This is a genomic window from Streptomyces sp. NPDC030222 (assembly GCF_055573115.1).
The window spans coordinates 1-57472 of record NZ_JBVICA010000017.1; the positions used below are offsets into that span (position 1 = coordinate 1).

Below are 57472 nucleotides of genomic sequence, written 5' to 3' on the forward strand. Positions count from 1 at the left end.
GGAGACCACCACGGTGTGGGACACCCCGGGGGTGTTGTCCACGAAGTTGGTGATCAACCAGTTCAGGTTCTGTGCCGCCTGGCTCATCGGGCTCAAAACTCACGCTCCTGCTGGTGAGTGGGGCGGGTGTAGCTGCCGGTGGACGAGCCGTCCCCGGAGTTCTCGGGACCGTTGCCGGCCTGGTGCCGGCCCTGCTGGATGCCGCGGCGCAGGTTGGTCAGACGACCGCGGACCTCGTCGGGAGCCCGCGACACCTGCGGTCCGGTCTGGGTGGGCTGCTGCTGCGCGGTACCGGGCACCAGGTTGGCGCGCGGCACACGGCGCGGCAGACCCGAACCGGTGACCCCGCCCGCAGCGGGCTTCCGGGTCCGCTCCGCCTGCCGCACGAACTCGTCGTTCGGCGTGGTGCGCCAGGCCGTGCCGGCCGCGGCGCCACCGGACTGCCCCTGCGGCGTCGGCTGCTGGGGTACGTGCTGCTGCGGGGCGGCGGTCTGCGGACGTTGCGCCTGCTGCCGGCCTGAGCCGTCGCCGTGGAACCAGTTGGTCTCCAGCGTGTCGTACAGCGGGGTGCGGCCGTCACCGGGGCCCGGAGCCGGGGGCAGTGCCTCGGGCTGGGGCTGCGGCGGCAGGCTCGCTGCCGGGCGGCGCGGAGCACCGGCGCCCTGGCCCTGCTGGCCGATACGCGGCCGCTGACCGGCCGGGCCGAGACCCGTGGCACCGAGGTCGCCGCCCTGGCGGCGGGCCGGCAGCTGGCCGCCCGCGGCGCCCTGCGGCGCGCCGGCGTCGGGGCGGGCGAACTGTCCGGTCGACGAGGCGTCGGGCCGGGCGAACTGGCCCGTGGACGAGGCGTCGGGCCGGGCGAACTGGCCCGTGGACGAGGCGTCGGGCCGGGCGAACTGGCCCGTGGACGAGGGGTCCTGGCCCTGTCCGGCAGGCGTTCCGTAGACGTCCGGGCGGACGAACTGGCCGGTCGCACCGGCGGTCTGGCCACCCGGCTGCGGCGCCGAGAAGTCGGGGCGCGGGAACTCCGCGGTCGAGCCGGGGCCCGACACGGGGCTCGCACCGGGACGGGCGAACTGGCCGGTGGCCTCGGACTCCTCGTGGCCGCGCGGCGCGTCGAGGGAGCCGCGCTGCGGCGCACCGAGCTGGTCGTCGGCCCAGCCGCCGGCCTGACGGCCGCCCTGTGGCTGCTGCGGACGGCCGGGACCACGGCCGGGGCCGCCCTGACCGAATCCGCTCTGGCCCGTGCCGCCCGGCCCGCCCTGCTGCGGGACGCTCTCACGGGGCGGCAGCGCGGCGCGCTGAGCCCCGCCGGGGACCTGGCCGCGCTGTGCGCCGGCGCCGAGACGTCCGGCACCGCCGGCGAGTCCGGGACGGGCACCGGGTCCGGGTGCGATACCGGAACCGGCGGCCGGACGTGCGCCGGCACCCTGGGCCTGTCCGCCCTGGCCACCCTGTCCGCCCTTGGCCGGCGGCTTCTTGCCGCCCTGGGCGACGTCGACGGGCAGCATGACCAGCGCGGTCGTACCGCCCGAGTCGGAGGGACGCAGCTGGATCCGGATGCCGTGCCGCAGGGACAGGCGGCCGACCACGAAGAGACCCATGCGCCGGGACACCGAGACGTCCACGGTGGGCGGCGACGCGAGACGCTCGTTGATCGCCGCGAGGTCCTCGGGGGAGAGGCCGATACCGGTGTCGTGGATCTCGACCAGGACGCGGCCGTCGGGCAGCGCGTGGCCGGTGACCCGGACCTTGGTCTGCGGGGAGGAGAACGAGGTGGCGTTCTCCAGCAGCTCGGCCAGGAGGTGCACGAGGTCGTTGACGACACGGCCGGCGACCTCGGTCGCGGGGACGGCGGCCAGTTCGATGCGCTCGTACTGCTCCACCTCGGAGGCGGCGGCACGCAGGACGTCGACCAGGGGGACCGGGCGGGTCCAGCGGCGGCCGGGCTCCTCGCCCGCGAGGACGAGGAGGTTCTCGCCGTTACGGCGCATACGGGTCGCGAGGTGGTCCAGCTTGAAGAGGGAGGACAGCTGGTCCGGGTCGGCCTCGCGGGACTCGAGCTCGGAGATGAGGGACAGCTGGCGCTGGATGAGGCCCTGGCTGCGGCGCGAGAGGTTGGTGAACATCGCGTTGACGTTGCCCCGCAGAAGGGCCTGCTCGGCGGCGAGGCGGACCGCCTCGCGGTGCACGTCGTCGAATGCCGCGGCCACCTGGCCGATCTCGTCCCGGCTGTGCACACCGACGGACTCGACACTGGTGTCGACGTCCTGCGGGTCGGCCTCGGAGAGCTCCTTGACGAGCTCGGGCAGACGTTCCTGGGCGACCTTGGTTGCGGTGTCCTGGAGGCGCCGCAGCGAGCGGATCATGGACCGGGCCACGATGAAGGCACCGACCAGCGAGACGCCGAGCACCAGGAGGATCAGCGCACCGTTGATGAGTGCCTCGCGCTGCGACTCCTCGCGCAGCTGACGGGCCTTCTGCTCCATCTCGCCGAGCAGCGTGGCCTCGATCATCCGCATCTGGTTGATCTTGACGTCACTCGCGTCGAACCAGTCGCGGTAGGAGGTGGCTGGCACGGTCTTGATGCCGTCCTTGCGCTGCAGCACGCGCTGTGCGTAGAGCTCGGACTTCGGGATCTCGGGGCTGCCGCTGACGAGCGGGGCCAGCAGCGCCTCGGCGTCGCCGGTGTAGACCGCGGTGAAGGTCTTGAGCTTCAGGTCCTCCGCCTCGAGGGCGTCCTTGCCGCGGAGCCGGTCGTTCTCCGACATGTGGGTGTCGTCGTCGGGCTTCGCCGGCAGGGCCGCGGCGATGATCGCGCGCTGGATCGACACGTACTCCTTGGCGGACGAGAAGGCCGCCAGGGCGCGGGTGCGCTGGATCATCTCCGGGTTGGAGGTGGCCTGGGCCATGTCCTGGGAGAGGCTCAGGAGGCTCTCCACCAGGCGGCTGTAGCGGTTGACCGTCTGGGCGACGTTGTCCGAGGAGTACGCCTCGCGCCGGATCGTCTCCAGGTTGAGGAGCTGGGTGTTGATGTCCCGCAGGTTGCTGCGGATGGAGTCCAGGTGCTCGTCCTCGTTGGCCGCCTTGATCCGGTCCGACTCCTGCTGGAACAGCTTGAACGCCTGGTCGGTGGTGCGGATGCGGTCCTGGACCACCCGGGTCGCCGACGGACCCGTGGTCTTGTTGGCGAGGGGGCCCGCCGACTCGTCGCGCTCCTCCTGGAGGGCGGAGGCGAGCTCGGTCGCCTGCCGCGTCATCTCCGTGAGCAGCTGCATGTGGTCCAGCTGCTCCATGCTGTCAAGGGACTCGTTGATACGGAGACCACCGAGCGTCGTCGCCGCGACCACGGGGAGGGCCAGCAGCGAGACCAGGCGCGTGCTGATGCGCCAGTTGCGCAGCGCTATTCGCGGGCCCGTGGAGTTGGATTTGTCGGGGGTCACCGAACTGAACGGGGAGGCCTTCTTGCCGTCACCGCCCGCACCCGGACGGTCGGTGGTGCCGCCGCCCTCGTCGCCGGCCTTCGCCGGACCCTGGCTCTGGGCGTGCTGGGGCGAGGAGCCGCGGTCGGTCCCGCCGCGCGGCTCCTGTTCAGCCGCAGCGCTGCCATCCCTCTTGAAACGTCCCTGCACTAGCGTCGCAACCTCTGGACCAGGCGCCCCTCCGTCGGACGGCGGGGCGGTGTCGGCGTTAGCGGGGCACGGTGCACCCCGTTTGGTCGTGAGTGACCGGCGCTCCCCCTTACCGCCGCACTCGGCGCTCCTTTGCGCCCCTGCACGCCGGCCTCAAACCCGCGGCGGTGCGTGGAATTCCAGCACAGTGCCGGATCTCCAACAAGGCCCGCGCCGGACAGGTACGTTTCGGTGACCCCACGCGCCTGCCCCGTCACGGGATGTGGAAAAAGAACCGGGTGAATCGGGACATCCCTTGCAATTCTCGTCGGCGGGGTGAGTGTCCCAGTCGCCATGATCAGGAGCGGAATGGCGGGTTCAGTTACGCAATGTCCGATTCCACTCCTGGTGATCCAGGTCCGAACTGTCCGGAATGCCCGGCAATCCGTGAGCAAACTCACACAATGATCGTCGTCGAAATCAACGATTCGATGGGAATTCGATGTTTAGCCTGACGCTTTACAGGGATGGCCCATCCGACAAGCGGTCCGCCGCTCCAACCGACAAGGTCCGAAGAAGCAGATGAAGACGACGATGATGTTCCGCAACATAGCCAACCCGCGTCGCACCACTCTCGCGCACCTCGACAGTGCCGCGGACCTGCACGCGGTGGAGCGGCCGGAGCACTCCGTCGACCTGCCGGCCAGCACCGCCAACCCCCGTCGCACCATCCTCATGGAGGCCCCGGCGGCCGTCGCCGGATGACACCTCCGGGACTGCCCCACCACGGCACCCCGTAATACGCAAGGCCGCCGCCCCCGGCCGCGTTAGCCTGGAGCGTCAGACTCCAGCCAGCAGGTCAAGCAGTGAGGGGCGCCAGCATCCCGTGCGCATCGCCAGGTTCTCCATCGACGGCAATGTCGCCTTCGGCGTGGTCGAGGGCGAAGACCCCGACGGCCTCGTCCTCGACATCATCAAGGGAATCCCGTACGCCGACTTCGAGCTCTCCGGGACCAAGGTCCCGCTGAGCAAGGTCCGGCTGCTGCCGCCCGTACTGCCGAACAAGGTCGTCGCCATCGGGCGCAACTACGCCGAACACGCCGCGGAACTCGGCAACGAGGTCCCGGACGTCCCCGTCGCCTTCTTCAAGCCCACCACCTCGGTGATCGGCTCCGGCGACGCCATCGAGTACCCGTCCTTCTCGGAGGAGCTGCACCACGAGGCCGAGCTGGCCGTCGTGATCGGCCGCATGTGCCGCGAGGTACCCCGTGAGCGCGTCAAGGACGTCATCCTCGGCTACACCTGCGCCAACGACGTCACGGCACGGGACGTGCAGCGGCGCGAGACGCAGTGGGCCCGCGCGAAGGGCTTCGACACCTCCTGCCCGCTCGGCCCCTGGGTGGAGACCGACCTCGACCCCGCCGACCTCACCATCCAGTGCACGGTCAACGGCGAACAACGCCAGCTGGGTCGCACGAGCGACATGATCCGCTCCATCGAGGACCTGGTCGTCCACATCACCGAGGCCATGACGCTGCTCCCCGGAGACGTCATCCTCACCGGCACCCCCGCCGGGGTCGGCCCCCTCAACGTCGGCGACGAGGTCGCCGTCACCATCGAAGGCATCGGCACTCTCACCAACAGGGTGATCAAGCGTGGCTAACCCCCCTCGCGTACGTTTCTGTCCCTCCCCGACCGGCAACCCCCATGTGGGTCTGGTCCGCACCGCCCTCTTCAACTGGGCGTTCGCCCGCCACCACGGCGGTACGTTCGTCTTCCGCATCGAGGACACGGACGCGGCCCGCGACTCCGAGGAGTCCTACGAGCAGCTCCTCGACGCGCTGCGCTGGCTCGGCTTCACCTGGGACGAGGGCCCCGAGGTCGGCGGACCGCACGCCCCCTACCGCCAGTCCCAGCGGATGGACATCTACCAGGACGTCGCCGCCAGGCTCCTCGACGGCGGCTACTCCTACCACTGCTACTGCACCGCCACCGAGCTGGAGGACCGCCGCGAGGCCGCCCGCGCCGCCGGCCTGCCCTCCGGCTACGACGGCACGTGCCGGGACCTCACCGCCGAGCAGAAGGCGGCCTACGAGGCCGAGGGGCGCGAGTCCATCGTCCGCTTCCGGATGCCCGACGAGCCGATCACCTTCACCGACCTGGTCCGCGGCGAGCTCACCTTCACCCCGGACAACGTCCCGGACTACGGCATCGTCCGCGCCAACGGCGCGCCCCTCTACACGCTCGTCAACCCGGTCGACGACGCGCTGATGGAGATCACCCACGTCCTGCGCGGCGAGGACCTCCTCTCCTCCACTCCGCGCCAGATCGCCCTCTACAAGGCGCTGATGGAACTCGGCATCGCCAAGGGCGTTCCGGAGTTCGGCCATCTGCCGTACGTCATGGGCGAGGGCAACAAGAAGCTCTCCAAGCGCGACCCGCAGTCCTCCCTCAACCTCTACCGGGAGCGCGGCTTCCTCCCTGAGGGACTGCTCAACTACCTCTCGCTGCTGGGCTGGTCCCTCTCCGCCGACCGGGACCTCTTCTCGATCGACGAGATGGTGGCGGCCTTCGACGTCAAGGACGTCAACGCCAACCCGGCCCGCTTCGACCTCAAGAAGGCCGAGGCGATCAACGCCGACCACATCCGCCGGCTCGACCCCAAGGCCTTCGCCGAGGCCTGCGAGCCCTGGCTGACCGCCCCGCACGCCCCCTGGGCGCCCGAGGCCTTCGACCGGACCGCCTGGGAGGTCATCGCCCCGCACGCCCAGACCCGCCTCACGGTCCTCTCCGACATCACCGACAACGTCGACTTCCTCTTCCTCGACGAGCCGGTGCAGGACGAGGCGTCCTGGCAGAAGGCGATGAAGGAGGGCTCCGACGCCCTGCTGCGCACCGTCCGCGCCAAGCTGGAGGCGGCGGACTGGAACGCCGAGGCACTCAAGACCGCCGTGCTCGCGGCCGGCGAGGAGCACGGCCTCAAGCTTGGCAAGGCCCAGGCGCCCGTCCGGGTCGCGGTCACCGGCCGCACGGTCGGCCTGCCGCTCTTCGAGTCCCTGGAGATCCTCGGCCGGGAGAAGACCCTGGCCCGTGTCGACGCGGCCCTGGCGAAGCTCGCCGCGTAGCCGGGCACACCCCGGATCCGATTCCTGCCCGGTGGGGCGGCGGCCCGCGCGGCTGCCGCCCCACCGGCGTTGTGGCCAGGGGTGTCCGGTGGATCATGGCCGGGCCCGACCCTGGTCCACCGGACACCCCTAGACTCGGGCCATGCCCATACGCGCGGTCCTCTGGGACATCGACGACACGCTCTTCGACTACACGGGTGCGGACCGCGCAGGGTTGTGGAAGCACCTGCAGGCGGAGGGCCTGCTCGACGGATTCACGTCCGCCGAGCACGCCCTCGCTCTGTGGCGGGAGGCGACGGACCTGCACTGGGCCCGGTTCGCGGCCGGGGAGACCGACTTCACGGGGCAGCGCCGGGACCGCGTGAGGACCTTCCTCGGCAGGCCGATGGACGACGAGACCGCGGACGTGTGGTTCGACGGGTACGTGGCCCACTACAAGGCCGCCTGGACGCTCTTCCCGGATGCGCTGCCCACACTGGACCTGCTCGCCGACGGATACCGGCACGCGGTGCTCTCGAACTCCAGCCTGACCGCGCAGGAGCCCAAGCTGCGTGCCCTCGGGGTCTGGGACCGCTTCGAGGCGGTGCTGTGCGCCGCCGAGCTGGGCGTGTCCAAGCCTGCGGTGGAGGCGTTCCTCGCGGGCTGCGCCGCCCTGGGCGCGCCCCCCGAGGAGGTGCTGTACGTCGGGGACCACCCCGAGATCGACGCCCGCGGCGCCGCCGGGGCGGGTCTGACCGGCGTCTGGCTCGACCGGGCCGGCACGGGCGGGGAGCAGGGACTGATCAGCATCAAGGGGCTCGACGAACTCCCCGGACTGCTGCGCGGGGATACCCGTTTTGGAGCGCCGGACACCTTCGGGTAATGTTCTTCCTGCGCCGCCGGGCGGGCTGAAAGGCCGGCAGGGAGGCGCAAGCCGAACAAGACCCTGTGAAGGGTTGAGTTTTGGTGGCCTATGGTGTAATTGGCAGCACGACTGATTCTGGTTCAGTTAGTCTTGGTTCGAGTCCAGGTAGGCCAGCTCGCAGAGCTCATCTGCAAAGCCCCCGTTGTGTAGCGGCCTAGCACGCTGCCCTCTCAAGGCAGTAGCGCCGGTTCGAATCCGGTCGGGGGTACTGATCCTTCCCGCGGGGTCACCTGGGTCGCACCCGGTGCCCTCGATGCAGGATCGCTAGGGCCCCCGTTGTGTAGCGGCCTAGCACGCCGCCCTCTCAAGGCGGTAGCGCCGGTTCGAATCCGGTCGGGGGTACTGGTCTATACCACCATGGGCTATGGTGTAATTGGCAGCACGACTGATTCTGGTTCAGTTAGTTTAGGTTCGAGTCCTGGTAGCCCAGCTGGATCGTCGAGATCCATGCCCCCGTTGTGTAGCGGCCTAGCACGCCGCCCTCTCAAGGCGGTAGCGCCGGTTCGAATCCGGTCGGGGGTACGTCAGGAAAAGCCCTCCGCGTGATCGCGGAGGGCTTTTCCGTGTCTGTGGTGCCGTTTCCGTGTCTGTGGTGCCGTTTCCGTGTCTGTGCTGCCGGCGGAACGCCCCGCAGCCGGCGGGCAGGGAGAAGCCCCCGGGCAGGCCGCTGCGGCGTCGGAGCGGCCGCCCGAGGGCGGAAGGACGAAAGGGGGAGGCGTCAGCCGGCCCGGCGCAGCGCCTCGGTGAGACGTGCCGCGGCGTCGATGACCGCCTGGGCGTGCATGCGGCCCGGGTGGCGGGTCAGCCGCTCGATCGGCCCGGACACCGACACGGCCGCCACCACGCGGTTCGAGGGGCCGCGCACCGGCGCGGACACCGAGGCCACGCCAGGCTCGCGCTCGCCGATCGACTGGGCCCAGCCGCGGCGCCGTACGCCCGACAGGGCCGTAGCCGTGAAGCGGGCGCCCTGAAGGCCGCGGTGCAGCCGCTCCGGCTCCTCCCAGGCCATCAGGATCTGGGCGGAGGAGCCCGCCTTCATGGTCAGCGTGGAGCCGACCGGAACGGTGTCCCGGAGTCCGGACAGCCGCTCGGCCGCCGCCACGCAGATGCGCATGTCGCCCTGGCGCCGGTAGAGCTGTGCGCTCTCCCCGGTCACATCACGCAGGTGGGTGAGTACCGGTCCTGCCGTGGCCAGGAGCCGGTCCTCGCCCGCCGCGGCGGCGAGCTCCGCCAGCCGCGGGCCCAGGATGAACCGGCCCTGCATGTCCCTCGCCACCATCCGGTGGTGTTCCAGTGCCACGGCAAGGCGATGTGCCGTGGGTCGTGCGAGCCCTGTCGCCGCGACCAGCCCGGCGAGGGTGGCCGGACCGGACTCCAGAGCGCTCAGTACCAGAGCTGCCTTGTCGAGAACGCCGACGCCGCTAGAGTTGTCCATGCAACGATACTCACGTCTCACTCTGTGAAACGCAAGTTCAAATTTCCCGGGAACTTGCGAACCTGGAGGAGAGGCCGCTGGGCGGCCCCCGTTTCGGGTCTCGAGTTTGTGCCGGTTCCGGCCGGCCGGAGGGAAAGCGATGGGTAGGACACTCGCGGAGAAGGTCTGGGACGACCACGTCGTCCGGCGCGCCGAGGGCGAGCCCGACCTGCTCTTCATCGATCTCCACCTCCTGCACGAGGTGACCAGCCCCCAGGCATTCGACGGGCTCCGCAAGGCCGGCCGCCAGGTGCGACGGCTCGACCTGACCATCGCCACCGAGGACCACAACACCCCGACGCTGGACATCGACAAACCCATCGCCGACCCGGTCTCCCGCGCCCAGCTGGAGACGCTGCGCAAGAACTGCGCGGACTTCGGCGTCCGGCTGCACCCGCTGGGCGACGTCGAGCAGGGTGTCGTCCACGTGGTGGGACCGCAGCTGGGACTGACCCAGCCCGGCACCACCGTGGTCTGCGGTGACTCCCACACCTCCACACACGGTGCCTTCGGCGCGCTGGCCTTCGGTATCGGCACCAGCCAGGTCGAGCACGTGCTGGCCACCCAGACGCTGCCCATGGCCCGTCCCAGGACCATGGCCATCACCGTCGAGGGCGAGCTGGCCGAAGGGGTCACCGCCAAGGACCTGATCCTGGCGATCATCGCGAAGATCGGCACCGGCGGCGGACAGGGCTACGTCCTGGAGTACCGCGGCCCGGCCATCGAGAAGCTCTCGATGGAGGCCCGGATGACCATCTGCAACATGTCGATCGAGGCCGGCGCCCGGGCGGGCATGATCGCCCCGGACGAGACCACCTTCGCCTACCTCGAGGGCCGTCCGCATGCCCCCGAGGGCGAGGACTGGGACGCCGCGGTCGCGTACTGGAAGACCCTGCGCACCGACGACGACGCCGTCTTCGACGCCGAGGTCGTCATCGACGGGTCCGCGCTGTCACCGTTCGTCACATGGGGCACCAACCCCGGCCAGGGCGCACCCCTGTCCGCCTCCGTCCCCGACCCGGCTTCGTACGAGGACGCTTCGGAGCGTCTGGCAGCCGAAAACGCCCTGGAGTACATGGGGTTGACCGCGGGACAGCCGCTGCGCGAGATCAAGGTCGACACGGTCTTCGTAGGCTCCTGCACCAACGGGCGGATCGAGGACCTGCGCGCCGCCGCGGCAGTGCTGGAGGGCCGCAAAGTCGCCGACGGCGTACGGATGCTGGTCGTCCCCGGCTCGGTCCGGGTCGGTCTGCAGGCCGTTTCCGAGGGCCTGGACAAGGTGTTCAAGGAGGCCGGCGCCGAATGGCGGCACGCCGGCTGCTCGATGTGTCTGGGCATGAACCCCGACCAGCTGGCCCCCGGTGAGCGTTCCGCGTCCACCTCGAACCGCAACTTCGAAGGCCGGCAGGGCAAGGGCGGCCGCACCCACCTGGTCTCCCCGCAGGTCGCCGCCGCGACCGCGGTCACCGGCCACCTGGCCTCGCCCGCCGACCTGACCGACGCCCCCGCGACCGCCGGAGTCTGACCATGGAAGCCTTCACCACCCACACCGGCCGCGCCGTTCCGCTGCGCCGCAGCAACGTCGACACCGACCAGATCATCCCCGCCCACTGGCTGAAGAAGGTCACCCGCGACGGGTTCGAGGACGGTCTGTTCGAGGCCTGGCGCAAGGATCCCGGGTTCGTGCTCAACCGGCCCGAGCGCCAGGGCGCCACGGTGCTGGTGGCAGGTCCCGACTTCGGCACCGGCTCCTCCCGCGAGCACGCCGTCTGGGCCCTGCAGAACTACGGCTTCAAGGCAGTGATCTCGTCCCGCTTCGCCGACATCTTCCGTGGCAACTCGCTGAAGAACGGCCTGCTCACGGTGGTCCTGGACCAGAAGACCGTGGACGCCCTCTGGGAGCTGACCGAGGCGGACCCGACCGCCGAGATCACCGTGGACCTGGAGGACCGCCAGGTGCGCGCCGCCGGCGTGACCGCGGACTTCGAGCTCGACGAGAACGCCCGCTGGCGGCTGCTGAACGGTCTGGACGACATCAGCATCACGCTCCAGAGCGAGGCCGACATCTCGGAGTACGAGGCGGGCAGGCCCTCCTTCAAGCCGAGCACCGTCCAGGCCTGACACCCGTTCGGCACTGTTCCCCCCGGTGCGCCCCGGCCCTCCTCGGGCCGGGGCGCACCGGCTTTTTTCGGCCCCGGAGAAGACCAACTCGGCGGGATCTCCCGTAAGATGGCTGGATATGAACTTGCGTGTCGGTGGTCCGTCCGGATTGCCGACTGCGGTTCCGGGGCCGCCAGTTACCTCTGTCGGAGGCGACAACTCGCCCCAGATGGCACAATCGGCGCATGGAACGCGACAGCCAACTCGAGCTCTACGAGGTGGTGGCGAACCGACTGAAAGAAGCCCACGCCAAGGTGCGTGCACTGCAAGTCCCGGAGGGCGTGCGGATGACGCTGTCCCGGAAGCTGCTGGTCATAACCGCCGCGGCAAAACACGATCTCGCCGATGCGGCAAGGCGTCTGGACCTGTTGATGAAGGACCTCGACGAGGGTCGATTCCCCGAAGGCGACTGATCCGTTGCGGCACTAGGGTGATTAGCCCGTTTCGTGTTTGATTTGCGGTATATATCTGCCTAACGTGCGAAAACGCTTGAACACTTTCGTTCCGGCAATGTCTCCGAAGGGGAAGACGTGAACAAGGCGCAGCTCGTAGAAGCGATTGCCGACAAGCTCGGCGGCCGCCAGCAGGCCGCGGACGCTGTCGACGCGGTCCTCGATGCGATCGTTCGTGCAACCGTGGCGGGCGACCGTGTCTCGGTCACTGGTTTCGGCTCGTTCGAGAAGGTCGACCGTCCGGCCCGTTACGCGCGCAACCCGCAGACGGGCGAGCGCGTGCGGGTCAAGAAGACCTCGGTGCCGCGCTTCCGCGCCGGTCAGGGCTTCAAGGACCTGGTCAGCGGCACGAAGAAGCTCCCCAAGGGTGGCGAGGTCTCCGTCAAGAAGGCCCCGAAGGGCAGCCTCCAGCTCGCGGCGAAGAAGGCCGCGGCGAAGAAGGCGGCCGCGAAGAAGACCACGGCCGCCAAGCGGACCACCGCCGCGGCGAAGAAGACCGCCGTCAAGAAGACCGCGGCCGCCAAGAAGACGACGACCGCGAAGACCGCGGCCGCCAAGAAGACGACGACCGCGAAGACCGCGGCCGCGAAGAAGACCGCGCCCGCCAAGAAGGCCGTGGCGAAGAAGGCGCCGGCCAAGAAGGTCACCGCGCGCAAGACCACCGCGAAGAAGGCCACTGCCAGGAAGTAAGCGGCACCTGGCCGATGGGCCACTCACGCGCCGGGCCGGACTCCCTCAGGGGAGCCCGGCCCGCGGTGTTTCCGTGTGCGGGAGCGGCGGGCCGGAGGCACGTCGGATACGGGCCGCAGGACCGGCCGTGATGCGGACGGCCGGGATCGGGCCTCGGCTAGCGGGAACCCGCTGGACGGGGGCAGGTGGTTCGCCCCGGGATCTCCGGCAGCGGAGCCCGGAGCCGTTGGAACGTGAGGCGCCGGACTCGCGGGCGCCGGAACGCACGGGGCGGGAGACGGCGCGGGACATGCGGCGTGGAGCGTACGGGCGGTGGGCCGCACGCGGCGTGGAGCCTACGGGCGGTGGGCCGCACGCGGCGTGGAGCCTACGGGCAGCGTGCCGTACGAGGCGGGAGACGGCGAGGGAGGCAGGCGGCACGGTGCGTACGAGCCGGAACGCGCCGCGCGCGGATCAGAACGTCTGGAGGGTCACCAGCGTGATGCGGCGGGCATCGCCCTCGCCCTCGACCTCGATCCGCACCCGCTGACCGGGCCGCAGCAGCCGCAGCCCGCCCGCGTCGAACGCCGGGGCGTCGAACGGAACGGGTGTGCCGTCGTCGAGCAGCACACTGCCGCTGCGGGATTCGGGATCGTACGTGTACGCGGTCGCCTGCATGCCCGAAGCCTAGACCGCCGCGCACCGCGCGGTCGTCCGTGGTCCCACGCCCAGCAGCAGCGCCTCCCGCAGATCGTCGCCCGTGTCCACGTCCCGGCGCACCGAATCGACCCCTTCGAGCACGATTTCCGCGGCCCCCGAAGCCAAATGCCGGACCCGGGACGCCCCCCCGAATGCAGGTCCCAATTCCACGCCCGGAGCCGCCGACAGCAAAGTCGTCCCGATTCCTGCCGCATCCCCGAGAAATGCCCGAGGAAATACCGAAGCGGCATCCAGTACCCGGTGCAATTCCGCAGGCCGCAAGGCGGGCAGGTCCGCGTTGAGCGCTGCGACCGGTGCCCCCGGACGCTTTGCCCGCACCCGGCGGGCACCGTGCGCCAGCGCGGCATTGAGGCCGGCCCGCGGCTCGTCCGGGACGATCCGCGCACCCACCGCGGCCAGCGCGGACGCCGCCCGCGGGTCATCCGTGACCACGGCCACATCCGCCACCGAGGGGCACGACAGCGCTGCGGCCACCGTGTCCTGCGCGAACGCCAGCGCGAGCCATGGCCGCAGCGTCTCGCCCGTGGCGGCGGCCAGCCTGCTCTTGGCCAGGACCAGGGGTTTCAGCGGTACGACGAGGGACCACGACGCTATTCCCCGGGTGTCCGTGGCGAGCCCTCCGTCCATACGGTCCTTCCGTGCAGTACAAGGCACTCATTGTCGCCCGCCCCGCGGCCCGGACGGCCGTGGCCGCGACCGGGGCGTACGGTGTCCTCGACAGACCAGGGGCCCCGGGCGACACTTGAGCCCGCACAGCCTGGAACGAATGAAGGGGTGTCCGAGTGTCCCGCCGCAAGATCGGCTTCTGGTACCGCCTGGCGGCGGTCATCGCCAAACCGCCCCTGGTGGTTCTGTTCAAGCGGGACTGGCGCGGAATGGAGCACATTCCGGCCGAAGGAGGGTTCATCACCGTGGTGAACCACAACTCCTACCTCGACCCGCTGTCCTATGCGCACTACCAGTACAACACCGGCCGGGTGCCGCGGTTCCTGGCCAAGGTCGGCCTCTTCAAGAGCGGCTTCGTCGGGACGATGATGCGGGGCACCGGCCAGATCCCCGTCTACCGTGAGACCGCCAACGCCCTGGACGCCTTCCGGGCCGCGGTCGAGGCCATCGAGAAGGGCGAGTGCGTCGCCTTCTACCCGGAGGGCACCCTCACCCGGGACCCCGACATGTGGCCCATGACCGCCAAGACCGGCGCCGCACGGGTCGCGCTCGTCACCAAGTGCCCGGTGATCCCCGTCGCCCAGTGGGGTGCCAATCTGGCCATGCCGCCGTACGCCAAGGAGAACAAGCTCCGGCTGTTCCCCCGAAAGACCCTCCAGGTGCTGGCCGGCCCGCCCGTCGACCTCTCGCGCTTCCACGGCAATGAGCCCACGCCGGACGTCCTCAGGGAGGCCACCGAGGTCATCATGGCCGCCGTGACCGCCCTGCTGGAGGAGCTGCGCGGCGAGACCGCGCCGCCGGAGCCCTGGGACCCGCGCAAGGCCCGGCTCGAACAGCGCCGCAAGGCCGCGGGGGAGGGCGCCAAGTGACCCGTGCAGCCGTCTTCGGAACGGGCTCCTGGGGCACCGCCTTCGGCATGGTCCTGGCCGACGCGGGATGCGAGGTGACCCTCTGGGGCCGCCGGGCCGAGCTCGTCGAGGCCGTCAACACCACCCGCACCAACCCCGACTACCTCCCGGGCGTCGAACTGCCCGCGAACCTGCGGGCCACCACCAGCCCCGCCGAAGCCGCACGGGACGCCGCGTTCACCGTCCTCGCGGTGCCCTCCCAGACGCTCCGCGGGAACCTCGCCGAATGGGCACCCCTGCTGCCCGCCGACACCGTCCTCGTCTCCCTGATGAAGGGTGTCGAACTGGGCACCGCCAAGCGGATGAGCGAGGTGATCGAGGAGGTCGCCAAGGCGCCCGCCGACCGCGTCGCCGTCCTCACCGGGCCCAACCTGGCCAAGGAGATCGCGGCCCGGCAGCCCGCCGCGGCGGTCGTCGCCTGCCGCGACGAGGACGTGGCCCGGCGGCTCCAGGCCGCCTGCCACACTCCCTACTTCCGGCCGTACACCAACACCGACGTCGTGGGCTGCGAGCTCGGTGGAGCCGTCAAGAACGTCATCGCGCTCGCCGTCGGCATCGCGGACGGCATGGGCCTCGGGGACAACACCAAGGCGTCCCTGATCACCCGCGGCCTGGCCGAGACCACCCGGCTCGGCCTCGCCATGGGCGCCGACGCGCACACCTTCGCCGGCCTCGCCGGCATGGGCGACCTCGTCGCCACCTGCTCCTCGCCGCTCTCCCGCAACCACACCTTCGGCACCAACCTCGGCCGCGGCATGACGCTCCAGGAGACCATCGCCGCCACGAAGCAGACCGCGGAGGGCGTCAAGTCCTGCGAGTCCGTGCTCGATCTGGCCCGCAGGCACGGCGTCGACATGCCCATCACGGAGACCGTCGTCTCGATCGTCCACGAGGGGAAGCCGCCCATCGTGGCCCTCAAGGACCTCATGTCACGGAGTGCCAAGCCGGAGCGTCGCTGACGCGATTCGAACGACGGGGTACGCTCGTCGCGATATGAGCAGCGAGAACCTCCCCCAGAGCCCCGAGCAGCAGCAGCTGCGCAAGCCGCGCGTCGCCGTCGTGTTCGGCGGCCGCAGCTCCGAGCACGGCATCTCGGTCGTCACGGCCGGCGCTGTGCTCCGCTCCATCGACCGCGCCAGGTACGACGTGCTGCCGATCGGTATCACCGTGGACGGCCGCTGGGCACTCACCGCGGACGCACCCGAGCGGATGGCCATCGCCGACCGCAAGGTGCCGAACGTCGAACAGCTCGCGGACTCCGCGGACGGCACCGTCGTGCTGTCCGCCGACCCGGGCAGCCGTGAGGTCCTCTACACCGAGCCCGGTGCGGTCCCCAAGGCCCTGGGCGAGGTCGACGTCGTCTTCCCCGTGCTGCACGGCCCCTACGGCGAGGACGGCACCCTCCAGGGCCTGCTGGAACTGGCCGGCGTCCCCTACGTGGGCTCCGGTGTGCTCGCCTCCGCCGTCGGCCAGGACAAGGAGTACATGAAGCGGGTCTTCATCTCCTTCGGCCTGCCCGTCGGCCCGTACGAGGTGATCCGGCCGCAGGAGTGGGACCGGGACCCGGCCGCCGCCCGCAAGAAGATCGTCGACTTCGCGGGCGAGCACGGCTGGCCGCTGTTCATCAAGCCCGCCCGGGCCGGCTCCTCCATGGGCATCACCAAGGTCGACGACCTCTCCGGCCTGGACGAGGCGATCGAGGAGGCCCGCCGCCACGACCCCAAGATCCTCGTCGAGTCGCTGCTCCGGGGTCGCGAGATCGAATGCGGCGTGCTGGAGTTCGAGGACGGCCCGCGCGCGAGCGTGCCCGCCGAGATCCCGCCGGTCTCCGCCCACGACTTCTACGACTTCGAGGCGAAGTACATCGACTCCGCCGCCGGGATGGTGCCCGCACCGCTCACCGACGAGCAGACCGCCGAGGTACAGCGGCTCGCCGTCAAGGCCTTCGAGGCCGCGTCCTGCGAGGGCCTGGTCCGTGCGGACTTCTTCCTCACCGAGGACGGCGGGTTCGTCATCAACGAGATCAACACCATGCCCGGTTTCACCCCGATCTCCATGTACCCGCGGATGTGGGAGGAGAGCGGAGTCGACTACCCGGAGCTGATCGACCGGCTGATCCAGGCTGCGCTGCGCCGCCCGACGGGCCTGCGCTAGGCATCTGCTCCACTGGGGGGACCCGACTCCCGCCCGAGACCCGGACCCGGACCCGGCCGCACCGGCGGCCGGGTCCGGGTCGCGTTCGCACGGTTCCGGATTGCCGCCCGTACCGCCGAGGCGGCCACGGGCGGGGGAGCGGCACGGGGAAGGGCCGGGAGGGTTCAGTAGGAAGGGATGCCCTCGGGGATCGTCCGCCGGACCGGGCGGGCCAGTTCCATCAGCGCTCCGACGTCATGGGCGAACTTCGACGGGGCACTGACCTCCACCGTGGCGAGCCGCAGCGCCGTGGTTGCGCGCCAGCCGCCGTCGTCCGCCTTGTGCACCGTCCAGCCGACGTCGTCCGCGGTCACCGGGGTCACGGAATCGTCGTGCACCGGCGCGGACCGGGGGATCCCGCAGCGCAGTACGATCGCAGAATCGTCCCCCCACCGGGCGGTCAGCGGGGATTCGGGTCTGGGATCATTCCGTTCGAGACCGGCCAGCGTGCCCGGCAGCGCCTCGTCCAGGGCACGGCAGAGCGCGGCGGTCTTCTCCGGCGGCTCGGGGACCGTGATCGACACCTCCGCACCCGTGGAGGTACAGCCCGCCACGGCCAGCAGGAAGGCCGCGGCGGGTACGAGAAGAGGCCGGTGGCGGGTGAAGGTCACCGGCCCAGCGTAGACGGGGGCTACAGATGCACGACCGGGCAGGTCAATGTGCGTGTGATGCCGTCCACCTGCTGCACCTTGGCCACCACCATCCGGCCCAGCTCGTCGACCGTGTCGGCCTGCGCCCGCACGATCACGTCGTACGGCCCGGTCACGTCCTCGGCCTGGATCACTCCCGGGATCTGCCCGATGGTCTCGGCGACGAGCGACGCCTTGCCCACCTCGGTCTGGATGAGGATGTACGCCTGTACCACGGAACCTCCAGGGCGGCCACGAGGATCATGTGGGAAGAAGGGACGCCACGGTACCGCGTCGCCGCACACCACGGGGAGACCCTTCCCCCACCTACGCCGGGGATACTCCTTGCGGCCGGTGGAACCTCCGGCCCGGCGACCGGGATGCGTCCCCGAGGCGTGGCGTACGGAGATCAGAAGTTGACGTATGTGTTGACGGTAACTGGAGCGGTGACGGCTCGCGACCCGGAGCAGAACGGGCGGGAAGCCGGCCAAGAAGGGGAACGGCGATGAAGGGCACAGTCGGCGAGTTGGGCGAGTTCGGGCTCATCAGAGAGCTCACCTCCCGGCTCACCTCCACCCCGGCGGTACGGCTCGGCCCGGGGGACGACGCCGCGGTCGTGGCCGCCCCCGACCGCAGGGTGGTGGCGAGCACCGACATCCTGCTCGAAGGACGGCACTTCCGGCGCGACTGGTCGACGGCGTACGACGTCGGCCGCAAGGCCGCCGCACAGAACCTCGCCGACATCGCCGCGATGGGCGCCGTCCCCACGGCGCTGCTGCTCGGCCTCGTAGTGCCGGCGGAACTCCCCGCCACCTGGCCCACCGAGCTCATGGACGGACTGCGCGACGAATGCCAGGTCGCCGGGGCAGCCGTGGTCGGCGGCGACGTCGTGCGCGGCGACACCATCACCGTGTCCATCACCGCCCTCGGCGACCTGCGCAACCACGAGCCGGTCACCCGCGCCGGAGCCCAGCCCGGCGATGTCGTCGCCTACACCGGCTGGTTGGGCTGGTCCGCCGCCGGGTACGCGGTCCTCTCCCGCGGCTTCCGCTCGCCCCGCGCCTTCGTGGAGGCGCACCGCAGGCCCGAACCGCCGTACCACGCCGGTCCCGCCGCTGCCGGGCTCGGCGCCACCGCCATGACGGACGTCAGCGACGGACTGGTCGCCGACCTCGGTCACATCGCCGAGGCCAGCAAGGTCCGCATAGACCTGCGCTCCGGCCTCATCGACATCCCCACCCAGATGAACGACATCGGCCAGGCCGTCGGCGTCGACCCCCTGCAGTGGGTGCTGAGCGGCGGCGAGGACCACGCGATCGTCGCCACCTTCCCGCCCGACGTGAAGCTCCCCGCCCGCTGGAAGGTCATCGGCGAGGTCCTCAACCCCTCCGCGCTGCCCCAGGTCACCGTCGACGGTGCGCCGTGGACCAGCAAGGGCGGCTGGGACCACTTCGGCGGCCACGCGGACGAGCTGTGACCCCCCTGGCCGCGACCCCGCCCCGGGTACTGACCGTCGCCGGATCCGACTCCGGCGGCGGTGCCGGCATCCAGGCCGACCTCAAGACCATGCTCGCCCTCGGCGTGCACGGCATGAGCGTCGTCACCGCCGTCACCGCACAGAACTCCCGGGGCGTACAAGAAGCCTGGGAGCTCCCCGCGGAGGCGGTACGGGCCCAGTACCGCGCCGTCGTCGACGACATCGGCGTACAGGCCGTGAAGACCGGCATGCTCGCGTCCGCCACGCTCGTCGAGACCGTCGCCGAACTCCTCGCGGACACCGGCGCACCGGTCGTCGTCGACCCCGTCGGGGTCTCCAAGCACGGCGACCCGCTGCTCGCCGAGTCCGCACTCGGTTCGGTGCGGAAGAGCCTGCTGCCCCGGGCCACCGTCGCCACGCCCAACCTCGACGAGGTGGCCCGGCTCACCGGGATCGTCGTCGAGGACGAGCACGGGATGCGGCGGGCCGCCGACGCGATCCTCTCCTTCGGACCGCGCTGGGCCCTGATCAAGGGCGGGCATCTGCCCGGTGACGCCGTCGACCTGCTCACCGACGGCACCGAGGAGCACTGGCTGCGCGCCCCGCGGCACGACAACCGCCACACCCACGGCACCGGCTGCACGCTTGCCTCGGCGATCGCGTCCGGTCTCGCCAGGGGACTCGCCGTCCCCGGTGCCGTGACCGCAGCCAAGGAGTACGTCACCGGCGCCATCGCGGCGGGGTTCGCGCTCGGCGACGGGATCGGACCGGTCGACCACGGTTGGCGGTTCCGCGCGCAAGGCGCCTAGCAACACCTCGGGCGGTGTGCGCCCCGTCGGACCGCGGGCCGGCACCGCTCGCCGTGGTGTGGTCGAGCCGCGGGGCGGACGCCGTCGGCCGTCCTGTGACCCTGCTGCGGTCTCGGCCCGCGGGCGCCGAAGGGAACGGCAAAAGCCGGCCCACCGAGGTGGACCGGCTTCCAAGGCAACCGCAGGGCTGCGCTACGACGAACGGCGTTAGCGCGAGACCTTGCCGGCCTTGATGCACGAGGTGCAGGCGTTGAGCCGCTTCGGCGTCCCACCGACCACGGCACGCACGCGCTGGATGTTCGGGTTCCAGCGACGGGACGTACGGCGGTGCGAGTGCGAGATGTTGTTGCCGAAGCCCGGCCCCTTGCCGCAGACGTCGCAGTTGGCAGCCACGGGTCACTCCAAAGACTTCAGATACACGTACAGTGAAATCCGGCGTTGCCGGAATCAGACTCGAGTGACTGACGGTGGCGTGGCCGGGGACGTCCCGATATTCATCGGGCAACCGGAGCAGCATACAACGCCTGCTCCCGTAGAACGAAACTACCATGGCACCCCCGGCCACCCACCCCGAGCCCGTTCCGGCCCGGGGTCTACCCTGCGGTGCGTAAGCCGATCAAGGGACCCAGGAGGACGCCAGGTGCCGCAGACCCTCGACGCCCCCGCGGTACGCACCTGGTGCTCACTGGCCCTCGCCGCCCTCGGCAGGGACCGCGAGGAGATCGACGCGATCAACGTCTATCCGGTCGCGGACGGGGACACCGGTACGAACCTCTACCTGACCGTGGAATCCGCGGAACAGGCGGTGGAGGCCGTCTTCGCCGCCCATGAAGCGGTCGACAACGGGCCCCCGCAGCTCGCCGACGTCATCAAGGCCATGGCTCACGGGGCGCTCATCGGCGCGCGGGGCAACTCCGGCACGATCCTCGCGCAGCTGCTGCGCGGCATGGCGGAGGTGCTCGCCGCGGGCGAGACGCTCGGCCCCGCGCTGCGCCGGGCCGCCACCGCTGCGTACCGGGCCGTCGCCCACCCCGTCGAGGGCACCATCCTCACCGTCGCCACGGCGGCCGGCAACGCGGTCGGCGGCGACCCCGCGGCGGTCGCCCGCGACGCGTACGAGCGGGCCGTGGCGGCCCTGCGGGCCACGCCGGGGCAGCTCGACGTCCTCGGCCGCGCGGGCGTCGTCGACGCCGGCGGACGCGGCCTCGTCGCGGTCCTCGCCGCCCTCGTCGAGGCCCTTTCCGGGGAAGCCCCCGCGGCACTCGCCCGCACCGTCGGACCGGTGCACGACGTCGACCCCTGCGAGGCCCACGACAGCGGCCCGGCCTTCGAGGTCATCTACCTCCTCGAAGCCGACGACGCGCCCGTCGAGCGGCTCCGGTCCCGGCTGGACGGCCTCGGCGACTCCCTCGTCGTGGTCGGCGGCGACGGGCTGTGGAACGTCCACGTCCACGTCGACGACGCGGGCGCCGCCGTCGAAGCGGGAGTCGAGGCAGGCCGGCCGTACCGGATCCGCATCACCCACTTCGACAGCGCGGTGCCGACGCCCCGCGAGCAGGTCCAGCGCGCGGTCGTCGCCGTCGTGCCCGGCGAGGGCCTGGCCGGACTGTGCGAGGAAGCCGGCGCCACCACCGTCCTGGCCCGCCCCGGCGAGCCGCCCGCCAGCGGGGAACTCGTCGAGGCGATCCGCCGTGCCCACGCCCGCGAGGTCGTCCTCCTGCCCAACGACGCCGACCTGCGCCACACCGCGGCCGCCGCCGCGGAGCAGGCCCGCGGCGAGGGCGTTCGGGTCGCCCTCATCCCCACCCGGGCCGCCGTCCAGGGCATCGCCGCACTCGCCGTCCACGAACCCGACCGCCGCTTCGACGAGGACGTCGTCGCCATGACCGCGGCTGCGGGCGCCACACGCTACGGAGAGGTCGCCGTGGCCGAACGCGAGGCCTGGACCATGGCCGGCATCTGCCAGGCGGGAGACGTCCTCGGCCTGATCGACGGCGACGTCGCGGTCATCGCCGCGGACCTGGCGGAGACGGCCGAAGCCGTCCTCGACCGCATGCTCGCCGCAGGCGGCGAACTCGTCACCCTCGTGCTCGCCGACCACGCACCCGAGACGCTCGCGGAAGCACTCTCCTCCCGCGTCCGCACCTGCCATCTCGGCGTGGACACGGTGGTCTACCACGGCGGAAGCCAGTCCGCCGCGCTGCTGATCGGCGTGGAATAGCCGTCCGGGGCGAGCCGGTCCCAGCCTGCTTCGCCGACGGTCTTCGGCTCCGCCCACGGCGCGGCCGGGGCCGGGCCGGCGGGTGGGGGTGCCCGTGACGGCCCCGGCGGGTAGGGGAGCCGGGACGTGCACGGTGGATCAGTGGATCACTCGTGGCCGGCGAGCAGTTCCTCGCGCTGCCGGTGGGTGTCGGCCAGTTCCCCCGTGAGACGTTCGCGGGTCTCCGCGTCCTCCGTGGCCGCGAGCGCGGTCTCGCATTCCGTCGCGGCCTCGTCCATGAGGGCGCGCCCGTCCTCCGGGCCGAGGAGCCACGCACGTGCCCTCAGCGTGCGTACGAGCGCGTGGACCGCGCCGAGATCACGCCACAGTGAGCCCGCGCGCTCGTACGCGCGGACCGCTTCCCCGGTCAGGTCGGCGCGTGACAGCGCGTCGGCCGCCAGGTTCGCGAGCATGGCGTGATCACGCTGGTCGGGCCACTCGCGCGCGGTCTCCGCCGCCAGCAGCCACTGCTCGGCCGCCGCCCGGTACTCGCGGAGGGAGCCCAGGCATTCGCCGAGCCACCAGCGGGTCTGGACGACGGCCCCCTCGCCGTGCTCCTCGGGATCGAGGTCCCGCAGGACGGACTCCAGCACCACCGCCGCTTCCTCCGTACGGCCCTCCTGACGCATGAGGAAGCCGCCGAGCCGGTACCGCGCCCAGGCGCCCAGCCCCGCGCTCTCCCCGGCCTCGTCGGCCCAGTGCGCGGCCTCGAGGGCGTGGCCGGCGGCGTCCGCGAAGCGTCCGGTGTCGCCGAGCACGTCGGCGAGCGTCAACTGCAGCCGTGCCCGGCCGCCCGGTGCGAGGAAGGACCCCCCGTGTTCCAGGGCGGTCCTGGCGGCGCGTTCGGCGGTCTCGTGGTCGCCGAGGTGGCGTGCGGCCCCGGCCAGTTGCGCCTCGTACTCGACCGCGAACCACGGCACGCCGGCCGCGACGAACCCTTCTGCGGCGCGGGTGAACCACTCGGCGGCCGTCCCGGCGTCCCCGCGGCGCGCGGCGAGTTCACCGAGGGTGCCGTGCGCCTCCGCGATCTGGGCGGCCGGCCACCGCTCGGACGCGTGCGGTTCGCAGAAGGCGATGAGACGCCCCACGGCCTCCTCCAGGGTCTCGGCCGACGCTCCGGCCGACAGCATCCGGAGGTGCCCGACGAGCGCCGACGAGGCCTGCCGCACGTCCGCGGCGCCCTGCTCGTACAGTGCGAGGGCCCGGTCGACGTGCTCCGCGACGGAACCGGCAGCCTCGTCGCCGCGCCCGTCCAGGGCGAGGAAGTACGCGGCCCGGATGCGGGCCACCTCGGCGTCACCGGGCGCGCCTGCCTCCTCGTACAGCGCGGCAGCCTCGTGCAGCAGGGAGACCGCGTGGTCGGTGTCCTCGTGCAGGCCCCGTGCCCGGTGGTGGAGCAGTTCGGCGCGGTCCAGGGTGTCGAGGTCGTCGCTCCCCGGCGCGGCCGCGATCGCCGCCCAGGCGGCGACGGCGTCCGGATGCATCGCGTCCGTCAGCCGACGGGCCTCGGCCACCATCCCGGGTAGTGCGACGGTCTCGCCGACGCCCGCTCCGGTCGCCCCGCGGACATCGGCCGCGGGCTGCGCGGGCAGCTGTCGGGGCACCGTCGGCAGGCCGGTGGCCCGGACTCCGAGCGGCAGCCGGTCGAGCATCGGCCGCAGCTCCATCCGCTCGCGCAGCGCGTCGCCGACGTGGCTCGTACCGTTGCGTTCGTCGAAGCGGGCGGCGAGCTCCAGGGCCTCCGTACGGGCGTGGCCGGAGAGTTCACGTGCGGTCCACGACCGGCCGGCCGGCCCCGGGACCGTCTGCTCGCCGTGGCCGAGCTCGATCAGCCGGTCCGCGAGCCGGGCGGCGACGCCGAGGAAGTTCATCCGGCCGAGCGGCTTGCCGGGGTCGGTGAAGTACGCGGGCCGCTCGGCCAGCAGCTCCAGTGCCCGGGCCTCGTTGCCGGTGAGCGCGCAGAACTCGACGTGCTGCGCGAACGCCGCGCGCATGCTCTCCTTCTCCCGCACCAGCCGGAACCCGCGCAGATGGTTGGCGCGCGCCTCGTCGGCCCGGCCGAGCCGCAGCAGCGGCATCAGCGAGGACGCCAGGGTGGCGTGCGGCTCGTGGGCGCAGGTCATCTCGCCGTCCAGGACCGGCCGCCACAGCTCCAGCGCTTCGGTGTCCTCGCGCCGGTACGCCTTCCACGACCCCTGCTCGTACAGCTCGCAGGCGTGGCAGTCGGCCATGTCGTCCCGTTCGGCGGCCATCCAGCCGGCGAACGCCCGGTCCGCGCGCTCCAGATCACCGACATGGCGGGCCACGCTGTACTCGGACATCCGCACGGCCCGCTCGCTGTAGCCGGCCAGCCGGTAGCGGCGTTCCATCTCGCCGAGCCACTGCTCGACCGAGGCGAGCGGGACGTGCGGCTGGCCGATCATGCCACCGGTCATCCACTTGAACACCCAGTGCAGGGAGTGGGCCTCGTACCGGTCGAAGTCCTCGGGCCGTTCGTCCCACATGCGCAGCAGCCGCGCGAAGGGCACGAACATCTTGTCCTGCTCGGAGCTGAAGTTGTACGACTGCAGCTGATGGTTGAGACCCTCGATCACCGCGAGGGGGATGCCCAGCTTCTCGGCCTCGGCGAGCAGCTGTTCGGCGCGGGCGTTGCGGGCCGGACCCTCCGGCTGCGCGTCGTTCTCCGCGATCGCCCGGCGCAGGGCGTCGAAGTCCATGACGGCGCTCATCGGTCGCGTTCCTCCCCGTTCGTGCTGTGCGTGGCCCATTCGAGCAGGCCGATGAACGCGCGGTTGAGCAGCGCGGAGTCGGCGGGCCGCAGTGGGCGCTGGGCCATGAGCAGCGCCTGCCCGTAGAGCGCCTCCGTGGCATTGCCCGCGAGTTCGGGATCGCCGAGCGAACTGATCCTGCGGATCAGCGGGTTGAGGTGGTTGAGCACCAGCTTCGCGCGGGGTGCGGTGCCGCGCAGCGAGCCGAGGATGCCCGCCCACAGGTCGTCCGCGCCGCTCTCCGCCTCGGCGCGGGCCTGTTCGTGCCGGGTCGACCGGTCGTCGAGGTGGAGGGCCGGCACGGAGAGCGGGTGGAAGGCGCGCAGTGCCACGTCGCAGCCGAGCGGGTCCAGGGTGGCGCGGGCGGTGGCGAGGAACCCGGCGAGGGCCAGTTCCTGGTCCGGGTCGACGGAGTCGAGGTGTGCGGTGACGGTGTCGGCGTCGAGTTCGGCGACGACCGTGCCGGGGCGGACCCGGGGCAGGGCCTCGACGAGTTCGGTGTCGTAGGTGTAGCCGCCGTTGACGACGCCGATGCCCTGTGCCGAGGCGATCGGGGCGACCTGACGGTACTCCTCGACGGTGCGCGTGAAGTGGACCACGGGATGGCGCTGGGCGAACTCCTCCAGCGACAGCGAGCCGTCGGTCGTCTCGAACGGCAGCCACGGCAGCATCACGCGGTGCATGTCCCGGTCGTGCCGGGCCAGCGACTTGACGCCGAGGTGGTGCACGGACAGGAACGCGGACAGCCGCTCGGGGTCGCCCGCGGCGAGCGCCGTCAGCCAGTCCCGGATGCGCGCGCCCAGCGCCTCCCGCACGGCGGCCAGCGTCTCGTCCTCGTACAGCGCCTCGCGCGACGCCGTGGGGCGCAGACTGTCGGTGTCGATGACGCAGCGGACGAAGAACGCCCAGTCGGGCAGCAGCTGCTCGCCCCGGTCGGTGAGCAGCATGCCCTTGAGATGGACCCGGTGCACCGCCCGCTGCGCCGGGCTCACCGCCGAGGGCAGGACGTAGGCGACGCCGCGTATGCCGGCGAGCGGCAGGTCGAGGTCGATCGCGTCGAGCGGGGTGAAGCCGAACAGGTCGTGGCAGTGCCGGGCCAGCGCCACCCGGCGGGCGGCCGGGCTCGGGTGCGGGCGGTCCCAGGGGGCGGGCAGTTCGGTGACCGCGGTGTCCCCGACGCGCACGTCGTACGGAAGCAGGGACCCGAAGTCACGGGCCAGTTCGAGGACGCGCGCCGCGGTGAGCCACTCGGCGGAGCCGGCGCGGGCGACCAGGTGCACGGTGGTGCCGGGCTCCGGACGGGCCTCGTCCGGCAGGGTGCGGACCGTGTACGAGCCGTCGTCGCGGGCCGTCCACTCGACGGGCGGCGCCCCGGGGGTGCGCGCGGAGCGGCTGACGACCCTGATCCGTTCGGCGACGACGAAACAGGCGAGCAGTCCGATGCCGAACTGGCCGAGGAAGTCGCCCCGGGCCGATTCCACGCCTTCGGCACGCTTGGAACTGCGGCCGATGGTGGCGAGGAGGCTGTGCAAGTCGGCCTCGGTCAGCCCGATGCCGGAGTCCTCGACGCGCAGGGCGCCGTCCCCGGCGTGCAGACGGACCTGTGCCGGCGCCTCCGGGTCCTCGGCGCGCCGCGCGGTGATCGCGTCGACGGCGTTCTGGAGGAGCTCCCGCAGGTAGACCTTGGGGCTCGAGTACAGGTGGTGGGAGAGCAGGTCGACCAGGCCGCGCAGATCGACCTGGAACGTGTGCGGTGTGTTTTCCGGCTGAGACAGCTGAGACATCCGTTCCGGGTGTGGTGAGGTCGCGGGCAGGAGCGGTGGGCGGGCGGGGGAACCGTGGACTTCGAGATCGAAGATCGGAAGGCGCGCCATCCTATGGCTGCCGGGCCGGGCGCCGACAGGGGATATCCCGGTCGGGGCGGCGGCAGCGGGGCCGGCGCCCACGCCGGACGGCGTTCCGCGGGGAGCTCCGGTGCCGGTCGTGTACGGTTCGGCGTCGGTCGTCGGCCGTGTGGCGCCGGTTGATTGGCGGTTTGGCGTCGGTCGTCGGCGGTGTGGCGCCGGTTGTCCGTGGCGTGGTTCGGCGTCGGTCGTCGGCGGTGCGGTGCCGGTTGTCGGTGGCGTGGTGTGCAATGGAGGACGTGCCCGCGCTCGATGAACCTCTGAAGAAGGTGATCGGCCCCGCCACCGCCAAGGTGATGGCCGAGCACCTCGACCTGCACACCGTCGGCGACCTGCTGCACCACTATCCGCGCAAGTACGCGGAGCGCGGCGAGCTCACCCGCCTCTCGGACCTGCCGCTGGACGAGCTGGTCACCGTGGTCGCCCAGGTCGAGACCGCCCGGGTGCACACCTTCAACGGGGCGAAGGGCCGGGGACAGCGGCTGGAGGTCACCATCACGGACGGCAGCGGGCGGCTGCAGTTGGTGTTCTTCGGCAAGGGCGTCCACACGCCGCAGAAGGAACTCCAGCCGGGCGTGCGGGCGATGTTCGCCGGCAAGGTGTCCGTCTTCAACCGCCGGCTCCAGCTCGCCCACCCCGCCTATGAACTGCTCCGTGACGACACCGCGAGCGGCACCGTCGACGCGTGGGCCGGCGCCCTCATCCCGATCTACCCGGCCTGCAAGCAGCTGGAGTCCTGGAAGATCGCCAAGGCCGTCGACGCGGTCCTCCCCAGCGCCCGCGACGCGGTCGACCCGCTGCCGCCCGCGCTCCGCGAGGGCCGCGGCATGGAGGCGCTACCCGAGGCACTGCTGAAGATCCACCGGCCCGCGAGCAAGGCGGACATCGCCGCCGCCCGTGAGCGCCTCAAGTGGGACGAGGCGTTCGTCCTCCAGGTGGCGCTCGCCCGCAGGCGGTTCGCGGACACCCAGCTGCCCGCCGTCGCCCGCCGGCCCGGGCCGGGCGGCCTGCTCGACACGTTCGACGCGGGACTGCCGTTCACCCTCACCGAGGGCCAGCAGGCCGTCTCGAAGGAGATTTTCGACGACCTGGCCACCGAGCACCCCATGCACAGGCTCCTCCAGGGCGAGGTGGGCTCCGGCAAGACCCTGGTGGCGCTGCGGGCCATGCTCGCCGTGGTGGACGCCGGGGGCCAGGCCGCGATGCTCGCCCCGACCGAGGTGCTCGCCCAGCAGCACCACCGGTCGGTCACCGAGATGATGGGCGAACTGGCCGAGGGCGGCATGCTGGGCGGCTCCGAGCAGGGCACCAAGGTCGTGCTGCTGACCGGTTCCATGGGGGTCGCGGCCCGCCGTCAGGCACTGCTGGACCTGGTCACGGGCGAGGCCGGCATCGTCATCGGCACCCACGCCCTGATCGAGGACAAGGTGCGGTTCCACGACCTCGGACTGGTCGTCGTCGACGAGCAGCACCGCTTCGGCGTGGAGCAGCGCGACGCCCTGCGCGGCAAGGGCAAACAGCCCCCGCACCTGCTCGTCATGACGGCCACGCCCATTCCCCGGACGGTCGCGATGACGGTCTTCGGTGACCTGGAGACCTCGGTGCTGGACCAGCTGCCGGCCGGCCGTTCGCCGATCGCCAGCCACGTCGTCCCCGCCAAGGACAAACCGCACTACCTCAGCCGCGCCTGGGAGCGGGTGCGCGAGGAGGTCGAAGGAGGCCACCAGGCGTACGTGGTGTGCCCGCGCATCGGCGACGGCGACGACGAACCGAAGAAGAAGTCCGCGGAGGACGAGGCCGAGAAGCGCCCGCCGCTCGCCGTGCTGGAGGTCGCCGAACAGCTGGCCGGCGGGCCTCTCGCGGGACTTCGCGTAGAGGTGCTGCACGGCAGGATGCCGCCGGACGACAAGGACGACGTGATGCGCCGGTTCGCCGCCGGTGAGGTCGACGTCCTGGTCGCGACGACCGTCATCGAGGTCGGCGTGAACGTGCCCAACGCCACCGTGATGGTGATCATGGACGCGGACCGCTTCGGCGTCTCCCAGCTGCACCAGCTGCGCGGCCGGGTCGGACGGGGTTCCGCCCCCGGCCTGTGCCTGCTGGTCAGCGAGATGCCGGAGGGCAGTCCCGCCCGCGCCCGGCTCGCCTCGGTGGCGGCCACCCTGGACGGCTTCGAACTGTCCCGCATCGACCTCGAACAGCGTCGGGAAGGGGATGTTCTCGGCCAGGCCCAGTCCGGGGTGAAGTCCTCGCTGCGGATGCTCGCCGTCATCGACGACGAGGAGGTCATCGCGGCCGCCCGTGAGGAGGCGGTGGCGATCGTCGCCGCCGACCCTGACCTGGAGCGACTGCCGGAGCTCCGCACAGCGCTGGACGCCCTGCTGGACAAGGAGCGCGAGCAGTACCTGGAGAAGGGCTGAGGGCGGCGAAGCCCAGCGCGACGGACGACGTGTCCCGGCACGGGTAGATGCGTCCGGTTCCAGACTGATGTGTCCCGGCTCGGACTGATGTGTCCCGGCCCGCGCCGACTTGCGTCGATCCGGAGCGACTTGCGCCGACCCGGAGCGACTTGCTCCGGCCCGGACCGATGTGATCCGGCCCGGACTGGCATGACCCCGCCCAGACTGAAGTGACCCGGTCTGCACCGACCTGCCCCGGCCCGGACGGCGGCCGGCTCGTCCGGAGTCCCGTCCCGGAGGGGGCGCCGGCTCGTCCGGGAGGTCGCGTTCCGGGCCCACGAGGCGTCCCCGGCCGTCCCGCGGCCCGGGGAGGGGGGAGCCGGGCGGCCCGGCACGCCATATCGTGGAATCCCCGACCCGTCCGCGTTGTGTGAAGGACTCAGATGACCCGCGTGATCGCCGGAAGCGCCGGCGGACGCCGACTCGCCGTCCCGCCGGGCAACGGCACCCGACCGACCTCCGACCGGGCTCGCGAGGGCCTCTTCTCCACCTGGGAGGCGCTGCTCGGCCCCCTGGACGGAATCAGGGTCGCCGACCTGTACGCAGGGTCCGGTGCCGTGGGCCTGGAGGCCCTCTCCCGGGGAGCCGCGCACGCCCTCCTGGTCGAGGCGGACGCCCGGGCCGCCCGCACCGTCCGGGAGAACGTCCGGGCCCTGGCCCTGCCCGGTGCCGAGGTGCGCGCCGGACGGGCCGAACAGGTCATCGCCGGACCGGCCCCCGACCGCCCCTACGACGTGGTCTTCCTCGACCCCCCGTACGTCGTCACCGACGACGATCTTGGCGAGATACTGGTCACACTCCGGACACAGGGGTGGCTCGCGGAGGATGCCCTCGTCACCGTGGAGCGCAGCACCAGAGGCGGAGAGTTCGGGTGGCCGGAAGGATTCGAGCCATTGCGGGCCCGGCGTTACGGCGAGGGCACGCTTTGGTACGGTCGCGCCGCCGCTGCCAGCGAAGACGCACCATGACCGGACCGGAGAGCGAGGGACAACAGTTGCGCCGCGCCGTCTGTCCGGGGTCGTTCGACCCCATCACCAATGGACACCTCGACATCATCGCCCGTGCCTCCAAGCTGTACGACGTCGTGCACGTCGTGGTGATGATCAACCAGGCCAAGAAGGGCCTGTTCACCGTGGAGGAGCGGATCGACCTGATCCGCGAGGTGACCGCCGAGTACGGCAACGTCGAGGTGGAGGCCTACCACGGCCTGCTGGTCGACTACTGCAAGGAGCGGGACATCCCCGCCATCGTCAAGGGTCTGCGAGCGGTCAGCGACTTCGACTACGAGCTCCAGATGGCCCAGATGAACAACGGGCTCTCCGGCGTCGAGACCCTGTTCGTGCCGACCAGCCCGACGTACAGCTTCCTGTCGTCCTCACTGGTCAAGGAGGTCGCGGCCTGGGGCGGCGACGTGGCCCATCTGGTGCCGCCGGTGGTGCTGCAGGCACTGCGGGACCGCCTCGCCGGCGACTGACCGCGAGAACGCCCCCTCCGCCGGTGTCCGGCGGAGAGCCGACCGGTGCCCGCAAGGCCTCGGCCGGTGTCCCGGCAGCCACCTCGCACGCTGTCGGGCCCGGCCCCGGTGCCCGTACAGTCTCCCCGTGGACGTACAGAGAAAGCTCGACCGGATCGTCGAGGTGGTCGGAAGCGCCCGCTCCATGCCGATGTCGGCGTCATGCGTGGTCAACCGCACCGAGCTGCTCGCCCTGCTGGAGGAGGTCCGTCAGGCACTCCCCGGCTCCCTCGCCCAGGCCCGGGAGCTGATCGGCGGCCGTGAGCAGATGGTCGAGGAGGCCCGCCACGAGGCCGAACGGATCCTCGAGGCCGCCCGTGCCCAGCGCGGCTCGCTGATCTCCGACACCGAGGTGGCCCGGCAGTCCCGGGAGGAGGCCGACCGCATCCTCGACGAGGCCCGCCGGGAGGCCGAGCAGATCCGCGCCGAGGCCGACGACTACGTCGACAGCAAGCTCGCGAACTTCGAAGTCGTCCTCACCAAGACCATCGGCTCGGTGGACCGCGGCCGGGAGAAGTTGCTGGGCCGCGGCACCGGCCTGGACGGCGACGGCTACGCCGACGACGACGCGCCCGAGTACAGCGCCGACCCGCGGACCCTCGTCGGCCGGGCCGACGAGTACGTGGACGCCAAGCTCGGCGCCTTCGAGGCCGTCCTCAGCAAGACCCTGGAGGCGGTGGGACGCGGTCGGCAGAAACTGCAGGGCCGGACCGCCACCGACGAGCTGGGTGCCCACATGGCCGCCCAGGACGCCGCTGACCCCCGGCAGCACACCAGCGACGCCGACTACCTGGCCGGCCTCGCGGAGCTCGCCGACCCCGAGCCGCAGCCGCAATCGCATCAGCGCGCGCAGCAGCAGTCCGGGGCACAGTCGCAGCAGCAGCAGCCCGTGGTCCCCGCCCAGCCGCAGTACGACCCCTACGCGGCCGCATACCCGCAACAGCCGCAGTACGACCCCTACGGCTACCAGCAGCAGCCGGACCCGTACGCGTACGACGCCCAGCACCAGCAGTGGTACGCGGACCAGCAGCACCAGGCCCAGCCGCAGGGGCCGTCGCAGTCGCACGCCCAGCTCGACGAGACGAGCTTCTTCGACACGAGCATGATCAACCTGGATCAGCTGCGCCAGTACGAACAGGGGCGATAGGGCCGCGGTACAGGGCCGACAGGGACCAGGGGCCTCCGGATTGGGAGCTCGGCGGCCCGTCCAGTATCCTGGCTCTTCGGTCGCGCCTACGTCCGCGATTTCTCCTGCGCATTTTGCGCTCACGATCTCGAAAGCAGGAAGAGCCCTGAACGCCCGTCTGGACCACCGCAACCCTCTCGTGTTCGACACGCACGAGCTGGGCAGGCGTCCCGGCGCGCTCCAGCGGCTGACCCGTGAGATCGCGGCACCGAAGGACTTCGGTGTCGAAGGGGTCATCGGTGTGCCGGAGGGTTCGCCCGTGGAGCTGGAACTCCGCCTCGAGTCGGTCATGGAAGGTGTGCTCGTCACAGGCACCGCCCGTGCGACGGCCCGGGGGGAGTGCGTAAGGTGTCTGGAGCCGGTCGAGCTCACGCTCGACGCGGACTTCCAGGAGATGTTCTCGTACCCCGACACCGACGACCGGGGCCGTACGACGGCCTCCGGCGACGATGCCGAGGACGACGAGGACATCGTTCCCCTCGAGGACGGCCTGTTCGACCTCGAGCCCGTGCTGCGCGATGCGGTGGTGCTGTCACTGCCGATGCAGCCGGTGTGCCGGGAGGAATGCCTCGGCCTGTGCCCCGATTGCGGGTTCAGGCTGGAGGACGACCCGGACCACCACCACGACGCCGTCGACATCCGTTGGGCGGCACTGCAGGGACTCGCCGAGACCATCCAGGGCGGCGAGAAGGACAACATGGGCGGCGCCGAAGCGGGCGTCGACGAGAAGCAGGAGAAGTAGCCGTGGCTGTTCCGAAGCGGAAGATGTCGCGCAGCAACACGCGTCACCGCCGGTCGCAGTGGAAGGCTGCGGTCCCCACCCTGGTGACGTGCGAGCGCTGCCACGAGGCGAAGCTGCAGCACATCGCGTGCCCGAGCTGCGGCACCTACAACAAGCGCCAGGTCCTCGAGGTCTGAGCGGCTGGTGAAAGGCACGATGTCTGAACCGTCCAACGCCAAAAAGCAGACGGACAACTCGGCCTCGTCCCACACGCTTCTGGAAGGGCGGCTCGGCTACCAGGTCGAGTCCGCCCTTCTGGTGCGTGCGCTCACCCATCGCTCGTACGCGTACGAGAACGGCGGGTTGCCCACCAACGAGCGCCTGGAGTTCCTCGGGGACTCCGTGCTCGGTCTGGTGGTCACCGACACGCTGTACCGCACCCACCCCGACCTGCCCGAGGGCCAGCTGGCCAAGTTGCGGGCCGCGGTGGTCAACTCTCGTGCGCTTGCGGAGGTGGGCCGTGGGCTCGACCTGGGTGCCTTCATCCGGCTCGGCCGGGGCGAAGAGGGCACGGGCGGCCGGGACAAGGCGTCGATCCTCGCCGACACGCTCGAAGCGGTGATCGGCGCGGTCTATCTGGACCAGGGTCTGGAAGCGGCGTCCGAGCTGGTGCACCGGCTCTTCGACCCGTTGATCGAGAAGTCCTCCAACCTCGGTGCGGGACTGGACTGGAAGACCAGCCTCCAGGAACTCACCGCCAGCGAGGGTCTGGGCGTGCCCGAGTACCTGGTCTCCGAGACCGGCCCGGATCACGAGAAGACCTTCACTGCTGCCGCCCGCGTCGGTGGTGTCTCGTACGGCACCGGCACCGGCCGCAGCAAGAAGGAAGCGGAACAGCAGGCCGCGGAATCCGCCTGGCGCGCCATTCGCGCGGCTGCGGACGAGCGGGCCAAGGCCGCGGCCGAAGAGCGCGACGCCTCTTCTGCCACGAAGGCCGAGGCACCCGACGGCGGGACGCCGACCCCTGCCGCCGGCACCACGACAGGCTGACCGCTTCCTGCCGAGCCCCCGCCGCACCCCGGTGCCGGACGGGGGCTCAGTGCGTTGTCCGCGGTGCCGATGTCGGGGGCTGGGGCGCCGGTTTCGGTGCCGGTGCCGGCTGCCCGGCGTCGGTGTCGGACCCGCCGGGCATCGGTGCCGGTGTCGGTTTCGGTGTCGGTGCCGGCCCATCCCCGCCCCGGCCGGGGCCGTGCCCCGGTAGGCTGGCGATGCCGCCCAGAAACCCCCGTCCCTTCCGGAGGTCTCCCTTGCCCGAGCTGCCCGAGGTCGAAGTCGTCCGGCGTGGGCTGGAGCGCTGGGTGAGCGGCCGGACCGTGGCTGCGGTGGACGTGCTGCACCCGCGCGCCGTACGACGGCACCTCGCGGGAGCCGAGGACTTCGCAGGCGGCCTCCTGGGGCGGCGCATCGGTACGGCTCACCGCCGCGGCAAGTACCTCTGGCTGCCCCTGGAGGGCGAGAGCACCGCGGTTCTCGGCCATCTCGGCATGAGCGGCCAGCTCCTGGTGCAGCCTGAATCCGCCCCCGACGAGCGGCATCTGCGGATCCGGATCCGCTTCAAGGACACCGGCGACTGCGCCCCCGACACGCTCGGCACCGAACTGCGCTTCGTGGACCAGCGGACGTTCGGAGGGCTGTCACTGCATCCCACCACCCCTGACGGGGCGCCGGACGTCATCGCACACATCGCGCGTGACCCGCTGGACCCGGTGTTCGACGACGCGGCCTTCCACACCGCGCTCCGCCTGCGGCGCACCACGGTCAAGCGGGCCCTGCTCGACCAGTCGCTGATCAGCGGGGTGGGCAACATCTATGCCGACGAGGCGCTGTGGCGCGCCCAACTGCACTACGAGCGCCCGACCGCCACCCTCACCCGTACCCGCACGATGGAGCTCCTGGGACACGTCCGGGACGTCATGAACGCCGCCCTGGCCGTCGGCGGCACCAGCTTCGACCGCCTTTACGTCAATGTGAACGGCGTATCGGGCTACTTCGAACGGTCGCTCGACGCCTATGGGCGTGAGGACGAGCCCTGCCGCCGCTGCGGCACCGCGATACGCCGACGGGCCTGGATGAACCGGTCGAGCTACTTCTGCCCGCGCTGTCAGCGGCCGCCGCGCGTGTCGTCGTAGCGTTCCTGCGCCGACAGCACCTCGGTCATGCGCTGCTCCACGATGCGGATGAGCGCGAGCAGGCCCTCCGCCACCTCCCGCCCCAGCGGGGTCAGTTCGTAGTCGACGCGCGGCGGATTGCCCGGCTGTGCGTCCCGGTGCACCAGCCCGTCCCGCTCCAGGGCCTGCAGGGTCTGGGACAGCATCTTCTCGCTGACGCCGTCGACCCTCCGGCGCAGCTCGTTGAAGCGGAAGGTGCCCTCGTACAGGGCGCCGAGCGTCAGGCTGCCCCAGCGCCCGGTGACGTGCTCCAGCGTGCCCCGGGACGGGCAGGCCTTGGAGAACACGTCGAAGGCCAGGTCCTCGTCCCCCACGGTGCCGTCCATGCCCCCAACCATATCCCCGGCGCAGCGCTAACCCCTGGCTTGCGCTAACTCAAAGTTAGTGCTTTCCTTTCGTTCGTGCCTCCCATCTGGGCGGCCCTGCAGTTCCACCCAGCAGCATGCGCCGATGAGGAGCATTCACGTGACCACGCCTGTTGTCTCGATCGCCTACCACTCCGGATACGGCCACACGGCCGTCATCGCCGAGGCCGTCAGGGCCGGCGCGGTGCTCGGCGGTGCCGACGCGCACCTGATCAAGGTCGACGAGATCGGTGACGCCGAGTGGGAGCTGCTCGACCGCTCCGACGCGATCGTCTTCGGCTCGCCCACCTACATGGGCACCGCCTCCGGCGCCTTCCACGCCTTCGCCGAGGCCAGCTCCAAGCGCTGGTTCACCGACGCCTGGCAGGGCAAGCTCGCCGCCGGTTTCAGCAACTCCGCCTCCAAGAGCGGCGACAAGCTGCACACCCTGCAGTTCTTCCAGATCCTGGCCGCCCAGCACGGCATGCACTGGGTCAACCTGGGACTCAAGCCGGGCTGGAACTCCACCGAGGGCTCCGAGAACGACCTCAACCGCCTCGGCTTCTTCCTCGGCGCAGCCGCACAGACCAACTCCGACGAGGGTGCCGAGGCAGTCCACAAGGCCGACATCGCCACCGCCGAACACCTCGGCCGCCGTGTCGCCGAGACCGCGAGGATCTTCGTCGCGGGCCGCGAGGCCGTCACCGCATAAGGACTTCCATGCGTAAGGACTTCCCCGTGTGAGGACTTCCCGCGCACGATGCACGAACAGGACAGGGCCCCGGCACCGTGAATGGTGCCGGGGCCCTGTCCTGTGGCTGCGCGGTCCCCTCTTCGGCGGGACACCGCCGAAGAGGCGAACGTCAGACGCCGAACACCTGAGTCCACCAGGGACCGCCGCTGCCGAACTCCACGCCCACGCCCATGGTGTCGTACGAGCAGTTCAGGATGTTCGCCCGATGGCTGGGGCTGTTCATCCACGACTTCATCACCGCCTGCGCGGTGGCCTGGCCGCGGGCGAGGTTCTCGGCCTTCAGGCCCGACACCCCGCTCCGGGCGGCGCGGTCCCACGGGCCGTCCCCGTCGGGATCGGTGTGGTTGAAGAAGCCGCGGTTCTCCATGTCGGCGCTGTACGCGTCGGCCAGCTCGGCCAGCCGAGCGTCGGCCTTCACCGGGGAGCACCCGGCCCTCGCGCGCTCCAGGTTCACCAGCGACACCACGGTCGCCGCAGCGGAGGCCTCCGCGCCGGGGCTCTGGCCGACCGCGGGCTTCGCGGGCCTCACAGGCTTCACCGGGGCCGCGGGCTTCACCGGCTTCACCGGGGCCGCGGGCTTCACCGGCTTCTCCGGCGAAGCAGGCTTCACCGGTGCCACGGGCTTCGCGGGCTTGGGCGCGGGCTTCGCGGAAGGCGCCGGCGGCCGGGGCTTGGGTGCCTGCGGCTTGTGCGTCTTCGCCGGTGCGGGCTTGCGCGGCACCGCCGCCGGCGCCGCGTCGGACTCGGCCGACGGCTTCACCCTGGGAGCGGCTTTCACCTCGGGGGCGGCGGTACGGGAGGAGCCCGCCACACCGCTGCCCTCGCCGGCCTTCTTGCCCGCCGTGACCTCGGGCTTCGCTGTGGCCTTGGAGTCCGCCGTGGCCGACGGCGTGGCCGAGCGCTTGTACACGCTGCTCGCGCCGCGGGGCGCCGCGGATTCGGTGGGCTTCGCCGTCGCCCCGCCCTGCGACTGCAGGTCGGGAACGGTCTGCCGGCCCATCGGCTGTTCCGCGCCGATGCTCCGGGAGCTGCTGGGGCTGCCGCCCGCGGTGAGGCCGGTGCTGTCGATCGGCACGACACCCGAGGCCACCAGTGCGGCGCCGACCGCCACGGCCGCGGCGGTGCCGAGCAGCCCGATGCGCACGGGGGCGGAGCCCGTCTTCCGCTGGGCGGCGGAACGTCGATGGCGTCCCATCTGCTGCCTTCCTGATCTCTGGGGACGGCGGGCCTCACTCCGGAGGGAATGGCCCATATGGGTCGGGACTGTACGCGACGCCGGCAAACGGGCGAAGTGATGTGAAACCCACCGTGCCGCTACCGTGTGCGCTCATGAATGACGAAGTACGGCTCACCGCCTGGGTGCGCGGCCGGGTGCAGGGTGTGGGCTTCCGCTGGTTCACCAGGGCAAATGCACTCGCGATCGGACGAATCACCGGATTCGCGAGCAATCTGGAGGACGGGAGGGTGCATGTCGTGGCGGAAGGGCCACGTGATAATTGCCACCGTTTGCTGGAGTGGCTCCGTTCCGGCGACACACCCGGACGTGCCGACGGGGTCACGGAGATATGGGGGAAGCCGCGCGGGGGATACCCGGACTTCGAGATCCGGTGATACGGGAGGTGACCGGCCGGTACGGACGGTCGTACACAGGGTGCCCCGGGTGGGCGCCCTGTCCGTCCGCGGCGGTGATGACCGGCGGAAACAAGCAGATGGTTGCCAAGAGGCGCCGGAGATGGAAGGCTGCCGCTGTACGGATGATCTCCACGCCCCCAGGGCCCCGCAGGAGAGGCGGCGGAGCGCTTCAGCGCCCGCGTGCCCCCGGGATGCCCGCCGATACGGGGCGTGATCGTGTTGACCGTCAAACTTTTTGGTGAGACGCTGGAAGCCCCGCGCACCCACGCTGTTTGGCAGTGAGAACCGCAGCAATCACCAGTGCTGCCGAGCACGCGGGTGCGATTCCCTCACGACCCACCACCGCTTCGGTCGGTCACTCAGTGTGGAGGACCATCCATCATGGCAAAGGCGCTTCTCGGTTACGTCGGCGGTTCCGACCCGCGACTCCTCGCCGAGATGCGACGGCTCCAGCAGCGTGTCCAGGACCTCGAATCCGAGCTCGTACGGATCCAGTCCGAGAACGACGCGCTGACCGCCGCCGCACAGCACCGTGGAGACTCGCTGCTCGACGGCATCGACATCGACGTATCCCAGGCGGAGCCTGCGCTCACCTGACCCTACCCGGTAAGACCCGGGTCGGGAGTGCTCACGCCAGCCGCTTGAGCTGTCGCTGCTGGAACTCGATCTCGTAAGAGATGTTGCAAGGGACGCCTCGGCGTCCCTTCTTTCTTTGCCCCCCGCCTTCCTTTACCGGTTGATCTGCCCTGCGGTGTGATGCGTGAAACCGCAAAAACAAACAGTGGGCGGGTAGAGTCCGGCGGCGTGCACCTCAAGGCCCTGACCCTCCGCGGCTTCAAGTCCTTCGCGTCCGCGACGACCCTCCGGTTCGAACCGGGTATCACCTGTGTGGTCGGGCCCAATGGCTCGGGCAAGTCCAACGTGGTGGACGCACTGTCCTGGGTCATGGGCGAGCAGGGTGCCAAGTCGCTGCGCGGCGGCAAGATGGAGGACGTGATCTTCGCCGGCACCACCGGGCGGCCCCCGCTCGGGCGCGCCGAAGTGTCGCTCACGATCGACAATTCCGATGGTGCACTGCCCATCGAGTACGCCGAAGTCACCATTACGCGGATCATGTTCCGCAACGGCGGCAGCGAATACCAGATCAACGGCGACACCTGCCGGCTGCTCGACATCCAGGAACTGCTCTCCGATTCCGGTATCGGCCGGGAGATGCACGTCATCGTCGGGCAGGGGCAACTCGACTCCGTTCTGCACGCCGATCCCACCGGCCGCCGGGCCTTCATCGAGGAGGCCGCAGGCGTCCTCAAGCACCGCAAGCGGAAAGAGAAGGCGCTTCGCAAACTCGACGCGATGCAGGCCAATCTCGCGCGCGTCCAGGACCTCACCGACGAGCTGCGGCGGCAGCTCAAGCCGCTGGGCCGGCAGGCCGCCGTCGCCCGTCGCGCCGCCGTCATCCAGGCCGACCTGCGCGATGCCAGGCTGCGGCTGCTCGCCCACGACCTCGTCACTCTCCGCGAGGCGCTCGGCGCCGAGATCGCGGACGAGGCCGCCCTCAAGGAGCGCAAGGAGAAGGCCGAGGCCGAACTGAAGGCCGCGCTCACCCGGGAGGCCGAACTCGAGGACGAGGTGCGCCGGCTGTCGCCGCGTCTGCAGCGCGCCCAGCAGACCTGGTACGAGCTCTCACAGCTCGCCGAACGCGTCCGCGGAACGATCTCCCTCGCCGACGCCAGGGTCAAGAGCGCCACCGCGGCTCCCACCGAGGAACGCCGCGGCCGCGACCCCGAGGACATGGAGCGCGAGGCCGCCCGGATCCGCGAACAGGAAGCCGAGCTGGAGGCCGCCCTGGAGGCGGCCCAGCGCGCCCTGGAGGACACCGTCGCCCATCGCGCCGGACTGGAGCGCGAGCTGGCGGTCGAGGAACGCCGTCTCAAGGACGCCGCGCGTGCCATCGCCGACCGGCGCGAGGGCCTGGCCCGGCTGCACGGCCAGGTCAACGCGGCCCGCTCCCGCGCCGCTTCGGCGCAGGCGGAGATCGACCGCCTCGCCGAGGCCCGTGACCAGGCGCAGGAACGGGCTGTCGCGGCCCAGGAGGAGTACGAGCAGCTCAAGGCGGAGGTCGACGGTCTCGACGCCGACGACGCCGAACTGACCGAGCAGCACGAGGCGGCCCGGCGCGAGCTCGCCGGTGCCGAGTCCGCGTTCTCCGCCGCCCGGGAGGCCGCGACCGCCGCCGAACGAGAACGCGCCGCCCTCGCCGCCCGCCACGACGCGCTCGCCCTGGGCCTGCGCCGCAAGGACGGCACGGCCGCCCTGCTCTCCGCCGGCCGGCTGACCGGCCTGCTCGGCCCTGCCGCGGAGCTCCTCACCGTTACGCCGGGCTTCGAGGTCGCCGTGGCCGCGGCGCTCGGCGCCGCCGCCGACGCGATCGCCGTCGCCGACCCCGCCACGGCGGCGGAGGCGATCCGTCTCCTCCGCAAGCAGGACGCCGGCCGCGCTGCGATGCTGCTGAGCGGCCCCGCGCCGGTGGATCCGCGGGCCGTACCGGCCGTGGTTCCGGCGGTGGCTGTGACCGGGGAGGCCGCCGGTCACGCCATGGGTCCGGTGCCCGGGAGTTCCGCGGCCGGGGCGGCCGGGCCTGCCGGCCTCACCCGGGTGGGCGACCTGGTGCAGGGGCCCCCAGGGCTCATGACGGCAGTGCGCCGGCTCGTGCGGGACATGGTGGTCGCCGGGACCCTGGAGGACGCCGAGGACCTGGTCGCCGGGCACCCGGAACTGACCGTGGTGACCGCCGAAGGGGACGTGCTGAGCGGGCACTTCGCGCACGGCGGGTCCGCGGGGGCGCCGAGCCTGCTGGAGGTGCAGGCATCCGTCGACCAGGCGGCCGCCGAACTGGCCTCGCTCGCAGTGCGCTGCGAGGAGCTGGCGCAGGCGCAGCACACGGCGGGGGAGCGGCGGACCGTCGGCGCCGAGCGCGTCGAGGAGTTGGCGGAGCGGCGCCGTTCGGCCGAGCGGGCCAAGTCGGGTGTGGCGCAGCAGCTCGGCCGGCTCGCCGGGCAGGCCAGGGGAGCGGCAGGGGAGGCGGAGCGGATGACCGCGGCCGCCGCCCGCGCCCAGGAGGCCCTGGACCGGGCGGCCGAGGACGCCGAGGAGCTGGCCGAGCGGCTGCTCGTGGCGGAGGAGACCCCGGCCGAGGAGGAGCCGGACACTTCGGTGCGGGACCGCCTCGCCGCGGACGGGGCCAACGCGCGCCAGACCGAGATGGAGGCGCGGCTCCAGGTCCGTACCCACGAGGAGCGGGTGAAGGGGCTGGCCGGCCGGGCCGACGCCCTGGACCGGGGCGCCCGCGCCGAGCGCGAGGCACGGGCGCGTGCGGAACGCCGGCGCGCCCGGATGCGGTACGAGGCGGAGGTCGCGGCGGCCGTCGCGAGCGGCGCCCGTCAGCTGCTGGCCCATGTGGAGGTGTCGCTCGTCCGGGCCGAGGCCGAGCGCACGGAGGCCGAGAGCGCCCGGGCGTACGGCGAGCGCGAACTGGGCGCGGCCCGGGCCCGCGGCCGGGACCTGAAGAGCGAGCTGGACAAACTGACGGACTCGGTGCACCGCGGCGAGGTGCTGGGCGCGGAGAAGCGTCTGCGCATCGAGCAGCTGGAGACGAAGGCGCTGGAGGAGCTGGGCGTGGAGCCGGCCGGACTGGTCGGCGAGTACGGCCCGGACCAGCCGGTGCCGCCGTCGCCTCCCGCCGAGGGCGAGGAGCTGCCGGAGGACCCGGAGCATCCGCTCAACCAGCCGCGGCCGTTCGTGCGGTCCGAGCAGGAGAAGCGGCTCAAGGCGGCGGAGCGGGCCTACCAGCAGCTGGGCAAGGTGAACCCGCTGGCGCTGGAGGAGTTCGCGGCGCTGGAGGAGCGGCACAAGTTCCTGTCGGAGCAGCTGGAGGACCTGAAGAAGACCCGGGCCGACCTCCTTCAGGTGGTGAAGGAGGTCGACGAGCGGGTCGAGCAGGTCTTCACGGAGGCGTACCGGGACACGGCGAGGGAATTCGAAGGAGTGTTCTCCCGGCTGTTCCCGGGCGGCGAGGGCCGGTTGGTCCTGACCGATCCGGACAACATGCTGACCACGGGTGTGGAGGTGGAGGCGCGGCCGCCGGGCAAGAAGGTCAAGAGGCTCTCCCTGCTGTCCGGTGGCGAGCGCTCGTTGACGGCCGTGGCCCTGCTCGTGTCGATCTTCAAGGCCCGGCCGAGCCCGTTCTACGTGATGGACGAGGTGGAGGCGGCGCTGGACGACACCAACCTCCAGCGCCTGATCCGGATCATGCAGGAGCTCCAGGAGAGTTCGCAGCTGATCGTCATCACGCACCAGAAGCGGACGATGGAGGTCGCCGACGCCCTGTACGGCGTGTCCATGCAGGGCGACGGCGTATCGAAGGTCATCAGCCAGCGTCTTCGCTGATCAACCCCTCCGTTGATCAACATCTACGCCGATCAACGTCTACACCGATCAACGTCTCCCCTGATCAAGTTCAAAACTTGAAGACTGTGCCCTGGCCTCTCTTGTTGTATCGCCATAGATCCGAGTTTTGACTTCGAAACTTGAAGTCATAGGCTCTGCAGCGTCGTTTCTATGTTCAAGTGGTGGGCGGCGAGAAGTTGTGCGCCACTGGAAGAGCTTCCCCGCGTGTCCGGCAGCGTTGCCGGACGGGCCCCAGGAGTACACGTGACCAGCACAGCGCAGGCGCCCGAAGGCCGTCAGGCCAGGCCGGAACATCTCGGCCACGTCGTCTTCATCGCGGCGTCGGCCGCCATGGGCGGCTTCCTCTTCGGTTACGACAGTGCTGTGATCAACGGGGCCGTCGTGGCCATCCGCGATCGCTTCGACGTGGGTTCCGAAGCCCTCGCCCAGGTCATTGCCGCCGCGCTGATCGGCTGTGCCATCGGCGCCGCGACCGCCGGCCGCATCGCCGACCGCATCGGCCGGATCCGCGTCATGCAGATCGCCGCGGTGCTCTTCACCGCCAGCGCGCTCGGCTCCGCCCTGCCGTTCGCCCTCTGGGACCTCGCCGCCTGGCGCGTGCTGGGCGGCGTCGCCATCGGCATGGCCTCGGTCATCGGCCCGGCCTACATCGCCGAGGTCTCCCCGCCCGCCTACCGGGGCCGCCTCGCCTCCTTCCAGCAGGCCGCCATCGTCACCGGCATCGCGGTCTCACAGCTGGTCAACTGGGGCATCCTCAATCTCGCGGGCGGCGATCAGCGCGGCACGCTCGCCGGCCTGGAGGCCTGGCAGTGGATGCTCGGCATCATGGTCGTCCCCGCGCTGACCTACGGACTGCTCTCCCTGGTCATTCCCGAGTCGCCCCGCTATCTGATCTCCGTCGGCCGCTTCGAGCGGGCCCGCGAGGTGCTCCGCGACGTCGAGGGCAAGAAGGTGGACCTGGACACCCGGGTCGCCGAGATCGAACGGAACATGCGCCACGAGCAGAAGTCGACCTTCAAGGACCTCCGGGGCGGCAGGTTCTTCCTCCTCCCCATCGTCTGGGTCGGTATCGGGCTCTCCGTCTTCCAGCAGCTCGTCGGCATCAACGTGATCTTCTACTACAGCTCCTCGCTGTGGCAGTCGGTCGGGATCGACCCGGAGAGCTCGTTCCTGTACGCCTTCGAGACGTCCATCGTGAACATCATCGGCACGGTGATCGCGATGGCCCTCGTGGACCGGATCGGCCGCAAGCCGCTCGCCCTCATCGGCTCGGCCGGCATGGCGGTCTCGCTGGCCCTCGCCGCCTGGGCCTTCTCCTACAAGACGGAGGTGGGCGGCGTCGTCTCGCTCCCCAGCCTCCAGGGCACGGTCGCCCTGATCGCGGCCAACTGCTTCGTGCTCTTCTTCGCCCTCTCCTGGGGCGTGGTGGTGTGGGTGCTGCTCGGCGAGATGTTCCCCGGCAGGATCCGGGCCGCCGCCCTGGGCATCGCCGCCTCCGCCCAGTGGGTCGCCAACTGGCTGATCACCGTGACCTTCCCGACCCTGTCGGACTGGTCGCTCTCCGGGGCGTACGTCATCTACACGGTCTTCGCCGTACTCTCCATCCCCTTCGTGCTCAAGTTCGTGAAGGAGACCAAGGGCAAGGCGTTGGAGGAGATGGGCTGATCCCCGCTGCCCCTCTCCTCGGACACGGGACTGCCCCGGCTCACCCCTTGAGCCGGGGCAGCACCCGTTCCGCGAAGAGCTCCAGGCCGCGCCGCCCCTCCTCCACCGGCATCCCCCCGCACAGCGGGTGCAGCACCAGACTGTCCGCGCCGAGCCCCAGGCACTCGTCCGGTGTGACGACCCGGTACACACCCTCCCGGCGCAGCTCGTCCACCGACCCCGCGGCCGACCGCACCGCCGAACGGATGCCCCGTGACTGCCAGGAGGCGTAGGTGCGCGCCTCATGGAGGAAGTGCCCGCCGTACCGGGCCCACACCCGGTCCGGGTCCTCCGCGACGTGCAGCAGCGGAGTCCGCTCGGCCGGCATCATGCAGAACCCGTCCGTCCCGTGTTCCGTCCGTTGCTCGTGGTAGTACGCCTCCAGTTCCGGCAGGTGCGCGCTGGGGAAGAACGGCAGGCCCAGCCGGGCCGCCCGGCGCGCCGCCGCCCGGGAACTCCCGCCGACGAGCAGCAGCGGGTGCGGCCGGGTGAACGGGCGGGGGGTCACCCGGACCGTACGGCCGCGGTGGACGAACTCCTCGCCGCTCCACGCCTTCAGCAGCGTCTCCAGCAGCTCGTCCTGGAGAGCGCCGCGACGGTTCCAGTCGACCCCGTGCGCCGCGTACTCCTCGGGCCGGTAGCCGATCCCGGCGACCGTCACCAGCCGCCCGGCGCTCAGCAGGTCCAGCACAGCGATGTCCTCCGCCAGCCGCAGCGGATCGTGCAGCGGACCGATCACGGCCGACACCGTCACGGCGATCCGGCGGGTCGCGCCGAGGACCGCGCCCGCGAAGGTCAGCGGCGAGGGAAGCCAGTTGTCGGCGGCCCCGTGGTGCTCCTCGGTCTGGACGGTGTCGATGCCGTGCTCGTCGGCGTAGGCCGCCAGCTCCAGCGCGGCCCGGTAGCGGGCCGAGAGGGTCTCGGGTGTGCCCTCGGGATCGACCACATTGAACCGGACCACTGTGAAGGCCATGGCGGGGGTCCCTTCGCCGGTACGGGCGCATGATGGGGCGGGCGCGTGCCGTGGGTGCGTCCGGCGGACGCGTCCGGTGGAGGTGTCTCCAGGGGCGTTCCACGGGCGCGCCCTGCGGGCGGGGCGGACATTAGCTGACACGGCGTCAGATGGACAGGGCCGTGTCACTGCGCGGCACACCGCGGTCACAGGGCCGCCGTGACGGGGTCCCCGCCAGGGCCGTGTCCGATACTGGGAGCGTTATGGACATCCTCATCCTTGCTGTAGTCATCGCCCTGGTCGCGGTCGGCGTGATCAGCGGGCTCGTGGTCAGCAGCCGCCGCAAGAAGCAGCTGCCGCCCGCGCCGCCGAGCACGCCGACCATCACTGCTCCCCCCACAGAGCCGCACGTCGGCGAGGAGGCGGAGACCCCGCGCGAAGAACCGCGCCGCACGATCGAAGAGGTCGACCTCCCGGTCTCCGAGGCCCCGGCCCCGGAGGCACCGGTCGCCGTCGAGCCCGAGCCCGAGGCCCCCGTCCTCGAGGTCCCCGCGCCCACCGCCGGACGCCTGATCCGGCTGCGCGCCCGGCTGGCCCGTTCGCAGAACTCCATCGGCAAGGGCCTGCTCACCCTGCTCTCCCGCGAACGCCTCGACGAGGAGACCTGGGAGGAGGTCGAGGACACCCTGCTCACCGCCGACGTCGGCGTGGCCCCGACCCAGGAGCTGGTCGAGAGGCTGCGCGAGCGGGTCAAGGTGCTGGGCACCCGTACGCCCGAGGAACTGCGCGGCCTGCTCCGCGAGGAACTGCTCACGCTCGTCGGCACAGACATGGACCGGACGGTGCACACCGAGAGCGATCTGGACACCCCGGGCATCGTGATGGTCGTCGGCGTCAACGGCACCGGCAAGACCACCACCACGGGCAAGCTCGCCAGGGTCCTGGTCGCCGACGGCAAGTCGGTCGTCCTCGGCGCCGCCGACACGTTCCGTGCCGCCGCCACCGACCAGCTCCAGACCTGGGGTGAGCGGGTCGGTGCGCGCACCGTCCGCGGCCCGGAGAACGGCGACCCGGCGTCGGTCGCCTTCGACGCGGTCAAGGAGGGCATCGACGAGGGCGCGGACGTCGTCCTCATCGACACCGCGGGCCGTCTGCACACCAAGACCGGCCTCATGGACGAGCTCGGCAAGGTCAAGCGCGTCGTCGAGAAGCACGCGCCGCTCGACGAGGTCCTGCTGGTCCTCGACGCCACCACCGGCCAGAACGGTCTCGTCCAGGCCCGTGTCTTCTCCGAGGTCGTGGACATCACGGGAATCGTGCTCACCAAGCTCGACGGCACCGCCAAGGGCGGCATCGTGGTCGCGGTCCAGCGAGAGCTCGGCGTCCCGGTCAAGCTCGTCGGCCTCGGCGAGGGTCCCGACGACCTGGCCCCCTTCGAGCCGGAGGCCTTCGTCGACGCGCTGATCGGGGACTAGCCGATCGGGGACCGGGCGTCATCGCCTGGTCCCCGGTTCGCCGTCACCGATGTGGGGCGCGGGGTCCGACCCCGCGCCCCACACATGTTCCTGCCGTGATGTCCGCGGACGGGTGCGCGGCTCGTGGCATCGGTGATGGGCCGGCGGACCGAGCGCCGACCCTGCACGAGTGGCCGGGGTCGCTCCCTGCGCCGCCCGCCCGTCAGGACGACGAGCGGTGGCAGATGTACGCGAGCGTGCCCAGCAGCAACCGGGCCTGGGGCGGGCGCACCGCCGTGTCCGGGGACGGCGGCCGCAGCCAGCGGACCGGGCCGAGACCTGCGAGGTCGGACGGTGGCGCCGTGACGTGGTCGCCGGGGCCGAGGCCCCGTAGGTCGAGGTACGCGTCGTCCCAGCCCATGCGGTACAGCAGCCGGGGCAGCTCGGCGGCGGCGCCCGGTGCGACGAAGAACTGTGCGCGGCCGGTCGGCGTGACCGCGACCGGACCCAGCGGCAGACCCATCCGCTCCAGTCGGACCAGGGCCCGCCGCCCCGCCGGCTCCGCGACGTCGAGCACGTCGAAGCTCCGGCCGGCCGGCAGCAGCACCGCCGCGCCCGGCACCTCCGCCCATGCCTCGGTCGCCTCGTCGAGGGTCGCGCCCGCCGGGACCTCGGGTGCGAAGGACAGCGGGTGCGCGCCCGGTGCAGTACAGCCCGGGTCGCCGCAGGAGCACCGGCCGGCCGCGCACCGCGCGCCGGGCACCACGTCCCAGCCCCACAGGCCCGTGTACTCGGCGACCGCCGTGCACGACGTCGTACTGGCGCGGCCACGGCGCCGCGAGCCGGACCGCAGGTCCCGGATGCCGCCGATAGTGAAGCCCATGCCCCCTCCAACGGGTCGAGCGCGCCGGTGGTTACGACATGGAGTCATACCGTGACCCAGCGTTGCGCTCGCTGTGGCGTCGTTGGCGCACGGAGGTGTGCGGGGTGGTGCGCCCCGGTTCATGCGCCCCCGGTGTGCACCCCTCATTCGACTCCAGGTCGTTGCGTTCCCAGTGAATCGCGCCTGGCCACCGGTGGGTTCTCCCAAGGGGGTGGCGAATGGTGGCGTTTACCGGAACCGACTCCCCCGCCAGTGATCGTAGGATTACTTTCAGTGCGCAACTCTGGGGCGCGGCGCCCGTGGGTATGCCGGAGGCATGTCGGTCTCTCGTTCGAAGGGGCCAACCTCCGGACAGGCGGTTACCGGGCGCGGCATTCTGGCAAGGGTTCGCGCGATGAAAGCTTCGGCGGAATGGGGGCGTTCCAGTGAGCGGCAGCGGGGCAAGCGGTACGAACACCGGGAAGCGCCCCAACGAGCAGCTCGGCTCGTGGTTCGTGCGCAGCGGCTGGTCCAAGGGTGAGCTCGCCCGTCAGGTCAACCGCCGGGCGCGCCAGATGGGCGCCCACCACATCAGTACCGACACCTCGCGCGTCCGCCGCTGGCTGGACGGCGAACAGCCGCGCGAACCCATCCCGCGGATCCTCTCCGAACTGTTCTCCGAACGTTTCGGCAGCGTCGTCGCGGTCGAGGACCTCGGCCTCCGCACCGCCCACCAGTCACCCTCCGTGTCCGGCGTCGACCTGCCCTGGGCGGGACCCCAGACCGTCACCCTGCTCAGCGAGTTCTCGCGCAGCGACCTCATGCTCGCCCGGCGCGGCTTCCTCGGCTCCTCGCTCTCCCTGTCCGCCGGACCCCAGCTGATCGAGCCGATGCAGCGCTGGCTGGTCCCCACCCCGGCGTCGGAGCCCGCAACCCCCGAGACCGGGTCCGCGGGCCGCCGGACCACCCGGCTGTCCAGGCCCGAGATGGACCTGCTGGAGGCGACCACCGCGATGTTCCGCCAGTGGGACGCCCAGTGCGGCGGCGGACTGCGGCGCAAGGCGGTGGTCGGACAGCTCCACGAGGTCACCGACCTTCTCCAGGAACCGCATCCGTCCGACACCCGGCGGCGGCTGTTCAAGGTCGCCGCGGAACTCGCCGAACTCGCCGGCTGGATGAGCTACGACGTGGGCCTCCAGCCCACCGCGCAGAAGTACTTCGTCCTCGCCCTGCACGCCTCCAAGGAGGCCGGGGACAAGCCCCTCGGCTCGTACATCCTGTCCTCGATGAGCCGCCAGATGATCCACCTCGGCCGGCCCGACGACGCGCTCGAACTCATCCACCTCGCCCAGTACGGCAGTCGTGACTGCGCCACCTCGCGCACCCAGGCCATGCTGTATGCGATGGAGGCCCGCGCCTACGCCAACATGGGCCAGCCGAGCAAGTGCAAACGAGCCGTCCGCATGGCCGAGGAGACCTTCGCCGACGTCGGCCTGGACGACGAGCCCGACCCCGACTGGATCCGGTTCTTCTCCGAGGCGGAACTCAACGGGGAGAACGCCCACTCGTACCGCGACCTGGCCTACGTCGCCGGTCGCAGCCCCACCTACGCCTCGCTCGCCGAGCCGGTCATGGAGCGGGCCGTCGAACTCTTCGGCAAGGACCCCGACCACCAGCGTTCGTACGCGCTGAACCTCATCGGCATGGCCACCGTCCACCTCCTCAAGCGCGAACCCGAGCAGTCCACCGTGCTCGCCAAGCAGGCCCTGGGCATCGCCCGGCAGATCCGCTCCGAGCGGGTCAACACCAGGCTGCGCAAGACCGTGGACACGGCGGCCCGGGACTTCGGCGACCTCGCCGAGGTCATCCGGCTCACCGATGAGATCACCCGGCAGCTGCCCGAGGCGGCGGAGGCGGTCTGAGCCCCCGCCAGGCCATACCGCCCGGCATCCGCGAAGATCCGGCAGTTCATTCCGGCGTAACACGCCGGACCTCTTCGTCACTGCGGCGAAACATCGTGCGGCATCGACGGAAACCGCGCTGCGCCAACCTCATGGCGCATAACCGGCCCACGCCTCACTGCCCCGCACGACCGCACAGGCTCCGCCCGCACGGGCCGCACGACGACGAGGAGACGCCGATGCCCCCAGGCATCACGCTTGCCGCAGACGCCCCCGAGCTGTCTGCCGCGAACACCGGGTTCATGCTCATCTGCTCCGCCCTGGTGATGCTCATGACGCCAGGCCTCGCCTTCTTCTACGGAGGCATGGTCCGCGTCAAGAGCACCCTCAACATGCTGATGATGAGTTTCATCAGCCTCGGGATCGTGACGATCCTCTGGGTGCTGTACGGCTTCAGCCTCGCGTTCGGCACCGACTCCGGCTCCCTCATCGGCTGGAGCTCCGAATACGTCGGCCTCAGCGGCATCGGCCTCAACGAGCTGTGGGACGGCTACACCATCCCGGTGTACGTCTTCGCCGTCTTCCAGCTGATGTTCGCGATCATCACCCCGGCCCTGATCAGCGGCGCCCTCGCGGACCGTGTGAAGTTCACCGCCTGGGCACTGTTCATCGCCCTGTGGGTCACCGTCGTCTACTTCCCGGTCGCCCACTGGGTCTGGGGCTCGGGCGGCTGGCTCTTCGAGATGGGCGTCATCGACTTCGCCGGCGGTACGGCCGTCCACATCAACGCCGGTGCCGCGGCCCTCGGCGTGATCCTCGTCATCGGCAAGCGGGTCGGCTTCAAGAAGGACCCGATGCGCCCGCACAGCCTCCCGCTGGTCATGCTCGGCGCGGGCCTCCTGTGGTTCGGCTGGTTCGGCTTCAACGCGGGCTCCTGGCTCGGCAACGACGACGGCGTCGGCGCCGTGATGTTCGTCAACACCCAGGTCGCCACCGCCGCCGCCATGCTCGCCTGGCTCATCTACGAGAAGATCCGCCACGGCGCCTTCACCACCCTCGGTGCCGCGTCCGGCGCCGTCGCCGGCCTCGTCGCCATCACCCCCTCCGGTGGTTCCTGCTCGCCGCTCGGTGCCATCGCGATCGGCGCCATCGCCGGTGTCGTCTGCGCCATGGCGGTCGGCCTCAAGTACAAGCTCGGCTACGACGACTCCCTCGACGTCGTCGGCGTCCACCTCGTCGGCGGTGTCCTCGGCTCCCTGCTCGTCGGCTTCTTCGCCACCGGCGGCGTCCAGTCCGACGTCAAGGGCCTCTTCTACGGCGGCGGCGCCGACCAGCTCGTCAAGCAGGCCATCGGAGTCTTCTCCGTCCTCGCCTACTCTCTGGTGGTGTCCGCGGTACTCGCCTTCGTCCTGGACAAGACGATCGGCATGCGGGTCACCGAGGACGACGAGGTCTCCGGCATCGACCAGGTCGAGCACGCCGAGACCGCGTACGACTTCAGCGGAGCGGGCGGCGGGGCAGGCTCCCGCAAGACCGCACCCGCACCGACGGCCGGCGCGGCCGTGGCAGCCGCAGAGCAGACCAAGAAGGTGGATGCATGAAGCTCATCACCGCAGTCGTGAAGCCGCACCGGCTGGACGAGATCAAGGAGGCTCTGCAGGCCTTCGGCGTACAGGGCCTGACCGTCACCGAAGCCAGCGGCTACGGACGGCAGCGCGGCCACACCGAGGTCTACCGGGGCGCCGAGTACACCGTCGACCTCGTACCCAAGATCCGCATCGAGGTCCTGGTCGAGGACGAGGACGCCGAACAGCTCATCGACGTCGTCGTCAAGGCGGCCCGCACCGGCAAGATCGGCGACGGTAAGGTGTGGAGCGTCCCGGTCGAGACCGCGGTCCGCGTCCGCACGGGCGAGCGCGGCCCCGACGCGCTCTAAAGACGGGAGCTGTTGGGTGACGAGCCTCGACCAGACCACCGAGAACCACGACTCGGGACCCAGCGGTTACGCGGCGGCCCGGCTGCGCCTCCTCCAGCAGGAGACGCAGTCCGGGCCGCCCCGGCGTACCGCCCTCGCCCGGCTCACCGACGACTGGCTCACCGGACTGTTCGCCGCCGCGGCCCGGGACACCGGCGTACGGGGCGCCTCCCTCGTCGCCGTCGGCGGGTACGGGCGCGGTGAACTCTCCCCGCGCAGCGACCTCGACCTGCTGCTCCTGCACGACGGGACCGCCGACCCCGGCGCCGTCGCCGCCCTCGCGGACCGCATCTGGTACCCGGTCTGGGACCTCGGCCTGGCCCTGGACCACTCCGTCCGCACCCCCGCCGAGGCCCGCAAGACCTCCGGCGAGGACCTCAAGGTGCACCTCGGGCTCCTCGACGCCCGTCATGTCGCCGGCGACCTCGCCCTCACCGCCGCTCTCCGCACCACCGTCCTGGCCGACTGGCGCAACCAGGCCCCCAGGCGCCTGCCGGAACTCGACGAACTGTGCCAGGAGCGCGCCGCCCGCCAGGGCGAACTCCGCTTCCTCCTCGAACCCGACCTCAAGGAGGCCAGGGGCGGACTCCGTGACGCCACCGCCCTCCGCGCGGTCGCCGCTTCCTGGCTCGCCGACGCGCCCCGCGAAGGCCTCGCGGAGGCCCGCCGCGCACTCCTCGACGTACGCGACGCACTGCACCTCGCCACCGGCCGGGCCACCGACCGGCTCGCCCTCCAGGAACAGGACTCCGTCGCCACCGGACTGGGCCTGCTGGACGCCGACGCCCTGCTCCGCCACGTCTACGAAGCGGCCCGTACCGTCGCCTACGCCGGCGACGTCACCTGGCGCGAGGTCAACCGCGTGCTTCGCGCCCGCGCCAAGCGGCCCCGGCTGCGCGGCCTCCTCGGCGGCGCCAAGCCCGCCGCCGAACGCACCCCGCTGGCCGAAGGCGTCGTCGAGCACGACGGCGAGGCCGTGCTCGCCCGCACCGCACGCCCCGAGCGCGACCCCGTCCTGCCGCTCCGCGCCGCCGCGGCCGCGGCCCAGGCCGGACTGCCCCTCTCCCTCCACGCCGTACGCCACCTGGCCGCCGCCGCCGGCCCCCTACCCGTACCGTGGCCCGCCGAGGCACGGGACGAACTCGTCACCCTCCTCGGCGCGGGAGAACACACCGTGCCGGTGTGGGAGGCGCTGGAGGCCGAGGGACTGATCACCCGGTACCTCCCCGACTGGGAGCGCGTCCGCTGCCGCCCGCAGCGCAACGCGGTCCACACCTGGACCGTCGACCGCCACCTCGTCGAGACGGCCGTACGGGCCTCCGCGATGACCCGCCGGGTCGGCCGGCCCGACCTGCTGCTCGTCGCCGCACTCCTGCACGACATCGGCAAGGGCTGGCCGGGCGACCACTCCGTCGCCGGCGAGGTCATCGCCCGCGACGTCGCCACCCGCATCGGCTACGACCGGCACGACGTCGACATCGTCGCCGTGCTGGTGCGCCACCACCTGCTGCTCGTCGAGACCGCGACACGGCGGGACCTCGACGACCCCGCGACGGTCGCCCTCGTCGCCGAGGCGGTGCGAACCCCGGTCGCCCTGGAGCTGCTGCACGCGCTCACCGAGGCCGACGCCCTCGCCACCGGACCCGCCGCATGGTCCTCGTGGCGCGGATCGCTCGTCGCCGACCTCGTCAAACGCGTCGCCGCCGTCCTCGCGGGCGACACTCCCGACGCCGACCGGGAACCCGCCCCGACCACCGCAGAACAGGAACGGCTCGCCCTGGAGGCGCACCGCACCGGCGGACCGGTCCTGGCCCTCCGCACCCAGACCGACGGCCCGCCCGCGCCCCACGAGGGTCCCGAACCGGTCGGTGTCGAGCTCCTCATCGCCGTACCGGACCAGCCCGGCGTACTGCCCGCCGCGGCAGGCGTCCTCGCCATGCACCGGCTCACCGTGCGCGCCGCGGAGCTCCGTGCCGTCGCTCTGCCCGACGCCGTCGGGCCGGGCGGCGGGGTGCTGCTGCTCGACTGGCGCGTCGCCGCGGAGTACGGCTCCCTGCCGCAGGCCGCCCGCCTCCGCTCCGACCTGGTCCGCGCCCTCGCCGGCAGCCTCGACATCCCGGCCCGCCTCGCCGAACGCGAAGCCGCCTATCCGCGCCGCCGTGGCGTCACGGCGCCCCCGCCCCGGGTGACCGTCGCCGAGGCGGGCTCGCGGTCCGCGACGGTCATTGAGGTGCGGGCCCAGGACGCGCCGGGTCTGCTGCACCGGATCGGACGTGCGCTGGAGGGGTCGGGGGTGCGGGTGCGCAGCGCGCACGTCAGCACCCTGGGCGCCAATGCCGTGGACACGGTGTACGTCACACGTGAGGACGGCTCGCCGCTGCCGGACACGGAAGCCGCGGCCCTGGCGAAGACGGTCGAGGACACCCTGCGGTAGCCCGTGACGGACGCCCCGCTCTGCCGGGCACGGCGCCTTCACCGGCCGAATCCGACCGGTGAAGGTGCTTCGCTCCTCCGGCCCGATACTCTGGAGGGCGATTGTCTCCGCCCCCGACCCGAGGATCCGCGACCGCCGTGTTCGATACGCTCTCCGACCGCCTCAGCGCGACTTTCAAGAACCTCCGGGGCAAAGGCCGCCTCAGCGAGGCCGACATCGACGCCACGGCACGTGAGATCCGTATCGCGCTGCTCGAGGCCGACGTCGCGCTCCCCGTCGTCCGGTCCTTCATCGCGAACGTCAAGGAGCGGGCGCGCGGCGCCGAGGTCTCCAAGGCGCTCAACCCCTCGCAGCAGATCATCAAGATCGTCAACGAGGAGCTGATCACGATCCTCGGCGGCGAGACCCGCCGCCTGCGGTTCGCCAAGAACCCGCCGACCGTGATCATGCTCGCCGGCCTCCAGGGTGCCGGTAAGACCACCCTTGCCGGAAAGCTGGGCAAGTGGCTCAAGGGCCAGGGACACTCCCCGCTGCTGGTCGCCTGTGACCTCCAGCGCCCGAACGCCGTGAACCAGCTCGCCGTGGTCGCCGAGCGGGCCGGCGTCGCCGTGTTCGCGCCGCAGCCGGGCAACGGTGTGGGCGACCCGGTCCAGGTCGCCAAGGAGTCGATCGAGCACGCCCGCAGCAGGCAGTACGACATCGTCGTCGTCGACACCGCGGGCCGCCTCGGTATCGACCAGGAGATGATGCAGCAGGCCGCGGACATCCGTGACGCGATCAGCCCCGACGAGATCCTCTTCGTCGTCGACGCGATGATCGGTCAGGACGCGGTCAACACCGCCGAGGCGTTCCGCGACGGCGTCGGCTTCGACGGCGTCGTGCTCTCCAAGCTCGACGGCGACGCCCGCGGTGGTGCCGCGCTCTCCATCGCGCACGTCACCGGCAAGCAGATCATGTTCGCGTCGAACGGCGAGAAGCTGGACGACTTCGACGCGTTCCACCCGGACCGCATGGCGTCCCGCATCCTCGACCTGGGTGACCTGCTCACCCTGATCGAGCAGGCGGAGAAGACCTTCAGCCAGGCCGAAGCCGAGAAGATGGCGGCCAAGCTGGCGAAGGGGCCGAAGGAGTTCACGCTCGACGACTTCCTGTCCCAGATGGAGCAGGTCCGCAAGATGGGCAGCATCTCCAAGCTGCTCGGCATGCTCCCCGGCATGGGCCAGATCAAGGACCAGATCAACAACCTCGACGAGCGTGACGTCGACCGCACGGCCGCGATCATCAAGTCGATGACCCCGGCGGAGCGCCAGGACCCGACGATCATCAACGGTTCCCGCCGTGCGCGTATCGCCAAGGGTTCCGGTGTCGAGGTCAGTGCGGTGAAGTCGCTGGTCGAGCGGTTCTTCGACGCGCGGAAGATGATGTCCCGCATGGCCCAGGGCGGCGGGATGCCGGGCATGCCCGGCATCCCCGGCATGGGCGGCGGCCCGGGCCGGCAGAAGAAGCAGCAGAAGCAGGCCAAGGGCAAGCGTCAGAGCGGCAATCCGATGAAGCGCAAGGCGGAGGAGGCGGCGGCGGCCGCCCGCCGCGAGCAGGCGGCCCAGTCCGGCGGAGCGTTCGGCCTGCCTGCCGGCGAGCCCGGCAAGGACTTCGAGCTGCCGGACGAGTTCAAGAAGTTCATGGGCTGACGCCCTGCACGGGCCGCGACCGCGGGCATCCGTCCTCCCCGGAGGAGCGGGTGCCCGCGTCGCTTATGTGACGTAACGTCCGGAACATGAGCAATTCCGTGCCGCCGCGGGACCGCACCGACCAGCCGTGGCGCTCCGAGGGCGCGCCCCCGCCGGCCCCGCCGAAACGGCGGCTGCCCGGTGGCTGGATCGGGCTCTTCCTCGCCGCGGTCGTGGTGTTCGTCGCGGCCAACGTGGTGGTGTCGTACGTCACGGAGGGCGACGAGCGGACGGTCTCCTACACGGAGTTCACCGAGCAGGTCGGAGCGGGCAACGTCTCCAAGATCTACTCCAAGGGCGACGCGATCCAGGGCCGGCTCAAGAAGGCACAGCCGCTGCCCGGCAACGACGAGACGTACACGGAGTTCACCACCCAGCGGCCCGCCTTCGCCGATGACGACCTCTGGAAGGAGCTCACCGCCAAGGACGTCACCGTCACCGCGGAACCGGTCGTCCGGGAGCGCAGTCTCCTCGTCAACGTGCTGATCTCGCTGGCCCCGATACTGCTCCTGGTCGGGCTCTGGCTGTACATCAGCCGCCGTATGGGCGGGGCCCTGGGCGGAGGGATGCTGGGCCGCAAGGCCCCGCCCAAGCCCGTGGCGCTCACCGAGGGCAGACGGACGACGTTCGAGGACGTGGCCGGCATCGACGAGGTCGCCGGCGAGCTGAACGACGTCGTGGACTTCCTGAAGCATCCCGACGCCTACCGCCGCATGGGGGCGAGGATGCCCGGCGGTGTGCTGCTGTCCGGGCCGCCCGGCACCGGGAAGACGCTGCTGGCCAGGGCGGTGGCGGGGGAGGCGGGGGTGCCGTTCTTCTCCGCGTCCGCCTCCGAGTTCATCGAGATGATCGTGGGTGTGGGAGCGGGCCGGGTCCGGGAGCTCTTCGCCGAGGCGCGCAAGGTCGCCCCGGCCATCATCTTCATCGACGAGATCGACACCATCGGCCGGGTCCGGGGCGCCGGCGCCGGCCTGGGAGGCCATGACGAGCGGGAGCAGACGCTCAACCAGATCCTCACCGAGATGGACGGCTTCTCCGGCTCGGAGGGCGTCGTCGTCATCGCGGCCACCAACCGCGCCGACGTGCTGGACCCGGCACTCACCCGGCCCGGCCGTTTCGACCGCATCGTCAACGTCAGTCCGCCCGACCGCGGTGGCCGGGAGGCCATCCTGAGGATCCACACCCGGGAGATCCCGCTGGCCGGGGACGTCGACCTGGCGCAGCTCGCCCGGACCACGCCCGGGATGACGGGCGCCGAGCTCTCCAATCTCGCCAATGAGGCCGCGCTGCTCGCGGTGAAGCGCCAGCAGTCCGCGGTGACCAGGGCCGATCTCTCCGAAGCGCTGGAGAAGGTGCAGCTCGGTGCCGAGCGGCCGCTGGTGATGCCGCCCGAGGAGCGGCGGCGGACGGCGTACCACGAGAGCGGTCACGCCCTGCTGGGCATGCTCCAGCCGGGCGCCGACCCGGTCCGCAAGGTGACGATCGTGCCGCGCGGCAGGGCGCTGGGCGTCACGATCTCCACCCCGGAGACCGACAAGTACGCCCACACCGAGGAGTACCTGCGCGGCCGGATCATCGGCGCTCTCGGCGGCATGGCGGCCGAGGACGTCGTCTTCGGTGTCGTCACCACGGGTGCGGAGAGCGATCTGGAGCAGGTGACGAACCTGGCCAGGGGAATGGTCGGCCGGTGGGGGATGAGCGAACGGGTGGGCCGGCTGACGGCGATCCCGAGCGACGCCCAGCAGGCGTACGGCCTGTCGGCGGCCCCGGGCACCCTGGACCGGGTCGACAGCGAGATGCGGCGGATCGTCGACGAGTGCTACGAGAGTGCGTGCCGGCTGCTGCGGGAGAACCGCGCCCGGCTGGACGCGCTGGCGGAGGCGCTGCTGGAGGACGAGACGCTGGAGGAGGAGGCGGCGTACCGGGCTGCCGGCATCCCCCGGCTCACCAAGGACGACACCCACGACGTCCAATGACGACACCGGGGCACGGCGGCCGGCCGGGACGGCGGTGCCGGGGAGGGGCATGCGGGGAGGTCCGGCCCTGAGCACGGAGCGTTCTCGGTCCGGTCCGGTTCGATTCAGTTCGGTCACCGTCCGGTCCGTCCGGTCCGGTTCGATTCAGTTCGGTCACCGTCCGGTCCGTCCGGTCCGTCCGTGGCTCACCCCACCCGGGCGATCAGATAGCGGAACACGTTCGGCATCCAGACGGTGCCGTCGTCGCGGACATGGCCGTGCAGAGCCTCGGCGAGCTCCTTCTCGACCTGGAGCCGGTCGGTGGCCCGTACCGCCGCGTCGAAGAGTCCGGTCGAGAGCAGTCCGCGTACCGCGCTGTCGATGCTGCCGTAGCCGAAGGGGCACGCGACGCGTCCCGAACCGTCGGGCCGGAGCCCGGCGCGTTCGGCCACGTTCTCCAGGTCGTCACGGCCGA

Annotated in this window: 48 protein-coding genes, 5 tRNA genes and 1 pseudogene (1 of these 54 cut by a window edge); 39 read left to right on the forward strand and 15 right to left on the reverse strand. The window is 71.4% G+C overall.

Translation table 11 applies throughout. From position 1 onward, the window contains the following. Window positions 1-87 (reverse strand): annotated as a pseudogene (locus ACZ4Z5_RS23080) (roadblock/LC7 domain-containing protein); the annotation flags it as partial. A 5-nt stretch (window positions 88-92) separates the two neighbouring features. Next, on the reverse strand, window positions 93-3632 hold the full coding sequence (locus ACZ4Z5_RS23085) for a sensor histidine kinase (RefSeq protein WP_468265676.1): 3540 nt from the start codon (window positions 3630-3632) through the stop codon (window positions 93-95). A 561-nt stretch (window positions 3633-4193) separates the two neighbouring features. Between ACZ4Z5_RS23085 and ACZ4Z5_RS23090 the strand changes: the two genes are divergently transcribed. From ACZ4Z5_RS23090 to ACZ4Z5_RS23130, 9 genes are all read left to right on the forward strand, one after another. Then, on the forward strand, window positions 4194-4376 hold the full coding sequence (locus ACZ4Z5_RS23090; RefSeq protein ID WP_468265678.1) for a hypothetical protein: 183 nt from the start codon (window positions 4194-4196) through the stop codon (window positions 4374-4376). Between the two features lie 121 nt (window positions 4377-4497). Further along, window positions 4498-5274 carry a fumarylacetoacetate hydrolase family protein gene (locus ACZ4Z5_RS23095; RefSeq protein ID WP_468265680.1) on the forward strand — a complete coding sequence of 259 codons (777 nt, stop codon included), beginning with the start codon at window positions 4498-4500 and terminating at the stop codon, window positions 5272-5274. After that, complete coding sequence (gene gltX / locus ACZ4Z5_RS23100; protein ID WP_468265682.1) at window positions 5267-6736, forward strand: glutamate--tRNA ligase; 1470 nt, start codon at window positions 5267-5269, stop codon at window positions 6734-6736. Before ACZ4Z5_RS23095 ends, gltX begins: the two co-directional genes overlap by 8 nt. Before the next feature lie 142 nt (window positions 6737-6878). Next, window positions 6879-7598, forward strand: coding sequence for an HAD family hydrolase (locus tag ACZ4Z5_RS23105; RefSeq protein WP_468265684.1), 720 nt, complete (start codon window positions 6879-6881; stop codon window positions 7596-7598). 84 nt (window positions 7599-7682) lie between these two features. Beyond that, a tRNA-Gln gene (locus ACZ4Z5_RS23110) sits at window positions 7683-7754 on the forward strand. Window positions 7755-7775: 21 nt separating this feature from the next. Then, window positions 7776-7848 (forward strand) — tRNA-Glu (locus ACZ4Z5_RS23115). A gap of 61 nt (window positions 7849-7909) precedes the next feature. Next, window positions 7910-7982: transfer RNA gene (locus tag ACZ4Z5_RS23120), tRNA-Glu, on the forward strand. A gap of 16 nt (window positions 7983-7998) precedes the next feature. Continuing rightward, window positions 7999-8070: transfer RNA gene (locus ACZ4Z5_RS23125), tRNA-Gln, on the forward strand. 19 nt (window positions 8071-8089) lie between these two features. Then, a tRNA-Glu gene (locus ACZ4Z5_RS23130) sits at window positions 8090-8162 on the forward strand. A gap of 196 nt (window positions 8163-8358) precedes the next feature. Here the strand turns inward: ACZ4Z5_RS23130 and ndgR are convergent. Next, window positions 8359-9075 carry an IclR family transcriptional regulator NdgR gene (gene ndgR / locus ACZ4Z5_RS23135; protein WP_345040825.1) on the reverse strand — a complete coding sequence of 239 codons (717 nt, stop codon included), beginning with the start codon at window positions 9073-9075 and terminating at the stop codon, window positions 8359-8361. Between the two features lie 139 nt (window positions 9076-9214). Between ndgR and leuC the strand changes: the two genes are divergently transcribed. The 4 genes from leuC (at window position 9215) to ACZ4Z5_RS23155 (ending at window position 12416) form a co-directional block, all read left to right on the forward strand. Beyond that, window positions 9215-10639 (forward strand): 3-isopropylmalate dehydratase large subunit, encoded by a 1425-nt coding sequence (gene leuC, locus ACZ4Z5_RS23140; protein WP_468265686.1) that lies wholly within the window; start codon window positions 9215-9217, stop codon window positions 10637-10639. 2 nt (window positions 10640-10641) lie between these two features. Further along, window positions 10642-11235, forward strand: coding sequence for a 3-isopropylmalate dehydratase small subunit (leuD, locus tag ACZ4Z5_RS23145; protein WP_468265688.1), 594 nt, complete (start codon window positions 10642-10644; stop codon window positions 11233-11235). Window positions 11236-11459: 224 nt separating this feature from the next. Further along, window positions 11460-11687 carry an SCO5555 family protein gene (locus tag ACZ4Z5_RS23150; protein WP_468265690.1) on the forward strand — a complete coding sequence of 76 codons (228 nt, stop codon included), beginning with the start codon at window positions 11460-11462 and terminating at the stop codon, window positions 11685-11687. Window positions 11688-11804: 117 nt separating this feature from the next. After that, window positions 11805-12416, forward strand: a complete 612-nt coding sequence (locus ACZ4Z5_RS23155) for an HU family DNA-binding protein (RefSeq protein WP_468265692.1) — start codon at window positions 11805-11807, stop codon at window positions 12414-12416. 453 nt (window positions 12417-12869) lie between these two features. On the opposite strand, the gene ACZ4Z5_RS23160 is transcribed toward ACZ4Z5_RS23155, so the two are convergent. Continuing rightward, a complete protein-coding gene (locus ACZ4Z5_RS23160) occupies window positions 12870-13073 on the reverse strand; it encodes a hypothetical protein (RefSeq protein WP_468265694.1) in 204 nt (67 codons plus the stop codon). Window positions 13074-13082: 9 nt separating this feature from the next. After that, window positions 13083-13742 (reverse strand): 2-phospho-L-lactate guanylyltransferase, encoded by a 660-nt coding sequence (gene cofC, locus ACZ4Z5_RS23165; protein WP_468265696.1) that lies wholly within the window; start codon window positions 13740-13742, stop codon window positions 13083-13085. A 155-nt stretch (window positions 13743-13897) separates the two neighbouring features. Between cofC and ACZ4Z5_RS23170 the strand changes: the two genes are divergently transcribed. From ACZ4Z5_RS23170 to ACZ4Z5_RS23180, 3 genes are read left to right on the forward strand one after another with little or no spacing between them, the layout of a single operon-like run. Next, window positions 13898-14650, forward strand: a complete 753-nt coding sequence (locus tag ACZ4Z5_RS23170) for a lysophospholipid acyltransferase family protein (RefSeq protein ID WP_468265698.1) — start codon at window positions 13898-13900, stop codon at window positions 14648-14650. Beyond that, the gene (locus ACZ4Z5_RS23175) at window positions 14647-15648 is read left to right on the forward strand and encodes an NAD(P)H-dependent glycerol-3-phosphate dehydrogenase (RefSeq protein WP_468265700.1); all 1002 of its coding nucleotides are present in this window, start codon (window positions 14647-14649) and stop codon (window positions 15646-15648) included. The genes ACZ4Z5_RS23170 and ACZ4Z5_RS23175 overlap by 4 nt, the downstream gene beginning before the upstream one ends. A gap of 34 nt (window positions 15649-15682) precedes the next feature. After that, complete coding sequence (locus tag ACZ4Z5_RS23180) at window positions 15683-16843, forward strand: D-alanine--D-alanine ligase family protein (RefSeq protein ID WP_468265702.1); 1161 nt, start codon at window positions 15683-15685, stop codon at window positions 16841-16843. Between the two features lie 164 nt (window positions 16844-17007). Here the strand turns inward: ACZ4Z5_RS23180 and ACZ4Z5_RS23185 are convergent, their stop codons facing one another. Both ACZ4Z5_RS23185 and ACZ4Z5_RS23190 read right to left on the reverse strand, forming a co-directional pair. Continuing rightward, window positions 17008-17493 (reverse strand): DUF3515 family protein, encoded by a 486-nt coding sequence (locus tag ACZ4Z5_RS23185; RefSeq protein WP_468265704.1) that lies wholly within the window; start codon window positions 17491-17493, stop codon window positions 17008-17010. Between the two features lie 20 nt (window positions 17494-17513). Then, window positions 17514-17747 (reverse strand): Lrp/AsnC family transcriptional regulator, encoded by a 234-nt coding sequence (locus tag ACZ4Z5_RS23190; protein WP_468265706.1) that lies wholly within the window; start codon window positions 17745-17747, stop codon window positions 17514-17516. A gap of 269 nt (window positions 17748-18016) precedes the next feature. Between ACZ4Z5_RS23190 and ACZ4Z5_RS23195 the strand changes: the two genes are divergently transcribed. Continuing rightward, the gene (locus ACZ4Z5_RS23195) at window positions 18017-18988 is read left to right on the forward strand and encodes a thiamine-phosphate kinase (protein WP_468265708.1); all 972 of its coding nucleotides are present in this window, start codon (window positions 18017-18019) and stop codon (window positions 18986-18988) included. Then, a complete protein-coding gene (thiD, locus tag ACZ4Z5_RS23200; protein ID WP_468265710.1) occupies window positions 18985-19797 on the forward strand; it encodes a bifunctional hydroxymethylpyrimidine kinase/phosphomethylpyrimidine kinase in 813 nt (270 codons plus the stop codon). The genes ACZ4Z5_RS23195 and thiD overlap by 4 nt, the downstream gene beginning before the upstream one ends. 207 nt (window positions 19798-20004) lie before the next feature. Here the strand turns inward: thiD and rpmB are convergent, their stop codons facing one another. Beyond that, window positions 20005-20190, reverse strand: a complete 186-nt coding sequence (rpmB, locus tag ACZ4Z5_RS23205; RefSeq protein ID WP_031074643.1) for a 50S ribosomal protein L28 — start codon at window positions 20188-20190, stop codon at window positions 20005-20007. Between the two features lie 247 nt (window positions 20191-20437). Here rpmB and ACZ4Z5_RS23210 point away from each other — a divergent pair, with 247 nt between their 5' ends. Further along, on the forward strand, window positions 20438-22018 hold the full coding sequence (locus ACZ4Z5_RS23210; RefSeq protein ID WP_468265712.1) for a DAK2 domain-containing protein: 1581 nt from the start codon (window positions 20438-20440) through the stop codon (window positions 22016-22018). A gap of 146 nt (window positions 22019-22164) precedes the next feature. Here ACZ4Z5_RS23210 and ACZ4Z5_RS23215 read toward each other — a convergent pair whose 3' ends face one another. Further along, window positions 22165-24786: a tetratricopeptide repeat protein gene (locus ACZ4Z5_RS23215; protein ID WP_468265714.1), complete on the reverse strand. Its 2622-nt coding sequence runs from the start codon at window positions 24784-24786 to the stop codon at window positions 22165-22167. Beyond that, window positions 24783-26609, reverse strand: a complete 1827-nt coding sequence (locus tag ACZ4Z5_RS23220) for an HSP90 family protein (RefSeq protein WP_468265716.1) — start codon at window positions 26607-26609, stop codon at window positions 24783-24785. The genes ACZ4Z5_RS23215 and ACZ4Z5_RS23220 overlap by 4 nt, the downstream gene beginning before the upstream one ends. Before the next feature lie 350 nt (window positions 26610-26959). Here ACZ4Z5_RS23220 and recG point away from each other — a divergent pair, with 350 nt between their 5' ends. The 8 genes from recG to mutM all read left to right on the forward strand — a co-directional run bounded on the left by recG (window position 26960) and on the right by mutM (window position 34797). Then, window positions 26960-29149 carry an ATP-dependent DNA helicase RecG gene (recG, locus tag ACZ4Z5_RS23225; protein WP_468265718.1) on the forward strand — a complete coding sequence of 730 codons (2190 nt, stop codon included), beginning with the start codon at window positions 26960-26962 and terminating at the stop codon, window positions 29147-29149. Window positions 29150-29571: 422 nt separating this feature from the next. After that, window positions 29572-30156, forward strand: coding sequence for a 16S rRNA (guanine(966)-N(2))-methyltransferase RsmD (gene rsmD / locus ACZ4Z5_RS23230; RefSeq protein WP_468265720.1), 585 nt, complete (start codon window positions 29572-29574; stop codon window positions 30154-30156). After that, on the forward strand, window positions 30153-30662 hold the full coding sequence (coaD, locus tag ACZ4Z5_RS23235) for a pantetheine-phosphate adenylyltransferase (RefSeq protein ID WP_468265722.1): 510 nt from the start codon (window positions 30153-30155) through the stop codon (window positions 30660-30662). The genes rsmD and coaD overlap by 4 nt, the downstream gene beginning before the upstream one ends. A 127-nt stretch (window positions 30663-30789) precedes the next feature. Beyond that, window positions 30790-31848, forward strand: coding sequence for an ATP synthase F0 subunit B (locus ACZ4Z5_RS23240; protein WP_468265724.1), 1059 nt, complete (start codon window positions 30790-30792; stop codon window positions 31846-31848). A gap of 124 nt (window positions 31849-31972) precedes the next feature. Continuing rightward, the gene (locus ACZ4Z5_RS23245) at window positions 31973-32629 is read left to right on the forward strand and encodes a YceD family protein (RefSeq protein WP_468265937.1); all 657 of its coding nucleotides are present in this window, start codon (window positions 31973-31975) and stop codon (window positions 32627-32629) included. Window positions 32630-32631: 2 nt separating this feature from the next. After that, a complete protein-coding gene (gene rpmF, locus ACZ4Z5_RS23250) occupies window positions 32632-32805 on the forward strand; it encodes a 50S ribosomal protein L32 (RefSeq protein WP_468265726.1) in 174 nt (57 codons plus the stop codon). Between the two features lie 7 nt (window positions 32806-32812). After that, complete coding sequence (gene rnc / locus ACZ4Z5_RS23255; protein WP_468265728.1) at window positions 32813-33658, forward strand: ribonuclease III; 846 nt, start codon at window positions 32813-32815, stop codon at window positions 33656-33658. Between the two features lie 257 nt (window positions 33659-33915). Beyond that, window positions 33916-34797 (forward strand): bifunctional DNA-formamidopyrimidine glycosylase/DNA-(apurinic or apyrimidinic site) lyase, encoded by an 882-nt coding sequence (mutM, locus tag ACZ4Z5_RS23260; RefSeq protein WP_468265730.1) that lies wholly within the window; start codon window positions 33916-33918, stop codon window positions 34795-34797. Here mutM and ACZ4Z5_RS23265 read toward each other — a convergent pair. After that, window positions 34770-35162 (reverse strand): winged helix-turn-helix transcriptional regulator, encoded by a 393-nt coding sequence (locus ACZ4Z5_RS23265; RefSeq protein WP_468265732.1) that lies wholly within the window; start codon window positions 35160-35162, stop codon window positions 34770-34772. The genes mutM and ACZ4Z5_RS23265 overlap by 28 nt on opposite strands. Window positions 35163-35301: 139 nt before the next feature. On the opposite strand from ACZ4Z5_RS23265, the gene ACZ4Z5_RS23270 reads away from it, so the two are divergent. Further along, window positions 35302-35892, forward strand: coding sequence for a flavodoxin family protein (locus tag ACZ4Z5_RS23270; RefSeq protein ID WP_468265734.1), 591 nt, complete (start codon window positions 35302-35304; stop codon window positions 35890-35892). A gap of 151 nt (window positions 35893-36043) precedes the next feature. Here ACZ4Z5_RS23270 and ACZ4Z5_RS23275 read toward each other — a convergent pair whose 3' ends face one another. Beyond that, window positions 36044-37129, reverse strand: a complete 1086-nt coding sequence (locus ACZ4Z5_RS23275) for a CAP domain-containing protein (RefSeq protein WP_468265736.1) — start codon at window positions 37127-37129, stop codon at window positions 36044-36046. Window positions 37130-37263: 134 nt separating this feature from the next. On the opposite strand from ACZ4Z5_RS23275, the gene ACZ4Z5_RS23280 reads away from it, so the two are divergent. The 4 genes from ACZ4Z5_RS23280 to ACZ4Z5_RS23295 all read left to right on the forward strand — a co-directional run bounded on the left by ACZ4Z5_RS23280 (window position 37264) and on the right by ACZ4Z5_RS23295 (window position 43698). Continuing rightward, a complete protein-coding gene (locus ACZ4Z5_RS23280; protein WP_468265738.1) occupies window positions 37264-37545 on the forward strand; it encodes an acylphosphatase in 282 nt (93 codons plus the stop codon). Window positions 37546-37947: 402 nt separating this feature from the next. After that, window positions 37948-38163 (forward strand): hypothetical protein, encoded by a 216-nt coding sequence (locus ACZ4Z5_RS23285; RefSeq protein ID WP_468265740.1) that lies wholly within the window; start codon window positions 37948-37950, stop codon window positions 38161-38163. A gap of 207 nt (window positions 38164-38370) precedes the next feature. Continuing rightward, window positions 38371-42012 carry a chromosome segregation SMC family protein gene (locus ACZ4Z5_RS23290; protein WP_468265742.1) on the forward strand — a complete coding sequence of 1214 codons (3642 nt, stop codon included), beginning with the start codon at window positions 38371-38373 and terminating at the stop codon, window positions 42010-42012. Window positions 42013-42276: 264 nt separating this feature from the next. After that, window positions 42277-43698, forward strand: coding sequence for a sugar porter family MFS transporter (locus ACZ4Z5_RS23295; protein WP_468265744.1), 1422 nt, complete (start codon window positions 42277-42279; stop codon window positions 43696-43698). A 40-nt stretch (window positions 43699-43738) separates the two neighbouring features. On the opposite strand, the gene ACZ4Z5_RS23300 is transcribed toward ACZ4Z5_RS23295, so the two are convergent. Next, window positions 43739-44710, reverse strand: coding sequence for an LLM class flavin-dependent oxidoreductase (locus ACZ4Z5_RS23300; protein WP_468265746.1), 972 nt, complete (start codon window positions 44708-44710; stop codon window positions 43739-43741). Window positions 44711-44952: 242 nt separating this feature from the next. Here ACZ4Z5_RS23300 and ftsY point away from each other — a divergent pair, with 242 nt between their 5' ends. Beyond that, window positions 44953-46164, forward strand: a complete 1212-nt coding sequence (gene ftsY / locus ACZ4Z5_RS23305) for a signal recognition particle-docking protein FtsY (RefSeq protein ID WP_468265748.1) — start codon at window positions 44953-44955, stop codon at window positions 46162-46164. Between the two features lie 202 nt (window positions 46165-46366). On the opposite strand, the gene ACZ4Z5_RS23310 is transcribed toward ftsY, so the two are convergent. Beyond that, window positions 46367-47026: a bifunctional DNA primase/polymerase gene (locus ACZ4Z5_RS23310; protein ID WP_468265750.1), complete on the reverse strand. Its 660-nt coding sequence runs from the start codon at window positions 47024-47026 to the stop codon at window positions 46367-46369. 425 nt (window positions 47027-47451) lie between these two features. On the opposite strand from ACZ4Z5_RS23310, the gene nsdA reads away from it, so the two are divergent. The 6 genes from nsdA (at window position 47452) to ftsH (ending at window position 57018) form a co-directional block, all read left to right on the forward strand. Continuing rightward, window positions 47452-48927: a transcriptional repressor NsdA gene (gene nsdA, locus ACZ4Z5_RS23315; RefSeq protein WP_468265752.1), complete on the forward strand. Its 1476-nt coding sequence runs from the start codon at window positions 47452-47454 to the stop codon at window positions 48925-48927. Between the two features lie 218 nt (window positions 48928-49145). Next, the gene (locus ACZ4Z5_RS23320; RefSeq protein ID WP_468265754.1) at window positions 49146-50507 is read left to right on the forward strand and encodes an ammonium transporter; all 1362 of its coding nucleotides are present in this window, start codon (window positions 49146-49148) and stop codon (window positions 50505-50507) included. After that, window positions 50504-50842 (forward strand): P-II family nitrogen regulator, encoded by a 339-nt coding sequence (locus ACZ4Z5_RS23325; protein ID WP_069170469.1) that lies wholly within the window; start codon window positions 50504-50506, stop codon window positions 50840-50842. Before ACZ4Z5_RS23320 ends, ACZ4Z5_RS23325 begins: the two co-directional genes overlap by 4 nt. Before the next feature lie 16 nt (window positions 50843-50858). Further along, the gene (locus ACZ4Z5_RS23330) at window positions 50859-53315 is read left to right on the forward strand and encodes a [protein-PII] uridylyltransferase (RefSeq protein WP_468265756.1); all 2457 of its coding nucleotides are present in this window, start codon (window positions 50859-50861) and stop codon (window positions 53313-53315) included. 137 nt (window positions 53316-53452) lie between these two features. Continuing rightward, the gene (gene ffh / locus ACZ4Z5_RS23335) at window positions 53453-55003 is read left to right on the forward strand and encodes a signal recognition particle protein (RefSeq protein ID WP_468265758.1); all 1551 of its coding nucleotides are present in this window, start codon (window positions 53453-53455) and stop codon (window positions 55001-55003) included. Between the two features lie 86 nt (window positions 55004-55089). After that, window positions 55090-57018 carry an ATP-dependent zinc metalloprotease FtsH gene (gene ftsH / locus ACZ4Z5_RS23340; RefSeq protein WP_468265760.1) on the forward strand — a complete coding sequence of 643 codons (1929 nt, stop codon included), beginning with the start codon at window positions 55090-55092 and terminating at the stop codon, window positions 57016-57018. A gap of 185 nt (window positions 57019-57203) precedes the next feature. On the opposite strand, the gene ACZ4Z5_RS23345 is transcribed toward ftsH, so the two are convergent. Beyond that, window positions 57204-57472, reverse strand: the final stretch of a protein-coding gene (locus tag ACZ4Z5_RS23345; RefSeq protein ID WP_468265762.1) for a methyltransferase domain-containing protein. The gene runs 559 nt beyond the window's last position; only the last 269 of its 828 coding nucleotides appear in the window; the start codon falls outside the window, past its right edge — the gene reads right to left on this strand; it ends in the stop codon at window positions 57204-57206.

Coding starts and splice junctions, on each gene's coding strand:
- ACZ4Z5_RS23220 (WP_468265716.1), bottom strand. CDS start 26,609: ATGTCTCAGCTGTCTCAGCCGGAAAACACACCGCACACGTTCCAGGTC.
- ACZ4Z5_RS23160 (WP_468265694.1), bottom strand. CDS start 13,073: ATGCAGGCGACCGCGTACACGTACGATCCCGAATCCCGCAGCGGCAGT.
- ACZ4Z5_RS23265 (WP_468265732.1), bottom strand. CDS start 35,162: ATGGACGGCACCGTGGGGGACGAGGACCTGGCCTTCGACGTGTTCTCC.
- ACZ4Z5_RS23105 (WP_468265684.1), top strand. CDS start 6,879: ATGCCCATACGCGCGGTCCTCTGGGACATCGACGACACGCTCTTCGAC.
- ACZ4Z5_RS23285 (WP_468265740.1), top strand. CDS start 37,948: ATGGCAAAGGCGCTTCTCGGTTACGTCGGCGGTTCCGACCCGCGACTC.
- ACZ4Z5_RS23195 (WP_468265708.1), top strand. CDS start 18,017: ATGAAGGGCACAGTCGGCGAGTTGGGCGAGTTCGGGCTCATCAGAGAG.
- ACZ4Z5_RS23275 (WP_468265736.1), bottom strand. CDS start 37,129: ATGGGACGCCATCGACGTTCCGCCGCCCAGCGGAAGACGGGCTCCGCC.
- ftsH (WP_468265760.1), top strand. CDS start 55,090: ATGAGCAATTCCGTGCCGCCGCGGGACCGCACCGACCAGCCGTGGCGC.
- ndgR (WP_345040825.1), bottom strand. CDS start 9,075: ATGGACAACTCTAGCGGCGTCGGCGTTCTCGACAAGGCAGCTCTGGTA.
- coaD (WP_468265722.1), top strand. CDS start 30,153: ATGACCGGACCGGAGAGCGAGGGACAACAGTTGCGCCGCGCCGTCTGT.
- ACZ4Z5_RS23215 (WP_468265714.1), bottom strand. CDS start 24,786: ATGAGCGCCGTCATGGACTTCGACGCCCTGCGCCGGGCGATCGCGGAG.
- rsmD (WP_468265720.1), top strand. CDS start 29,572: ATGACCCGCGTGATCGCCGGAAGCGCCGGCGGACGCCGACTCGCCGTC.
- leuD (WP_468265688.1), top strand. CDS start 10,642: ATGGAAGCCTTCACCACCCACACCGGCCGCGCCGTTCCGCTGCGCCGC.
- ACZ4Z5_RS23300 (WP_468265746.1), bottom strand. CDS start 44,710: ATGGCCTTCACAGTGGTCCGGTTCAATGTGGTCGATCCCGAGGGCACA.
- ACZ4Z5_RS23090 (WP_468265678.1), top strand. CDS start 4,194: ATGAAGACGACGATGATGTTCCGCAACATAGCCAACCCGCGTCGCACC.
- ACZ4Z5_RS23320 (WP_468265754.1), top strand. CDS start 49,146: ATGCCCCCAGGCATCACGCTTGCCGCAGACGCCCCCGAGCTGTCTGCC.
- ACZ4Z5_RS23325 (WP_069170469.1), top strand. CDS start 50,504: ATGAAGCTCATCACCGCAGTCGTGAAGCCGCACCGGCTGGACGAGATC.
- ACZ4Z5_RS23150 (WP_468265690.1), top strand. CDS start 11,460: ATGGAACGCGACAGCCAACTCGAGCTCTACGAGGTGGTGGCGAACCGA.
- leuC (WP_468265686.1), top strand. CDS start 9,215: ATGGGTAGGACACTCGCGGAGAAGGTCTGGGACGACCACGTCGTCCGG.
- ACZ4Z5_RS23180 (WP_468265702.1), top strand. CDS start 15,683: ATGAGCAGCGAGAACCTCCCCCAGAGCCCCGAGCAGCAGCAGCTGCGC.
- recG (WP_468265718.1), top strand. CDS start 26,960: ATGGAGGACGTGCCCGCGCTCGATGAACCTCTGAAGAAGGTGATCGGC.
- cofC (WP_468265696.1), bottom strand. CDS start 13,742: ATGGACGGAGGGCTCGCCACGGACACCCGGGGAATAGCGTCGTGGTCC.
- ftsY (WP_468265748.1), top strand. CDS start 44,953: ATGGACATCCTCATCCTTGCTGTAGTCATCGCCCTGGTCGCGGTCGGC.
- ACZ4Z5_RS23280 (WP_468265738.1), top strand. CDS start 37,264: ATGAATGACGAAGTACGGCTCACCGCCTGGGTGCGCGGCCGGGTGCAG.
- ACZ4Z5_RS23310 (WP_468265750.1), bottom strand. CDS start 47,026: ATGGGCTTCACTATCGGCGGCATCCGGGACCTGCGGTCCGGCTCGCGG.